This window comes from Ochrobactrum sp. XJ1, assembly GCF_024701725.1.
In the GTDB taxonomy this organism is placed as follows: domain Bacteria; phylum Pseudomonadota; class Alphaproteobacteria; order Rhizobiales; family Rhizobiaceae; genus Brucella; species Brucella anthropi.
In genome coordinates this window covers 1-56735 of the sequence record NZ_VDGD01000009.1, presented here as the reverse complement: position 1 = coordinate 56735, position 56735 = coordinate 1, and the positions used below count along the sequence as shown (strand labels likewise).

Sequence of the window (56735 nt, the reverse complement as noted above, 5' to 3'; positions counted from 1 at the left end):
GATTCCAGCAAAGCTGCATCGCTGCAATTACGGAATTCAGGTGTCGAGCTTGTGCAGGGTTCATTTGAAGAGACCAAAGTAGTCCGCACAGCGATGAAAGACGCTTACGGTGTCTTTAGCGTACTGCCAGCCAGCCTGGCTGCCGAAGACGAAGTCCGTCATGGTATATCGATTGCGGATATCGCTGCCGAAACCGGCATCAACCATTTTGTTTATTCCTCAGGCGCCAGCGTGGGGAATGAACTGACAGGCGTTCCGCGTTTCGACGCCAAGCCTCGTATCGAAGCCCATATTCGACAGCTCGACATGACGACGACCATCATCCGGCCGATGATTTTCATGGAAATGCTGGTGCGACCCGGCTTCGGTCTGGATGAGGGCCGCCTGGTGTCCCTGATCCGACCCGAGCATTCCATTCAGCTTACCGCTGTGGAAGACATCGGCAGGTTTGTCACTGCCGTGCTTGCCAACAAGTCACGCTTTGGCGGCGCAACACTTAAGATCGCCAGCGACCGACTGACCGGGCGCGAGCTTGAGATCGTACTCAGCGAAGCAGCTGGTCGCCCGATAGCCTATGAACGGTTTCCGAATGATGTTCTGGCTGCAAACGCTGATCTAGCCCATATGGCAAAGAGCCTGGACGACGGGCCGCTCGCCGAGCAGGTCGATCTGGAACTCATGCGCGAAATCAACCCCGACCTGCTCACTTTCAGGTCCTGGCTTGCGGGCAGTGGGGGCAGGTCGCTGGATGCAGCTTTGTCGGCACAAGCCTCGTGAAACTTCCCAAGTTTCAAGAATTGCGGCGAGCATCAACGGGGACAGGCTTGTCAGGCAGCCTGCGACCCTATTGCCGCCATTTTAGGTCGGGTGACCCGATAGCAACATCGGCCTTATAAGGCGCCTATCGATGAGCTCTGCGTTTCCGGTCAATGTTCCAGTCTGCATCGGCGAAACGGACCTTAGGCTTCGCGGACTTTCTGCGCAAAGCGTTCTACAACGGTGAAGGCCTCCGCGAAACTTGGCCGCGCGCCGTACACCATGTCGCCCATGAGCTTTTCGTAGTGCGCGGCGAATTCGGCGTGCGTCGCCATGATCTCGAATGTTTTGAGTGTCTCAGCGCGAGGATCTGACTTGTAGCCAGGATATTTGTCCGCCCGGTCACCTTCTGCCTCGGCAACCATCGTATCCAGTGCAATCGCAACTGCTGTATCTAGGTCGTACATTCCGTCCATGCGTGAGATGTCATAGACATGACGGGCCAGCGTGTGGTCAAGCGGCTCGTGCCCGGCAAAGGCAAAACCTGCCCGGCGCCCGAGCGCGACGAACTTGTCGGCAGCCGTTTCCACCAGACGAACGCATTTAACATCGTTGGCCTCGGCCGGCCGACCGATGGCTTCCCCGACGAATGAGGTGACCGAACGCAACTCCGGGGCGGTGCAGATCGGAAAAGCCGCGATTTCGATCTTGATCTCCGGGCGTAGGACACCCTCGCCCTTGGCGATCGGATCGTAGGGCAGGTCGTATCGTACATAAGAGCCGTTCTGGAGTACCCGCACGTGCCCTTCGACCGTGAAGCCGGCGTCTTCCAGACGTTTGCTGACCGCGCGTCTCATACGCTTGAGGGACCCGCGCTCACCGGCATTTTCCCCTACGATGCGCAAGTCTATGTCTTCAGACATGCGTTCGAGCAGACGATATGCCCGGCCAAGCGCCGTCCCGCCACCGAAAGCCAACGTCAATCCGTCGACCTCAATGTCGTGGATCGCCGCGAGGGCACGCACGACGAACCAGTCCTTTTCGACGAGGGCCGTCGAGGGCAGGGCGAAGTAGTCCTGCACCTCGAGCAGCGTCTGTAGGTCTGGCTTATCGCTCAACGCGAAGCTCCGTACGGCCGTCTGATAGCCGGCGGCTGAAGCGTTTCCCGACCTTGACGGTAAGATTAACCGGGATCTGGGTGGACTGCCCCCGATTATAGGCCTGGGTGCTGTCACCTTGCTCCCAAGGGACCCCGAGTTTGTTCAGGGCCTGGAGTGCCGCACCGTGAAACCCGTTTGAACTGGAAACCATAACCCGCCCCGACAGCCGTGATCGCACGGCCCGGGCATAGACACCATAGCCCAGGCGTATGAGTGCGCCATCCTTCACCAACGCCCTCAGGGCCCGAAGAACCTGATCGTCGCCGCTCAGGTCAGCAAAATCGCGCGGAATGAAGACATCGGTCTTCTTCGTCCGGCTGATTCTTGTCCTGATCCGTTGCTTCAATGTCTGATCCATGATCGGTTTCCCGTTACAAAAACCCGACACTGAATATATGCAAAAACCCGACACATGGCAACCTTGTTCCATTACGTGATGCCTTGGCCAGACCTCATCAATGCAGCGATGCGCGGATGTTTCAGTGCTTGTCGCCTTGCTATCTGCCTGCACGCAGACAATCAGGTTGCCAGCCCAACGTGAATATCGCGGCCCGAAGCGTTTCTTCCGAAAAATATGCTGCTTGCTGAATAGATCGGCGAGTGGAAAAGAGGAAGCTACCTCCAGATTGCTCTGGTTCGGTGCCAAAACGAAACCCTGCTTCCCATCTTGAGCACTTCGACTTTGACTGCTACAAACTTGTACCTAAGTACAAGTTTGATCGTGCAGCCGCAATTGTTGCTGATGACATTTCTCTCTTACTGCGAGGCGCCAAGCGTCGGCTCAGCGCTGATATCTGCGAGTCCTCCTAGAAAATAGCAAGGCGGGTTTCCCACTGACAAGCCACCGATCGCTACTGACGAAGGAATGGTACCGGGTGCCAGTCAGCATTGATTGCCCGCACTGCGGTGTGGAGACACGGACTGCAGGAATCGTGGTCGGCCCATCCAGCTTAGTGAGCATCGCAGGGCTATCAGCCGAGAGTGATGCAAAGCAAGCCTGGGCGCGGTTTGGCGCGTTCGCGTTTGTCGAGTCGCTCGGCGGTCGGACAGAAAACATCGAGCGCTTCGTTCTCGGTCGTTTTCACAACACGTTCTCTTTCCGGAACGATCAGTTGGTGCAGGTCTGCGAGCACTGCGAAGAATGCCTCGCGCCAAAAGTTATTCGTTCGGGCGTCATGAACGGCTTTGTGCGCCTTGGACAACGCAGACTGTTGGTCAACGAACGCTTGATGCTGTTCTCATCGGTGGTGACGCTCACGGAATTTAATGGCGGGACCTCGATCGAGGAGTGCGACGTTCCTCTTCCAGACTACGCGATGATGCTCACCTGCGATACGCAAGCCCAGGACGGCGAAACCGGTATCGCCGAATTGTGGCACAGCATTGCCCGCAACGACTATGCGATCGTCGTCAAGGGCCATGATGGACGTGAGCTGTTTCGCGATGGCCTCAATGATGACCTCAAAGAGGTAACCACGACCATTGGAGCGCTTGGGTTGGTCCTGACCAGACTGCATCTGGCGCAGCCTTCGTCGCCCTATTGCGGGCTCGCCCGGGATCTCTTTCTCGAAGCCCTCGAACATGCCGGATATCAACAGGAAACTTAGGAGGTGAGCCGTGCAAATCTTGAAGGCGCTGTCCTGGACTATGGCCGTCGCAATTCCCTTGGCCGCATGCGGGCAGCTTGAGCAGCCGCCCCGGCCGCTGCCGCCAGCGCCGTATGCCTATCTCAGTCTCACTTCTTGCAGACATTATCCCAGCAACATCGTCGAGTGCCAGCTCAACTACGGTACGTCGTTCGGGCACCATCGTCTCGGTCCGGTACAGCAGGTCTCACGTGATTTCGGGACGAACCTCGATGGTTCCCGCTATCAGATCTCTACCTGCTGGCCGGTATCCAGGATCCAGCGGGAACTGCCAAATTTCACATGCCGAATCTATCAAGGACAGTCAGGTGCCGACGCCGGTTCCGTGCTGGCCAAAGGGGGAACCGCTGTTCGTTTGGCTCAAATTCTTGGCGATCGAAACCAGATCGAGTATCGATGGAAGCCGGATCGGTGGTCTCGTCTAAAGGATTGATTTTGTGTAATATTTCTGAAGCTAATATCGGCCTTCGGGATAAAACTTGTACTCCAGTTATATTTTTCAGTTGATTTCCGGCGCGGATTGCAGTCCATAACTTGTATTGAAGTACAAGTTATGGACTGGTTCGGAATGGATGACAGCCCGCTTTCTTCTGTGATGAGACCACGACTCAGAGTGTTACGAAGGGCAGTCTGGCCTGCGGTGTCGTCTGTGCTCCTGGCCACATGTCTTGCCACAGCGTCTGCCGAGAGCGACCCGCTCAAGATTGGCGAGAACAATGACCATACCGATTGGTCGTTCCGGTTCGCAGGTAAAGCTTCAAGTGAGCCTGGCGCACTGCCAACATTTGCTGTCGACGCTGACCCAGAGCCACCGCCGAGCATCGATCTCACCCGTTTCAATGAGCGTTTTTGGGGACAGGCCAATACCAATGGAGTTCCCGCAATTCTGTCATTCGTTGCAGAAGCAGCGATTGAGCCCGATGACAGTAACCCAGAGCTACCGGGAGAAGCGGCCGGCAGCAAGAGAACACGGCGCGACCGCGCCGTGTTCTCGCCCATCAGCGTCTTCTCGTCTGACGCAGGCACCGTCCATGGGTCTACCAATCCAGCCGTCGAAGCACGCACGTCTTCCGATCGGACAGTGACGCAAGCCCGTCCCGACCTGCTTTCTGGCGTACCTGAAGACTACGCAGCCCTTGCGGTGACAATCGCAGCCGAGGAGGATGTCGATCCGAACTGGGTTCTGTCGATCATGCGGGCGGAAAACGCAAGGTTCGATCCCGGCCTTGTCAGTTCGGCCGGCGCCATCGGTTTGATGCAGGTCATGCCGAAGATCGGCGAGTCCTTTGGCGTCTATGACCTCACCGATCCCGAACCGAACATTCGCGCGGGCACGCGTTTCCTGCGGGTGCTCATCGACAAATATAGCAACCCTGTACTGATCGCCTCCGCATACAATGCCGGAGAACCCCGCGTCGACGCGCATCAATCCCTGCCGCTGATCCGCGAAACCGCGGACTATGTGACGCGTGTTGTCGGCTACTACACCGGCAAGTCGGCAAGCTCCCAACCTCCTACATCTGCTCCGGCACCTGACTCTCAATCCAATCAGCACCGCCGATCAGGCCCGGCCGACCGGGCAAGGTCCCCGATGCTTGTCTTCTCAGCTGCAAGCTCGCTCGCTTCGGACAGCCGCTCCCCGCAGCCGCTAAACGCGGCGCAACTCGGCGGTCCGGTCAAAATCGTCAAGGAAGAGGTACTTCAATGAACATAGTGGTTATGGCAATTCTTGTTGGCAGCGTCACCTGCCGCTCCCTGGTCAAACCCAAGTGGGCCGGCCATGCCGCGATGGTGCTGCTTGCCGCCTCGGTGCTGTTCGTCAGTCAATACGAGCCGGCGGCAGCGCAGAGCCTCGATGCCCTGGAGAATGCTGCCGACAGACTGGTGCAGTTCTTCACTGGCGCATTCGGCCGTTCCGTCGGCGCGATCGCGTTCATCGGCATGTTCCTGGCAGCGGCCTTTGGCTTCTGGTCCTGGGGCGCGCTTCTGCGAGTCGGTGGAAGCCTCGCCGGCATGTTCGCTGCCGCTGAGCTTGTAGATTTCTTAGCTGGGGCGGGATCGTAATCATGGCGAACTCCGGCAACAAGACGTCAGGCGGGGACGACTATATCGAATCCTATCCCGTCATCCTTGCCCTCACGCGGCCGCCGACGGTGATGGGGATCCCTTACACCTACTTCCTGGCGGAATGCTTCGTCTCGCTGATGGTGTTCATGGTCCTGGGCTCCATCCTGTGGTTTCCCGTCTCCTTCGTGATCCTGCACGGGATTCTTTATGTGCTGACGGTCAAACTCGATCTCTGGTTCTTCGACATCCTCGGCCGCCTCAGCATGTGCGGCATAAATCCCCTCGGCCGCAGACTTGGCGGGGGTATCCGGACCTACGGAGCCTGAACGATGAGCACGATGGCAAGATCGCTGAAGGGAAGTTTGTCGAAGGGTTGGGAGATCTTCGCCGATCGCAGTATCTCGACCCATGTTCCCTTCTACGTTCCGATCGAAAACGGCATTATCCGGCTGAAGAACGATTGCCTGGTATCGACCTTGCGTCTCACAGGTTTTTCGTTCGAAACGGCCGATATCGAAACGATCAACATGCTGCAGCGGCAGCGCAACTCGGCTTTCCGCGCTATCTCCTCGATCGGCAATTTTGCGCTCTACACCCATGTTGTCAGGCGCAAGGTCGCGCCGTCCTTGCCCGCAACCTTCACCGACCCCTTCATCCAGCGTCTCGATGATGTCTATCAGGCGAGCATCTCGAGGAACGAGATGTTCGTCAACGACACCTACATCTCGCTCGTCGTGCGCCCGCTGTTCAAACAAGGATCCGCGCTTTCCCGCATCATGGGCATCGGTGGCGATGTCGTTCGCAAGGAGCAGTTTCGCTCGATGCGAGACAAATTGGTTGAGGCGACGAAAGCGCTCGAAAAGTCGCTCGCCGCCTACGGTCCGAAGGTCCTGCGTGACGTGCAACGCGTTCAGGTGGACCTTGGTAATAGGAAGACGATCTACCGCGACTTTTCCGAAAACATGGAAGTCGAGGAGGGGACCCAAAAAATCTGGTTTTCGGAACAATGCGAGTTCTTCTACACGCTGCTGAATGGCGGCCGTGTCCGACCGATCCGGCTCGGCAACCTTCCTATAGACGCGATGCTGCCAGCGCGCCGGACATCGATCGGCAACCGAACCATCCATCTTCAGGGCGATACGCCTGGCGATGACCGCTATGCCGCGGTGGTGTCCTTGAAGGAATATCCGCCCGAGACAGGCGCCGGCATGCTGGATTATATTCTCAAGCTCCCATTCGAGATGGTGCTTACCCAATCCATGTCTTTCATTGACGACATGGCCGCGAGAAGCAGGATCGAGCGCCTCGACCGGCAGCTGTCGAAGGCAGACGAGGGTGGTTCCAGCGTCCAGGCCAATCTCGATCTTGCGCGTGACGAACTGGCGAGGAAACGCGTTGCCTTCGCCGAGCATCATCTCACCGTCATGCCAGTGGCGAGATCGGCGGCCCAACTCGACGATGGTGTCGCCCTGATCGGCAACGAACTTGGTGCGCTGGGTGCCTCTTATGTCCGCGAGGATTTGAACGCGGAACCGGCCTATTGGGCGCAGCTCCCTGGCAATCAGGCCTATATCGCCCGACGTGCCGTAATCTCGACGCTCAATTGCGCGGGCCTGAGCAGCTTCCACGCCTATCCCTATGGCAAGCCGGACGGCAATCATTGGGGTCCAGCGATCACCATATTCGAAACGACGTCAGGCACGCCGTTCTTCTTCAACTTTCACCAGGGCGATGTCGGGCACACAACGGTGTTCGGACCGACGGGTTCCGGCAAGACCGTGATCATGGCCTTCCTGATCCTCCAGGCCTACCGCGTCAGCCCACGGCTGAAAACGGTCGTCTTCGACAAGGACCGCGGTCTCGACATCATGGTGCGGGCGGCCGGCGGAACCTATATGACGCTCGAACCCGGCGAGCCGTCCGGTTGGAACCCACTGCTCCTCGACGATACCGAGGAGAACCGCGTTTTCCTCTATCGTCTCTTAAGCTTCATGTTGAAGCCGGCGAAGGAAGGCGAAAGCCTGACGCCACAGGAAGAGACCATCATCCGCACCGCGATCAAGTCGGTCTTGAAGACAAAGGACCGATCCTATCGCCGTCTGTCGTCACTTCGCGCCCTTCTAGCGGGCAGTGAGCGGACCGAGGGTAGCCTGATCGCGCGGCTCGACAAGTGGGTTGATCACGGACCCTATGCGTGGCTCTTCGACAATGCTGAAGACAATCTCGATATCTCCCGGCCGATGATCGGCTTCGACATGACATCGATCCTTGATGACCCGACGGTGCGGACTGCGGCACTCCTCTACATGTTCCATCGGCTCGACGAGGTCTATGACGGCAAGGCACCAATCATCAATCTCATGGACGAAGCCTGGAAGCTGCTCGACGACGACGAGTTCAAGCGCACCATGAAGGATTACTTCAAGACCATTCGTAAACGGAATGGCCTCGTTATCTTCGGCACCCAGTCGGCCGACGACGTGGTGCAGTCGAGCGTCAGCCGGACGATCATCGAACAGACATCGACCAACATCTTCTTCGCCAATCCGAAAGCCGACGAAAACTCCTACATGGAGCATTTCGGCCTTTCCAGGGCTGAATTCGACTGGGTCAAGAATGGCGACCCGGCTTCGCGCTTCATGCTGATCAAGCAGGCGAAGAGCAGCGTGATCGCCCGTGTCGACATGTCCCATATGCCGGAGTTCATCAAGGTGCTGTCCGGTCGCGAGGAGACTGTGCGCGAGGTCGAGATGCTGCTCGACGAATATGGCAACGATCCGAAGAACTGGCTGTCGAAATTCTGCGACTGGGAGGGGGATGCGGCTGATGACCAACGCAAGGCTTCCTGAGTTGGCGACCGTCAGCGCCATCGTCGTCTCCACCCTGTTCACGCCTGCGCCCGGCTTCGCGCAGGTGCCGGTGATCGACAACGCCCGTCGCAATATCCAGCAAGAGACGGAGAACTGGTACAAGACCTATCAGGCGGATACCCAGGCATTGAAAGGCGCTTCCGGTGGAACGACCGACAGCGTTGCGCCCGGACAGGGTTCAGGCGCGCCGGCCGACTGCTCGGCCGAGGGCATGGCCGGTGACACCGCGCCAGCCGGCCCGTCGAAGCGCACGCATAGCCAGCAGGAGGTCGCCCGCATGGTCGCCGACGAGGCGATCCGCCAGGGTGTCGATCCGAACTTTGCGCTGGCGATCGCCGAGCAGGAATCACGCTTCCGCCAATCGGCGCGTTCGCCGGTTGGCGCGACCGGCGTCATGCAGCTGATGCCGGGGACTGCGGCGGGTCTCGGCGTCAACCCTTACGATCTGCGGGACAACATTCGCGGCGGGGTCAAGTACATCAAGCAACTGCAGGGCATGTTCGGCGATCGCTACGACCTGATCGCCGCCGGGTACAATGCCGGGCCTTATCGCCAGTCGCTGCAGAACGGCCGCATCCCCAACATTCCCGAGACACAGGACTACGTCAAAAAGGTCTCGGCCTATTACAGCCGGAACAAGGCCGAGAACGGTGACCGGACCCCGTCGGGCGATGATGTCGAAACGGAAACCGTCAGTGACACCCGTGGATGCGGCGAGCAGCTGAAAAAGGCCGTCGACCGCAACACCGAGGCGCAGGTCGAACGCGGCTCAGTCTGGAACGAGCTCTTGGGAAAATCACTTGCGGCAAACCAGCAGTACCTTCAGCGTCTGCAGGCGGGACTGCAATCTTCTTCCGCGGCCTTGCGCGGCTCGGGAGGCGGCAACGCCAAGGACCACGATGGTTCCCTCGTCATGGCTGAAGTCCAGTGCCCCTCGACGATCATCGATACCGGCAGCACCCGATGCTTTGCCGTCCCGTCGACCGCCACCACCGATCAGATTCAGAGCTGGCTCGAGGACCTGCAGGAGCAGGCACGCGCCAGTGGCGATGTCGCGACCTTCTCGGTGCTGGAGGATCCCGCACTCGGACTGGTGACGGTCGTCGACGCCAGGCCAACGGCAAATTGAACAGGAAGAGAGAGGACAGGCAGATGAAGAAAATCGTTATTGCCGCGGCGCTCAGCATCACCACGGTGTCCCACGCCTTCGCGCAGGTGCCGGTCAAGGATTCGGCCAATATCGCGATAAGCCAGGAGATCGAAAAGCTCTCGAAAAAGATCCAGGGCGACACGTCCATCGTCATGGACAACACGATCAAGACGCTTCAGGCGATCACCGGCGACCGGTCACAGGATGCGAGCCAGTTTGCCAAGCTCGCCACCGGCAATGGGTTCAGCATGGGCCAGGCGCCCGATTTCAACAGCATCCTGTCGGGAAATGAAGCGTTGTTCGGCGGCATCAGCGGTGAATTCCAGAATACGGCCGCCAAGCTCATCAACGGGCTCAATCTGGTGAAAATGGTTGTCGATACCGTCAAGGGAGGCGAGCTGTCGGGTGCCAACCAGGCCTATTCACAAGGCATCAACGCGCTGACCACGCTGACGGCCCTTACGGACGCGATGAACAGCGCCACCAAGGACCGGCAGAATGCCTTCATGCAGGCGACGCAGCAGATCGGCACGGCGCAGGATCTCAAGGGCGCGTTGGAACAGAACACGCAGATGGTACTGCAGGGTAACCAGACCGCCAACGAGGCCGTCGGCTCGCTGAACAATCAGGTGATGCTGCTTAACCAGCAGTATAAGGCGGCACTCGCGACCTCATCGCAAAACCTCAAGACCTTCGCAACACTTCCTGACAGCGTGATACGCAATGGTGGCGGTGTCGCAGACGGTGCTTCGGTTCGCGACCAGTTGCAGGCATTTGAGGAGCAGAACCAGTGAGGTTTATCCCTGTGCTGGTCATCGCCCTTATCATTTTGTCCGGATGCGCAGGCAAGTACGAACAGCTGGCCAAATGCTCAGCCGACGAGAACCCCGTGCCGGCGCTCGGCTACGAGGCACAGCAGGAACCGACGGCGCCGCAACAGGCGCTCACGGAAATCGTCAGCAGTGATTGCGGTCCGATGCGACCCGTCAATTCCTTCCAGGGGGAATGATGGATCCGGTCAGCTACGCCGTGAATTTTTATGGCGATGCACTCGCATACTTCGACAAGATCAACGAGGCGTCGCTGGAGAAAGCCTGGGGGCTGTTCGCCGAGAACAGCAATCTGGTCTCATCGATTCTGGCACTGTTTCTCATTCTCTATTTTCTCTGGGGCGCGCTCGGCCTGTCGAGCGTATCTCTTCAGGACATGGCGATCACGGCCTCGAAACTCGCGTTTGCCTATGCGCTGGTCATGTCCTGGGCCACCTTCTACGACAATATCGGCCAGATCGTTCTGACGTCACCACAGGACCTCGGTGCTGCCATTTCCTCGGCGATGGGCGGGCAGGCGGCCGGCTCCGATCTTGCCTCTCAGGTCGCGAGCATGTCCCGCAAGGTCTACGATTTCGCCATGCAGCTCTTCAATTCCTACGAATCCGGGTGGATGCCGAACGTCACCGGCGCGGTGGTGGTGTTCATCGTTCTCGTTTTTGGCCTCCTGCCAATGTTGCTGATCCTGACCGGAGTGACGCTGTTCGCCAAGATGATCACCGCCGTCATGCTGGCGATCGGGCCGATCGCCATCCTTTCCTATTTTTTCGGTATCACGCGTTTTGTCTTCGAGGCCTGGGTCAGGGGCATCGCCTACGGCATGTTCATGCTGCTTTTCACCTACGTCATGGCCGGACTGTCGTTCGGCTTCCTGATCGGCATGATGGATACGATCAATGGCGAAATGGCAACCAAGGAAAACGCGCTCGCCATCGTAGTGGCCATGGTGCTCTACCTGGCGCTGATCTCCTATTTCATTTTCCAGGTACCTGAATTCGCGAGGACATTTGCCTATAGCTCGATGACAGCGAGTACGCCTGGCGGCGGCGGTGTTAGCACAATGTACGGCGCTGCCCGCGCGAGACTCGGTTCTAGCACTTCCAGAAGCGGACAGGCCGCCGCAGTGGCCCTCGGAATGCTGGCCGGACCGAAAGGCGCGGCCGCAGCGGCGGCCCTCGCCGGCCGCGGCACGATGGCGGGTGCCGGCGCGCTCGGCCGGATGCTGACCATGCGCCGGCGTAGCGGTGAATGAGGCGAGAAATGCGCGGGTCGAATCCAGCTTTTTCAGATGTAAGCCGGGTCTGACCGGCGACGCAGCTCGCAAACCTTAACGACGATCATGATTTTGGGGATTGAACTTGGCATTGTTCAGAAAGCAATTGCGTTCCGCACCGACCGACCAGGTCGCCGGTCCGCAGGACATGTACGATCAGCACCTTTCCTGGGGTGAGAAAAACCGATCACTTCGTGCCTTGATCGGCATCATCCTGCTGGGGTTTGCCGTGGCCGGCTGGGCCGTCGCAGGTGTGCTGTCGTTTTCGGTGGCGCAGCTCTTTCCGCTCGTTCGCACCGAGGTCGTTCCGCTGATCGTCGATCGGAACACAGGTTATATGGAGACGGTAACCACGCTCGATAAAGACCGTGCGACGGTTTCAGAAAACCAGGCGGTGCGCGCAGCCTTCGCCGGCAATTACGTCATTCGCCGCGAGACCTACGATCCCCGCTATCTATCGGATAATTTCGACATGATTGCGCTGTGGTCCGAACCGGGCTCGCAGGCCTTCAAGGACTACGAGGCCTGGATGAATCCCTCCAATCCGAGGGGGCCGGTCAAGATGCTCGGTGCAACCGGAGAAATCCGCCCGGAAATCCTCTCGGTCAATCCGCTTAATCCATCGACCATGGCTGTTCGCTTCGAAACAAGGGAACGTCGCCGCGGTGGCGATGTCGTCACGCGCTGGTCGGCGACGATACGCTACCGACAGATCAACCTGCCCGCCAGCAACCGGGTCCGTCTCTTCAATCCTCTCGGCTTTGTCGTGACCGAATATGCAAGGGTCCCCGAAACCATGCCGTCGGGGATCGCGCCATGATGAGGCGGACGGCAGCAATTTCCCTCCTGGTACTGCTCGGGCCGCTGGCTGCACATGCTGAACTGGTCGCCCGGCCGGGACGCCTCGACCCAAGAATCCGGTCACTTCCCTATTCGGCCGAGCAGGTCTTCCTCGTAACGGGCACCTACGGGCTGGTCACGACGATCCTCTTCGGCGCCGATGAGGACATAACACAGGTCGTCGCCGGCGATACCGTCTCCTGGCAGATCCTCACCTCGGCTGATCGGCGCTCGCTCACGCTGAAACCGATGGAGAAGGACGCGGCCACCAACCTGTCGGTGGTCACGACGAAGCGAACCTATTCCTTCGACCTGCGTGTCAACGACACCAAGGCGATGCAGAACCAGACCTTCAAGTTGCGCTTCACCTATCCGGAAGACGCGGGTCTCAAAGGCACGGCGGAGCTCTGGAAACAGGCGCAGGATGCGCAGCGCAATCCCAATATCAAGAATATCCGCCGCGACAAGGTCAATTACGACTACGGGTTCAAGGGCAGCGACGGAGCCAAACCGCTCTGGGTCTTCGACGATGGATTGAAGACCTTCATGAAATTCACCGGTGACATCCCGGCAATCTTCATCGTCGATGGCAGGCGCCGCGAGAGCCTGGTGAATTATCGCCGCGAAGCCGACTACATCGTGATCGACAAGGTCTCGCGGCAATGGACGCTACGCTTTGGTACCGAAGCCGAAACCTGCCTTTTCAATCTGAGGACAACGCCTGCCGATATACCGGCGCCGATCGAGGGCGCGGTATCGCCGAAGCGAATTGGCAGCGGGACAACCAATCAGCAATCGCAATCAAGATAGGAGGTGCTCCATGTCGGATCCCAACTACCATTCCATCGACACTGATGCATCCATCGGCGGACAGGTCAGGCGCGGTGGTATGGGCCTCATGCGCCCGTTTGCAGTCGTCGCCAGCATCGCCGGCGTTGGTGTCGTCCTGTATTTCCTTCTGGCGGGTGGGGAGGCGGAGCAGCCGATCGACACGACCCCTCGCGAGGAATTCCGGCCGGTCCAGACACCGCGAAACGAGGGGTTCCGGACGCCGTCACCGCCACCGCTGCCCACGGTCGAAGTCCCTGCAGCACCACCTCCGCCTCCGCCGCCACCGGCGCCGCGGGTGCCGGCCGCAGCCCCTGTCGCACCGCCCGCGGACATCGATTGCTCCCGGGGCAAAAATCCCGACGATCCGAAATGCATCGAGCTAGAGCGGAAGGCCAAGCTGCTGGAGCGCGTCCGCTCTTCTGCCATGGTCTTCGATCAATCCGACCAGACGAGAAGCGCTTCGGCGACGTCGTCCGACGCTGCTGGCGCAGGTCCGTTTGGGGCAAATAGCACGGCCAGCGCATCAAATACCGTTACTGGAGATGGTGGCGGGGCTGTCGATGGCGATCGTGCCTTCCTGAAGGCGATGGGCGGACAGGGGGTGGAGGTGTCGACCGCCACAGAAAATCGCCGTACCGATGCCTGGATACCGCAGGGCACGATGATCCGCGGTACGCTCGAAACAGCCATCAACTCCGATCTCGCCGGGATGGTGAAGGGGATTGTGCGTGAGGACGTCTATTCCTTCGATGGCCGTCGTACTCTTATCCCCGCCGGATCCTCGCTGATCGGTGATTACAAGTCCGGCGTCCAGAGGGGACAGGAGCGGATCCTGATTGTCTGGACGCGGATGATCCGTGGCGACGGCGTCTCGGTGCAGCTCGGTTCCTATGGGACGGACCGTCTTGGCCGTTCGGGCATGACCGGCATGGTCGACAGGAAAAATTGGGAGCGGTTCGGACCGCCGGCGCTGATGACGCTGATCGGCGGCGCGACACAGTACATCGCGCAGCTTGGCCAGAAGGAAGACAGCTACATCACCATCGTTAACGACAACGGCACGGTCACCCGCATCCCGCAGGATAATGGGGAAAGTTCTCAGGACCGTGCCCGCTCGATAGCCGCAGAAACCATTGCATCGGGTATCCAGCAAATGGCGGCAACGGCGTTTGAGGATTCCCGCAACATCCGTCCGACCATTCACATTCCGCAGGGCTCCGATATCAATGTCTTTGTGACGCGCGATCTCGATTTTGCCGGCCTCTATCCTGACCCGGTGCGCGAAGAGTTCGAGCGGTTGCGCAAAGTGAGATACGGCAAATGAATGCCCGCCCCCAGATTTCCGCCGAACAGCACTTTCTAACCGAGGCGCTCGAGCCGATCCGGCTGTTCCTCGACGACCCTGCTGTCGTCGAAATCTCATGCCAGCGCAGCAACGAAGTCTGGCTGGAGAAGATCGGCCAGCTCCGGATGGTGCGCCATGAGGTCTCCGGACTTGACCAGGATGTCATCCGCCACATGGCCTCTCGCGCCGCCTCCTTTACAAAGCAGACGATCAACGCGGAGAATCCACTTTTGTCGGCGTCACTGACGGGCGGCGAGCGCGTTCAGTTTGTTCTGAGCCCGACCTCGGCAACTGGTCACGCCTTCTCGATCCGCAAGCAGTTCATCCGACGGTTCGACCTCAACGACTATGAGGAGGCGGGCGCCTTCCGTTTCACCAAGGTCACCGGTGACGATTATCTCGATGATGTTGATATCGAGCTCTCGCGACTGTTGCGGATCGGAAAGGCGCGGGCTTTTCTGGAGCTGGCGGCCGCCAATCACCGAAGCATGCTGATCTCAGGTGGCACCTCCACCGGCAAGACGACCTTTCTCAACACGATGCTCACCGCTATTGCGAACCATGAACGTTTCATCCTCATGCAGGACACGGCCGAGCTCGAACCCCGCCAGGAAAACGTCGTCTCGTTGCTGGTCTCGAAGGGCGGACAAGGGGAGGCAAGGGTGACAATGGGCGACCTGCTGGCGACGGCGCTTCGTCTCCGTCCCGACCGTATCTTCATGGGGGAGCTGCGCGGCGACGAGGCGTTCGATTTTTTGAATGCGATCAACACCGGTCACCCTGGCTCGATGTCAACGATCCACGCTAACTCGCCGCACCATGCCTTCAACCGCCTCTCGACGCTGGTGCTGAACAGCAATGTCCGCATGGAGCGCGATGATATCATTCGCTATATCCGCTCGATCATCCCGATCGTAGTCCAGTTGAAGAAGAGCGATGCCGCCGGTGGTCGCGGTGTCAGCGAGATCTATTTTGCCGACGAGGTTGATGAACATGGCCAGCGCATACACGGACGGAGAGATTGATCGCCCGAAATGGACGGGCCTCCAGAAACTGTCTTACCTGACATTGCCGGTCGCGCTGCTTGGCGTGGTCTGCATATGGCTCGCCTTCTTCACGCTGATTTACGATGCCTACGTGGTGTCATTCGGATCGACGTCGTATTTTGACTATGTGAGCCAGGTACGCTTTGCCGACGGCGTCCGCTACACCTGGTCGATCATCCATACCCGCAACACGGTTGGATTGTCGCTTCTGGCATTCACGCTTGCGTCACCCTTCCTATTCTTCCTGATGTGTATCTGGATGCTCAAGGGCGGCAGGGCGCTGTCGCGCAAAATCCTCTACCTCCTGCATGTCCGCTCGATGTTCAGTCTGATTGCCCTCACCGTGATGATACTTGCCGCCGCCTGGGCTGGCGCTTTTATCTACGGCTTCGCCTTTTATCTCGTCGCCACGAAAGCTGGCGAACATGCCGATATCGCCAGCTATTATGGCAGCCATCTTGCCGCCATGTATCAGGCACCGTTCGGCACGACGGATACAGCCGGGGTCTATCAGCGGCCATCCCGGCAGACGGTCCAGGCCACACTTGCGGGGCTCGCCGCAGCCGGCGCGCTGGTGGGGTTTCCGATCGGTGCAGCAATCCAGAAGCGCCAGCAGATGATCATGGGCAAGGCCCGCCTTGCGACCCTCAAGGATGCGGCTGACTTTCGCCTGCGCGACAAGCACGGGATCGTGCTCGGGTTGAAACAAGGGCTTCTTCTGCGCAACGACGGCGACCAGCATGTGATGCTGATCGGCTCGCCGGGGCAGGGGAAATCACGTGGCTTCGTCATTCCCTCGATGATGAGTTTCGAGGGGTCGCAGGTCGTGCTCGACATGAGCGGCGAACTGTTCGAGGAGACTTCCGGTTTTCTGAAGGACAAGGGCTTTGAGACCTTCCTGCTGGCGCCGGGATCGAAGTTCACCGACGGTTACAACCCGCTCGACCTGATCAGCACCGATCCGCACCAGCGCATCACCGATCTCCAGAAGCTGACACAGATGCTGCTACCGGAACGATTGCGCTCAGATTCCTCCGATTTCTGGGAGGAAAGCGCCCGGATCCTGCTCACCGCTATGCTCGGCTTCGTGCTCGAATGCCCCGACACCCGCAAATCGCTCAGCGAGCTTTACCGTATCCTCAACTCGATGTCCGACGAGCGTACGGCGATTGTTCAGCTGCTGGAGAACTACGAAACGGTCCTTTCCGACCAGACCCGTATGCAGCTCACCAAATTTGCCGGCCGGCACGAAAAGCTGGGTGAGGGGATTGCGGCCGAAATCGTCGCCAAACTCAATTTCCTGCAGAACCCGCTGGTGGAGGCGCTCACCTCGATTACGACGATCCCGATCGATACGATCAGAAAGCGGAAGATGGTGATCTATATCCAGGCGGACTGGAACGCCATCCAGATCTACGAGCGCCTGATCTCGATGTTCATCCAGCAAATGGCCGACAAGCTGGTCCAGATGGGCCCGCTGCCCAACGGTGAGCACGAAGTCATGATGATGCTTGACGAGTTCGGCAATGGCGGCCGCATCGACACGGTGCTGACGCTCGCCCCGCTTATACGAAAGAACGGCGTGCGTTTCGTCTTCATTCTTCAAGATGGCGCCCAGTTGGAGCGATTGTACCAGCGGTCGGGACAGAAGATCCTGATGGGGGCATCGACGATCAAGGTCTTCATGAACTTCCAGAACCAGGACGATGCGATGGCGGTCTCGCTGGCCGCCGGGAAGACGACGGAATGGGTCGAGCAATCGTCTTACTCCCATCGCCACGGTCGCCGTCAGCGCTCGATCTCGAAAGTGCCGGTCTCCGTCGACCTCCTGCCGGTCAACACGCTGATGATGATGAAGCCAGAGGAGGCAATCCTGCAGGTCACCGGCATGCCGGTGATGCGGATCATGAAACTGGATGCGGGCGGCGAACGGATGTTTGCGAAAGTGCGAAAGTTCAAGATGGTGCCGAAGCCCTGTATCAAGCCCGTTGAGTGGACGATTGCTGACAGTGACCGTTTCGGATATCTCGCGCGCTCCGCGCCGGGTGATCAGGGCGGTAATTCCGAACCCGGAGATGACCTAGACCTTGCTGCGGTCGAGCGCGTCCGCAAGCCCCAGGATTTGCGCTTTGTTGTCAAGGAAGGCATTCGTCACGTTTATATTTCTTCCCTCGATGAGCTACGGAGTCGGCTCGACCTCGATGAGACGCGCGCGGCAGGTGTCGCCGAAGAAGACCTCGGCGGCGGGCAAACGCAGCCGGCTCGTAAACCTGCGCATGGTCCCGCCAGCCGGAAAGCAAAGCGGGGCGAGACAAAAGATGCGCACACCGATTCCGCTAACGACGTCGATCTCGATATCGATGAAGAAAAGCTTGGCCAGAGCGTTTATTCCGGATCTCCAGCAAAGCGGCGCAGGCAACGGGATAGCTCAGGCATCTCGACAGGTGCCGCCGGCGAACGCTCATATGATTTGCCCATTCTGAAACGCCAGGACGTGAAAGAAGCATTCGGAGGTGATCTTAAAGCCCTGAATGACGTCATCTTCCAGCAGGCCGGCGAAAATAAGGTTGAACCAGGAGATTTGAATGCGGACGTCGAGCTCTTGATAGACACGCTTTCAGGCAGGTTGTCGGAGGATAGTTCGAGAGCCTGGCTGCGCGAGTTTGCGGACACTGCGCGCGATCCGTTGGGCGAAGAAGATGAGGAGCCCGACAGCGTGCCGCGCCGCACGTAGTGGGCCAGCGTCAAACCAAACCCCAGTTTACAGGGCTCGACAGGAAGCGGTCGTGCTCCCCAGCATAAGGAGACCGACGACCATGGCCAAAATCGAACATCTCTCAACCCGACACGTTTCCAGTGATCGTAGCCTCGAACGGATCGTGGCCGCGGCCAGGGCCGAACCGGGGCTGTGGCTGATGATAAAAGAGCGAGAAATGGAGCTGAGAACAATGCGGGCCGAACTCGAGCGTCTCGGTGCGAAGGAGAGCGATATCGACCACTTGTTTCCGCAAGGACTGACGCCCACCATGTCTGAACTTGCGGACGATCTCGTTTCTCGCATGTTCGGAGGTTGCCCTCCAGACACGCTGGGTCCGGTTCAGGATGCCCTGCTTGCCGCCGCAAGGCGCGATCTGGATGAGTCTCCATAGAGCCGACCAGTTCGTTTCGAGCTACCACCAGGCATTGACAGTGGTCGGACGAGCTGACGAATGAACTCGTGGCGCACAGGCTCGGACATTACTCACCATGGTAGTTTCGCATCGAGCGCAAATGATTGCCTACAACCTGGCTGCGGGCGCAAATCCTGCCACGTAGACCAATGGCCAGCCATTCGTAAAAACAGGATTGTACCGGCGTAAAGGACAGAAGGCCATTCGGTAGCGTCAGCCAATGGCACCCGTCGCCGAGGTCGCCGCTGGCAAAGGTGTCGCGCTCCAGTGCGAATCAGCCCTGGGCCTTACGAGCCTCGGGGTGGTCGTCCATCCGTTCCACAACGGCAATCGCGCGACACGGCTCCGCTGCATCGCCGCTGGAGGCCGGACAAAACCAATCCCGTCCGGCAGACCTTCATCGAGGCGCTGAAGCCGCTAAGCTGATCAGGCTGCCGTCTCAGCTTCGTGCGAATTCGAGGAGTGGGCCGATATCGTGATCGTCAGCAGCTTTCAGCGCACCGACATAGCGCGCCCGCAGCTCCCCGACATCTGCCAGGCTTCCGCCGCCCCAGGAGAATAGCTCGCCGCCAAGCCGCTCAACGAGCAGATCGGCTGCCAACCGCGCATGGCGTCCGTTTCCGTTGGGAAACGGATGGATCACAACGAGGCGGTGATGAAACCGGATCGCGATCTCATCGCGCGGATAGGTATCATGCTCGATCCAGAACCGGACATCGTCCAGCAGGGCCGCAAGCTCCATCGCAATACGATACGCCTGTATGCCGATGTTGCGCTCAGTGGTGCGGAACGTACCGGCCCATTGCCAGACATCCCCGAACATCCGCTTGTGAAAGGCCTGCATGAAATCGACGCTGAGCAGTCTTTCGAGGGAAAGCCGCCTGAGCCTGCGCACCCAGGCGGCGGCTTCGACGATGTTCTCCTGCTCGGCTTCGTTGAGGTCCTTCCTGTGGGTGATCCAGCTCTGCAGCAGGCCCTCGCGTTCCTGCGGTTCGAGCGGCGTCGCATCCTCCGGCTCCTGGAAGAGATCGGTCATGTCTCGTTCCAGAGATCGCGCTCGGAAAGCCGGTCGCGCATATAGGTCTGGATGCGTGCTTCAAGATCGGTATCGTCCGTGCCTTGCGCTTCCAGCCGCATCGTATGCGCGACGCGCTGCAGTTCGCGCATCGCGATCTTGCGCGCGCGCGCATTGACCATCGCTTCGAGCGATGTGTTCGGGACGAGTGCATAGACGAGGGTGCAGTCGAGCGCCTCGGCCGCGCGCAGCAGCGTGTTCAGCTGGATTGTACCTGCCGCCTCGGATTTTTCGATCGTCTCGACGGTTTGCGGCCGGATGCCCATTCGCGCGCCGAGTTGCACCCCGGTCATGCCGATCGCATCGCGCAACGCGCGCACCCAGCCCTTCGGCGGCGCCTTTGAGCGGTCGGTCGGCCTAAGCCCGTCGAGCCTCTCGTCGAGCCGTAGTCGCGCTCTCCTGCGGATATCGCTTTTCATGTTGTCATGCCTACCAATGCCTAGTCAGTCCATAGACTGATTTATTCTTGCTAACGATCAGCTTATAACATGAGATCTAGTTCAGTAAAATAAGGCTATAGCCTGATATTGTAAGCGTCAAAATCAGTCCATAGCCTGTCTCCAAGTTTCTTGCGCAAGCCTGAAATGAGATGACGAAGCCTGCTTCGCGGCACGAGCCCGCGCCCATCAACTCGGATCCGCCGAATATCTCCGCTGCCTATCCGATCGAGGCCAGGCCGAGAGCCGGAAGTATTTTCCGCGACATCTACGGGCAATTAGGAAGCCGCGAATATGCTTGGTGGCGCGGAGTTGGCCATTGGCCTTGGGATGGCGATAGGTATTGTTCCTCGATCGTCAGCGGCATTCCTTCCGGGAGGGTAGGTTGACGTCTTTGGACACGTGCCGGGTCCTCAGTGGCGGGCTGATACTGCTACTCGCCGCACCAGTTCTGCTATCGTTTTTGCCGCATGCGGCGTTGTCGGCCCATGTCGGCCCTTAACAAATCGCAGCAATCGGGTGCTGCGAGCCCCCGCAACCAGTGCCAACATAATTCGCTCATTATCGCGATATAAAAACGCCTTAACGAGCATCGTCCCAAAATCAAAACCCCGCATCCCCGAATGGTGCGGGCTTCCGTCGTTCAAGGGGTCGACACGGTAGAATGGAGGAGGGCGAACGCCCGCCGCCATTCCACCCTTCAGCCGCGTCGAGCGGCCTCAGCGCGGCTCAAGGGCTGCCCCAAAGCCCCAGCCCTCGAAACTCCCATCCCGCCCGGATGTTAACCGGAAACCGTTCAGGTGGACCACACAAGACCCCGTTCGCGGGAGCGGCGGGTCCTGTCGTTCATAAAGGCGTCGGTGCGCACAAGCGTCGAAACTGCTCAATGGAAAAGCTTTTGCGAAAAAATGTATGAAACTACCGCCTGCTTAGAGTTTGGGTGGCTTTGAATTTTGAATGATAATTAGCTATGTAATTTGCTCACCCTGCCGCGATGCTTGGGAGGCGAAAAGCTCGTGCGGCGGGTAGGGCGGATCATTTTCCTGCTGAATCAGAAAATAGAGTGTTCAAATGATTACGGATACATTCCAAGATGCTTTAGTCACTGCGGGTGTTAATCTTGTTAGATCGCTGAAGGTATCAGATTCGATCGAGATAAAAGAGTGGTGCGGTCTACATACTCTTACTGAATACAGTAGTTCGAGTAGGAATGTTTTGAGCGTGTATATGAATGGCGGTGAAAACTGCTCTCTGATTAGCAACAGGAAAGTGGTTAAACGCGGATTTCATGACGCCATATGCCTGTTTCCCACCAGTACGGGAGACTCTGCTTGGCGCATTGATGGAAAGCTGAACTTTTTACACCTTTATTTTGATACAGACTTCCTCCATGAAGTAGTGCGTGATGCAGTTCCTTATTCTGCGCGTAGAATAATTCTCAAAGAAGTTTTTCAAGAGAGCTGCGATATTGTGAGTTCTGCGGCCGAGAGTATTTATCGTGCAGATTGGAACAAGACGGATCATGCTCTAGGTGTTGATGGCATTGTGAACTGGATTATATTAAATATAATAAGAGAGTATTCGGAAATTAAATTTGGAGACAATAATAGAAATCAGAAATTTAATGAAAGGCAGAGGCGGATATTGGAAGATTATATGAAGACAAATTTGTCGGATGCGGTGCGCCTAGAACAAATCTGCAAAACTGTGAACTTGAGCCAGTTTCATTTTATGCGTAAATTTAAAAACACCTACGGGACGTCGCCTTATGCGTTTCTCCGACGATTGCGGATGGACTATGCAAAAAAGCTGATCCTCAATACGGACATGAAAATATTGTCTGTAGCATTGGAGTGCGGCTATGGTCATCATGCGCATTTCTCCACAGCGTTTCGAGAGCACTTTGGAGTTTCGCCTAAAAAGCTCCGAGAGGAGCGACTTTAGTCGCTATCATGCCTAGCGGCGAAAATGTCATGCAATCGATCTGAACTAGCAAGGTTGCGAAATTTTCGATGTGACATGGCAGGCACCTTCAGTAACTCGCCCAGTTGTCTTGCCTGCTCTTTGAATGACGCCTTCAACTTATCGTGATAAACTATCCCCGCCAAGCCTCCTACTGTTGATTGGGCTGCGGCGTGGAGCGAGTTCAAGTGGCGTGGTTCGTCATACTTATACGAAACAAGCCATTGATTTGGTAGGATATGAGAGACTGAATACCCTTCAGTTTGTCCGTATCTTTGCATGAATTCAGTGAATGATGGTTCAAAATGTGATCCGCCAACACATAGAATTGGGATGAGGCTTTCGCGGCGAGGAGTGAAGTCAGTTGCGCGGACGAGAGCTCGTCCTAAGACATTCGCCGCAGTCGGGTTGGCCCAAGCGGTAGGGCTGCTGCCGATTTCGACGTCAAGAACCGATGCATTAATTGAAAGAAGTGTGCTGCCAGGCTGCCCTTGATACAATTTTCCAGACCAATGGGTGGCCTCAAGCCACGTGGTATAATCATCAAGTCCCGCCTCGGTCCGGCATTGTTCAATTGAAAAATATAGTTTCCTTATTACCGCTGGATGAACAGGGCTAAAGCAACCGCTTTCCATATCCCCCGTTGCTTGGATGCAGAATATCCGGTCTGGTGCGTTCGCGCCTTGGTGCCAATTAACGATTATTACTTGTGAAACATCTCGTAGGCTCTCATTAAGAAATTTGGAATAGCGACTATAGTCGTGGCTCAGCACAGTCTCCGTTCTGACGATGTATGTCGTGGCCGAGCCTCTACGTGCGCGTAAGACCCGCATCCCGTCCAATTCGATATCTGTGCGCTCGACTGAGAGGAGGCCAAGGACAGCTCTGTATACATGTAGAGCAACGGGATCTTCATCTAAGTTGTCACAAAAAATTAGTGCTACGTTCATTTCTTATCTATCCTAGAAAAAGATGAAAAAGACGGAGGCTGCAAGAAGCAACGCCATTGCCCGATTGATGATTACTTCTGTTTTCTTATTTTCGATCTTACTTTTTAACGCCGATCCAGCTATCATCCACGCTAAGTTGCAAGGTAGGAAGACAATTCCGAGGGCACCTGCCATAATAAAACTATCCCAGAACGCGCTTTCCGTCATAGGAAGGAATGCTGCACTTGCACTCGTTCCGAGCAACCAAATTTTGGGATTAAGAATCTGCAACAGTGCAGCTTCTAAAAATTTTGTAGGAGCACCGATTTGGTACTCACTGGTCATATGGGAGCTGGACACGAATATTTTATAGGAAAGGTATAGTAAGTAAGCGCAGGAAAATATTCTCATTGCCGTATAGAGACGATGGTTTGAAGTTATGATTTCTGATGCGCCGTATGAGGTAATCAGGAATAGGAGTGTTACTCCCGCTGAGACGCCCATCATTGCAGGAAATGACTTCCAGACACCATACTTTATTGAGTTGCTGGCGAGCAAGATATTGTTGGGACCCGGAGACATTACGATGGGGAAGGAGAAGGCAATGATCTTCAGTATTTCTTCGCATAGATTATTGCCCATTACGGCCTGCTCCCCGAGACGTAATCAGTAATTTGCGAGCGTGATACTTCAGCTCGACAAGAGGATGGCGATCACGCATCCGATAGGTCGTACCCGTCTTTTCTTGCGGAACACTCGGCCAGTGCTCCAGCGCTGGATGGTTTTTGATCCTGCGCACAAGGTCGAGAATTGCCATCTTTTCTGCACGGCAATAGAGGTATTCTGATGTATCGCCGGGGAGATATTTTACTGTGTATTGTTGAATAATTTCGCCAGCATCTAAGTTTGGGGTGACGCGGTGAATAGTTGTGCTTAGCTTGTCGTAATCTTCGTTGTATAAGGCAAAGAAAAAGCAATGATTTCCTTTGTAATCGGGTAGATGGCCGCCGTGGATGTTTATTATTTTTTCCTGTGGAATCCGATCAAGGATTTTGCGGCTGATTTTTGATGTGCCCATCACTATAAAAAGATTAGACGTGGAGGAGGCTATAAATTTTTCAACCTCGTCATCATTGACAGATTGCGTTATCAATGATCTGCACTTTGCACTGTCGCGAATTTTATCTATGTTCAATTGTGTAGTGGTTTCAAAAAAAGTTTTTCTATACTTGGCGTAGCCGAAAGCGCTTCTCCGAAACTGATGATACAGTGTCCATGCGAGTTGTCTCCATTTGCGTTCTCGCAACAATTTCCGAACGACTAGGTTGGACGGCTCAATTACCGCCTCCACCGAGCCAAAGTTCTCTAATATCTGGTCGATCAGGAAAAAATGATGAGGGCCATCGGAACATAGGACGGTAATTTTGCTCATTAGGCACCTTTAAAGCTAACGTTCAAGTTATTTTGGGCTGATGCCAATCGATACTTGAATTCTGCGCAGAGATATGTCGAGCGTTGCTTGGTGTGGGTTAGCTTTTCGAGCGTTCTTCCGACTAATGCGCGTGCCGGACCACCGCCGCCGGTGACGCGCTCAGAGAGTTCGATAGCGGAAGTTATTTCTGTCATAATTAGAACGTCTGGAGCGTTGTGCATCCCATACAGGACAGGGGTGCTTGACATTGCGTTATCGACTTCTTCGTGCGCCTCACGGAACGACTTACGTCCCTGCGTCACCAAATTTTCTGCCGCCAAAGTTGCAAATGCCTTTGCGTTAAATGTCGCCGCTTCGGTGTTATGGTCGTGAAATTCGAGCCCCTTCGCCGCGTAGGTGAGGACTAAAAGCATGCTAAGGACGGCATTCGACAATTGGGTTACCCCAGTTAAGGCGGACTGGCTTGCTTGGTATGAGTTGCCTGTCGGCAAATGAGAGATAGAAGTAAGAGCGGCAGTGAAGGTGCCAATATTCTGAACGTGTTGAAGCCGAAGCCATTCAAGTACGTAAGGGTTCCGCTTCTGGGGCATGGCAGATGATCGTCCATACATGGCTTCGGGCAGGCCAACAAAGTCAATCTCTTTCATCGTCCAAAGTTGTAAATCGATGACCATTCGATTAAGGGCCGCGCTAATTTCCAGGAAAGAGGACATCCATCTGAGTGCGTTGCTTTTATCACTGATTGCGGCAAGAGAATTTAGGGGGCCTTCACTGAAGCCTAATAGCTCTGCGGTAAATGCGGTATCCGTATTGAAGCTTGTCCCGCCGCCAGCCGAAGCGCCCAGAGGGGATCGCTTCATGCTCATTAGCGTATTGAGCAAATGCCCGCATTTTTCTAACAATGGCTCACAGATACTGGCGAGGTAATGAGCAACCGTGCCGGGCAGCGCGGTTTGAAATTGGCTGTATATCGGAAGAGGGCGAGATAGATTTTTCCGCGAAGTATCGATTAGCGCGGAAGAGAATTCAAGCACACGCTCGATGATTGAAATTGATGCATGTTGCAGTACGAAAATGAGATGCAACGCGTTGATATCATTGCGTGACCTTCCACAATGTACCATGCCACCGATGCTCTTCCCACACCGTTCGATGATATGGTTCTCGTAATCGATGTATGTGCCGCGATCCGATTCTTGTAGCGTGACGATGTTAGTGTCAGCTTCAACTTCCAGCACGGCCTCTTTGAGTAGGAGAAGACTCTCTTTATTGATAATTCCCTGCCTATACAGCATAAGTAGATGGGCTTTTTCGATACGGAGAATACTTTCGATCAGCGGTGGAGGCGTGTAAGCTGCTCCACTTCTTACAAGCCTCCGAACGTCTTGTGCTGTGGGAGTTCTCTCCGGTGGCTCGTATATAATTCTAGTTTTATTTCTCAGGGTGATTGCGGCACGCGTAGCTGCTCGTTCTGATAGCCCCGTTCCAATTACGTAACCTGCACGATCAGAGAAGTCATATTTTCCATCGTTCGTTCCGGCGTGGCGGAACTGGCCTGAACTTTCACATTCATTTGGAAACAATAAGCCGACGTAAGGGCGACCGACAGTAGGAATAACAAAAGCAACGGAATTAAAAAACCTGAAATCTGGGACGAAAAACTGACTGATGCCGGAGATATGGCTTTTTATGTAGAGATCGGGAATTGACCACCCAAAGGCGTTTCCCATCAGCTTCGGGATCATGCCGCCGGCGAGCCTAGGGTTAATTTCAATTACAAATATTTCCTTGTCGCGTATTTTGATCTCTGTATGGGCAGGACCGAATTTGTAGCCTACGGCATCAAGTCCATTCTTTACGGTGGCATGGATTTGGGCCGCGACCTCAGGTGCCAGGACAGTTGGAAACGTGTGGGCGATCTCCAAGAAGTGTGGGGGCTTTGTCGTAAATTTTCTTGTGATACCGAGGATGTGATGGCCAAATTCGTCGGTAAACGTCTCAACGGAGAATTCACGCCCCGTAACAAATTCTTGGAATATATATTCGGTCTGCTCCCGCATTCTGATTTCTGAACGATTTGACAGAAGGTGAACACCTACACTTCCAGTCCCCTCTCTTGGTTTGGCTATAATGGGAAATGCATGTGCGGGAATTTCGTCAATATGGGAGAACGTAGCCGGATAGGCCACGCCTTGGCGTTCGAGAATATGTTGCATTTTATGCTTGTCGCGACAAAGACGAACAGCCTTTGGGCAGTTTCCGGTGAGGCCAAAATGGTGGGAAGCGTGAGCGGCGATCTCAACGAAAGCATCACTCGTTGACGCTACGTACGAGACATTCTCTATCCGACGAATTGCGCGCTCAACGTCTTTGAAAGAACTTGTGTCGCACGAAACTATATTAATTTTATCTAGTATCGTATCAGTAAATCCATACTTGGAAGGGCTTTTGGTTAGAAAATAGGTGTCTTCATATGCGGCCGACCTTTCGGCGACTTCCAATCCAAAGCCGGTCGTATTGGATTCTATATAGATTATAGCCATTGTATCAGTCTATTCCATAATATTTCGACGGTTCCAGTTCATGAATGCCCAATCGATTCCTATGTTGTTTTCTCGTGGACACGCGAATTCCAAAGGTCTTATGGGTTTGGAGCTCTTATCCACGAGGCTTTCCGCGTACGTGGAAGTCGCATATCGCGACCCGTCGTCCGGGCTTACAAACACTACTTGTTTTTGTGGATTTTCTGTCGCCAAATAGCTCGCGACTAGGTATGCAGCACCGGTTGTCGGCCCACGGAAATGGCCGGTTGTGCTGTACAGTTTTCGCGTTTGATAATCAGCTAGCTCGGAGCTCACCCAATGCACATAATCGAAAAGATTATGGCAAAGGTTCTTTGGCATTACAGTGTTGCCAAGGCCACGTAACCGCCTAGGGCCATCCATCTGACCAAATAGAATGCTGTTAAAAGTATCTACACCAACTAGAGTACAATTCGCTCCGGTTGAGCGAATTGCGTGGGCCAGACCACAACTCGAACCTCCTGACCCCACGGCGGCGACTAGAATTAGTTCGGTGCCGATCTGATCTAGCAGCGAGATGCCCGCTTTCTCATAGGCTTTGGCGTTGTCGGGGTTGTCATATTGTCGGCACCAAAATGATCCACTTTCCGTACCAAGGATTTCTTGAACGCGGTCTAGTCTAGCTTTCTGGTATCCTTGGCTGCCTTTTTTGTCTGTAATTATTTCAACTTTTCCGCCCAGCATGGTCAGTTGCTGCCGATAACTATCATCTATTGCCGGGTCGCCGATAATCACAAAAGGATGACCGAGCATGTTGCAGACCATAGCCATTCCCACTCCGAAGTTGCCGCTTGAGGTCTCCACTATTGTCGCGCCCGGAAGGAGCTCTCCACGGGCCAGTGCTTGCGTTATTATGTAATAGGCTGGAACAATCTTCATCGCTTTAAACGACAGCATGGTGAGATTAGTTTGGATTTTGAACAGCTGGGGGTGACGCATTCCGTCGACAGCAGACTGGTAGGCCTTCATGCTATACTCTCAAACTGTGGTGAATATCTCAGGGAAAATGCCATGGCCGTTTAGCAGGCGTTGTGTGTCCGCAATTTTTGCAGGGTGGTGCAAATCTGATTGGGAATATAACAATCCCAAGTATGTACCAGAGTGAGCTGCGACTAGCCCAATCGCCCCGGTCGTTTCTTGGAGTTCTCGCATCAAGTGGTAATATGGATGCGGATTAGAGAACTGAGAGAGCTCGGAGCTTCGAGTTGCAATCTTGCCAATTAGACGCTCATCAGCAGTCTTAATGGCGCGCTTCATCTCAGAAAGCAGAACCATATATTGCTTTTTGATCTGAGGAGCGATTTCACGATGTTGTGCATTGAACTGAATCGTGTCGCATTTCCCACCTCGATCCACTCCCACCACAATCATCCGTGGAAGTTTCCCTAGTTTTTCATCGAGTGACACGTCTCTATGAAAAAACGAGACGACGCCGTCGTACATCACGCCATCACTAGGTTCGATGGTTCTTAAAGAATCCTCTATCATTTGGGGTTGGCTTCGACCGCGTAAAACGATGCGGCAGCTCGAATCGCCGCGACCATGTCTGCGGTCGAACTCGCCAGTCCTTTTCCAGCAGGAATATGCTGGGAGAACCGCAAGGTGCCTGTCGCGGGCAAACTATTAGCTGTGAGGAAATTTCTGACGGCCCGGCAAGCTTTCTCCTTCTGTCCTGTTTCGCAAGCTATTTCCCCATTCTGCGAGAAATCAAACTCAGCTACCGCAGTAAGGCTTATAGGCAGGGTTACCAGAAAGTGTTTGCCGCTCGGGAGAACCCCCTGGAGCAATTCGCCAAACGTACCACTGCAACTACCGGTAAAACAGGAATCATGCAATTTGAATGCTGGTATATTGATGCCATTCATTCGCAGGCTCTTCTCGTAAGTACACACGGAAAATGCCTGTGAAGTATTAGGCTTTGTGGTCTGCTTTTCTTACCTTATGTTGCTGAGTTGTATCGGTATCCTGCTCTTTTGCCCTATCCGGGGTCATCTCATGCATTCACAGTGCGCCGATTAGCTACTCGCGGAGTGTCGGTGAAGAAAGAGCTCGTCTTATTGCAGTATTGCTCGGCCGACTGCTTCCCCGCCAGTGGATCAAATCAGCGTTCTTCTGGCCTGCGCCCGTTCGCAGACGACGAAGAGAATGACTTAGCCTGTGGCGGAGTCATGGGCCTGTGAAAGGATGATGCTGCCCAAGTGGTCAATCTGTTAGGTGCATGAAGTCTCTAAGACATCGGCATGGTCCAGCATCATTCATGTTCGACCATTCCCTTTCCGCGTGACGATGGCTTGTCATCTCTTCTTTCCGCGTTGAACGCCTCTTTTCCTTTTCCTTTTCCTTTTCCTTTTCCTTTTCCGTTCCACAGTTCCCGAGCCCGTTCGCCGTCTTCGCTGTTGAGCTTTTCCGTCACCCAGATGAGGGCACCATAGATCGTGGTCCGGTCATCGTTCGTCAGGTCAACGATTCCCGCCTTGACGACGAGGCCGCCGAGTTCAATCAGGTGTCGCGTGCGCCTCCTTCGCTCGACTTCCCAATGCCGCATGTCATGCCGCGCCCGTTGCGCCTGATGCCGATTGCGCGCCGCCCGATTGCGTTTGATCGCCGCTAGCGTCATCGTCATTTGCCGGTTTGGATCGCCGCGATTTTCCCCGAAACCACGCCGCCCCGTGTCGCCCATGCCTCCCTCTTTCCGGCATCGGTTGTTTCCGCCAGTACGACTAGCTGTGAGCTTTCATTAGGTTGTCCATTCGGAGCAGATTTAGGAGACTGGAGTTACCACACCTCAGTCATCCAGGATTGCCCCGAATGAACATCCATAAGAATGCCCGACTGACGCCACGGCGTCGAGAAGAAATGGCGATCGAGGCTCTCGGCGGTAGGCTGACAAAGGCGCAGGCTGCAAGCCGTTATGGCGTTTCGCTGAAGATCGTATCACGCTGGGCAGATCGTTTCAGGGCATCGGGCCGGGCGGCGATGACGGATCGCTCATCGCGCCCCGCCAGCAGTCCCCGGCAAACGGGCGAAGGCATTGTCAAACGGATACTGTATCTTCGCAGACAACGCCTGACCGGCAAGCATATCGCCATGGAAACCGGCGTATCTCCCGCCACGGTCAGCCGCGTTCTCAGGCGTGCTGGTCTATCCCGGATGAAGGATATCGATCCGGAAGAACCCATCATCCGCTACGAATATGCTGAGCCGGGCGGCCTGATCCATCTCGACATCAAGCGCCTTGGCCGTTTCGAGCGTGTCGGCCATCGGATCACAGGCGACAGGACAGGGCAAAGCAGTTCACGCGGCGTCGGCTGGGAATATGTCCATGTCTGCATCGATGATGCTTCCCGCATCGCCTTCACCGATATATTCCCGGATGAAAGGGCCGTCAGCGCCATCGCCTTCCTCAAGGCTGCCGTTGCTTACTATGAAAGCCTTGGCGTCACGGTCACCCGGGTGATGACCGACAACGTCCTAAGAGCGGAATGAAATGAGGCAGAGGGTCAAAACGTCTCTGTCCGCCAGCATGCTCTCGATGCATGGCGCTCGTCAAGATGCATGGCCGAACCAGGCGGCTTCCACGAGCAAGGGAAAAGGTCTCGTCCATAGCAAACACAGGGTCCATCATTGTGGCCCTCACCGTCCTCAACACGAGCTTCTGATCCAGGTGGAAGACCCGAGCATTATCTACAGGGTCATCGTTTGCGATGCCCTCACGGCTCTAGCTGACAGAAGTTCTTCCACCTGGCACCCGCCCTTCGACAAAGGGCCGGTAGTGTGAACCGCCTTTGATGACCGCGTGCACGACACGGGCCATCTTGGCGGTAATAGCGGTCATTGCCTTGCGGCGCAGATCTGGATTGTCGCGATCTCTTGCTATGTAGCGTTCGAATTTATGCCGGAAGCCGTTCTCTCGCTGGCGGACAGCAACTTGCCCGGCGATCCATAGGGTACGGCGTAGCCGAGCATTGCCGAATTTTGAAAGCCGGGTCTGACCACGATATTGGCCTGACTGCTGCGTCGACAGGTCCAGTCCACAGAACTTCAGAAATTGGCGGTGATGGTGAAAGCGACGAAGATCTCCGGCTTCGGCAATGATCGTGAGCGCATTGATTGGCCCGATACCTGGAATCTGCCGTAAGAGTTGATAGTCGTGACTGTGCCGCAGCAGTTCATCGGCCTGTGCCTCGATCTCATTGCGCTGCCGGATCAGACTGCGTGCTTCGGCGACAACCATCCGGAACATGCGAATGGCAGGGGCATCAAGCGGTAGCGGCAGTCCGATCGATGATCGCGCCGTCTCGTAAATGTCCATAAGAATCTGGGTCTTGCTGACCTTGCGACCGACGACATCCCAAGCTGCTGTAACGAACTCTTCCTTCGTCAGCGCTGTGATGCTGGCCGGCGTTGGAAAGGCATCGAGAAACGCGAAGAACCAATCGCTGCGGCTGTTTCCCCTGATGCGCTCGATCTCGGGAAAATATAGCGGCAGGTAATGCGTCAGGATACGATGCTGAATCTCGGTCTTGGCCTTGGCGATCGCTTCATGCGTCTTCGACAATTCCTGTACATCGTTGATGCCGGCACGCAACGGATCATGATAGGCCTGCGTCGCCTGGATCTTGAGCATATGCAGGATCACCTGCGCATCCTTGGGATCGTTCTTATCCCAGCCGTTATGCAAAGCCTCCCTGGTTCGAGCCAGAGCCAATGATGACACCAGCCGCACCTCGAAGTCAGCTTCAGCCAGCCGCCATGCGATCGGGCGGTGATAATTACCCGTTGCTTCGAAACCGCAAACGACCGGTCGACCATACGATTGGAGAATCTCGATCAGCCGATCGTGTTCCGCGCGATTGTTAAGGACCTGCAGCCGACGACGGCGCTTGTCGCGAGGTGCTTCGATCAGAACTTCATTGCGCACCTTGGCGATGTCGATCGCTACCAGTACGGCATCAGTGGGTATAATGTTGGAAATGGTCATGGTCGGTCTCTCCGGAATGGGTTGTGAGCATTCACATTCTAGAGAAATTCTGACTGGCCATGGCCGCCTCAAGCGGTGCGCGCTTGCAGCGAAAAGCTGCGCGCACCGGCGGCTCAGCTGCTGAAACTCTCCCCTTCCGTAGGTGCTACGGGTCCTGCTACATCGCCAAGGAGTTTGCCAAGGCCTGCAGGACGCTTGGCCTCAAGCACATTCGAACCAGACCTTACACGCCAAAAACCAACGGCAAGGCCGAACGCTTCATTCAGACCGCCTTGCGGGAGTGGGCTTATGCGCGAGCCTATATTTCGTCAGAGAGCCGAAAATCGCATCTGCCGAACTGGAACCACATGTACAATTGGCATCGCCCTCACGGCGGGCTAAAATCAAAAACACCAATCAGTCGCCTCGGTCTTAACCGAGACAACCTGTTTCAGTTCCCGCGCCTTGTCTTCAAGCGCTTTCAGTTCCGCATCGTAGTCGCGTGGTTTGCGCATGGTGTTCTTCCTTTCCAGTCGAATATTGTCGATGCGGTGATCATACTTGCGCAGGCGGCCGAACGCAGTATTGTTGTCGGAACGGTTTGGCACGATCCCTTCCGAGATTTTTTCGAGGGAGGGCGCGCTTATACGTCGTTCCGACGTGCGCTTTTGCGTGGCAATGCTTGGATCGCGATGGTGATCTATCATCTTCACGTCAAGGTCATTGGCCGCAAGGCCGGAAGAAGCGCGGTAGCGTCTGCCGCCTATCGCTCGGCCTCGCGGATGCGGGACGAGCGCATCGACCGCGTCCAGGATTCTTCCAACAAACGCGGCGTCGTCCATTCCGAAGTGCTGTTGCCGGAGAACACGCCCGAACATCTTCGCAATAATCAAGGTTAGCCTCTTAAGAAGCGTCATCCCACCAGCCGCGAACATCGGAAGGTTCAGAGCGAGAGCAAAATCCAAAGAACTGTCTGACCGCAAAGGAAAGGGCAAATGCAGACGTTTAGCAGCTTCTCTCTGATATTCCGTATCCTGAGCTGAAAGTCCAAATAAGCGCTCAACGCCTAACGCTTTCAACTCCGCAAAGTGATCACGAAATGCACAAGACTGCGGCGTGCAACCGCGAGCGCCGGGAATCGCGTCCCATCCTTCGATAGCTCCGCCAGTATGCCCGCTAAGTGTGCTGCGTTTCCATCATCTACCGGGCTATCACGTGAGTTCCTTCAATCCAGTTTGCGTTTCAACAAGCGCCCGGTACCGGTTTTCGGGACCTTGGGCGATCACAGGCGAATTCTCTATGGCAAGTTCCCGATACAAGGCCGCAATGCCAATGGGGTCGGGATGCTCAAGGGTGAACGATTGAAGGCGCGCGCCGAGATCGGGAATGGAGGCGATATAGCTAGCGTCACCTTGGTGGTCGATGATCGAAGGAGCAGCGCCATTTAAGGGAAGTGAGCCATTTTTGGGGACGGTGAAAGCGAATGTCGGATCCACGGTCGGCAGGGGAACCTTGTCACCGAAGATCGCGCCATGGGTTGAAACAATGGCGTCCATTGCATCGGTGTTGGCGACCCACCCGCGCAACCGGCGACCTGCGTCCCAATCCGCTCTAACCCTGTTCCTGATTGTCGAGGCCGAAGCAGCGCGCCCGATCTGGCTCTATCCCTTCGGGATCGAGCGCCACAATTTCCAGATAGACGGAATTTCCGAGCTGAAGCCGGTGATTGTGGCTACCCTCAGCCAGCGTGGGGGCAATAACGGTGAGGTGGTCCAGCTTCAACAAGTGCAGAGAACTCCAATACTCAAGGATATCGTCGCGAAATTTCCCAAAACCTGCAACATCTTACGGATGCGGGAGGGGGAAACCATGCCTTTGATTCAAGGCCGCCAGAATCTTGTCTTTGTCGGCAATGAACGCGCGACCCTGATAGGTGCCGGTCTGGTGGGGTGATGTTTCCCCTGCTGCCAATAGCAACAACGGCAACGATTGACTTTCTTCGCCAACCAGTTCCACGACCGGAATCCTCGGCCGGGACCATTCGATCCGCTCTACATCGAGCCGTCTCGCCAACTCTGGAAACGACGCCAGCACTCCTTCCATGAGGGCGCAGTGCCAACAATAGAACCGTTGGCCCGGATAGGCCGGGTCTTCAGAATCCGGGCGCAATAAAAAAGCTTGTCGAGAGTCATCTTCCATCCCTGATCTGCCGATGAGATGTATTTATCTGAAGCCCGGATAAAAGTCATGGCGACCATCTCATAGTTCGAGTGCGACTTCCTGCATGTACATGCTGGTCTCGTCCTCGCCCATGGACCAAAAAAAGGGGTACCCCTTCAAGGTGGACACCTTGATCTGCCGTTCAAAGAAAGCCGCGCTTACTATCAACATAGGTCGGGACGCCTCCGAACACCACGCCTTTTTACCGCTCTTTGTACGCCGCAGTACGACGACAGCTAAATACTTCTTGCAATTGGATAATTTCTTGCCCTGACTGATTCAGGGGCAGTCAGAAACAACCAGCACGAGGCAATGCTGCCATGCCCGAACCAGACCGTATCATACGCCTGAATACCGTCCGTTTCCGTACCGGGCTATCCCGGTCCACCATCTACCGCAAGATCGCTGACGGCACCTTTCCTGCCCAGATCAAGATCAGCGTTAACGGTGCAGGCTGGCGCGAATCCGACATCAACCGCTGGGTGGCTAACCCCGTCTTTTGGGAGACCAAAGGGGCAGGGCGATGACGGACGATAGTAATTGGAGCCCCGAGACGAAAGCATCTAAAAGGAAGCCTGCGAACGACAACAGGCAGCAGGCAGTTACGAAGGTCGATGCTAGTACTGACGTTTCCGATCAGTTGGACGCGATGGTGATGTCCATCGCCCAATTGATCGGTCGGCAGATCGCGCGCGAGGAATTTGCTTCCCGGACTGCCGCCAATGATAACCGGGAGGCAAACGCAGCGGAAGATGATTAAAGCAGTTCAGGTAAACGCCGATAAAGTGCATGCTCGCACTGCTATCGATCTTCCGGGCTCTTCAAGTTCGCCATTCTCACTTGCCGGATTGTCTCGGCAGCTTTCATGAAGGCACGTTTTGCGTCGGCGGAGTGGATGGGGTGCTGTGATCGGGCAACAGCGCGGAGATAGGCTTTGGCTGTCTGAAGTTTTGGCAGAATATCGGCATTTTCGCTTCTGGAATAAAATGCAATCAGATCGAGAGATTGGACCACCAGTACGCGAATTTGGTCTTGTGTCAAAACATAAACGTGGTTGGCAGCTTTTATGAGCCGCCGGATGAAGAGGGACGTTTGGGGCGAAATTAATGTCGAGGGTAGCAGGTTGGTGGGAACTGTTATTGGGAAATTTTATCCGTGCCGCCGATAGCGCGTGTGCATGGCAGACAAACGTCGCGGGGCCGGAGGCTTCTGCAAGATTGGAACAGAAGGTTCCGACGGTTTTCCATCCGTCAAAGGGCGCACGCCGTGAGTTGAGGTGTATAAGGTCGGCGCTTTGTGTTGGATATTTCGGTTCGATGTCGTGCCGGCTCTTCGCGCGTCATGGTTAACCCATTTGAAGAAAGCGTAGATTGGTAGGAAAACAACAATCAGTGTGAGGATCGACTCGAGTGTCCGCATGAACCAACGTAACCAGAACGCCCCCCAGTTCCCCATACGCTTGTTCAAGCCCGCCGTCACGCTTGGATTCAGACTTTATTGACCAAATTGGGGGAAATCTTCACGTCGAAATCGAATATATCGATCCAGTTCGCCTGTTCAGCGATCATCGCCGCCATCAGGGTTGCACATGTGGTGGACAGGCTAACGATCAGGCACAGTAGAAGGATTCTGGTAATATCAGAGGTCTTCAAAGTCAGGCACACATGGACTGCGAGGGCAAACCGCTTGAGCGGCTCTTGATAAGAAATGAGCGCGGACGCTGTACAAACCGCGCGTTCTTATAGGCAGCGATGATGGTTAAAATTTCCTTGCAACGGCGATGTATTCGTGAGTCCTTATCGTGAAAGCTCTGTTCGGGTTCTTTCTCCATGAGCGAATGATTTGATTTTGAAGGTGGAGGAGCCTTATTGCCTGATGGAGCGGGCCGGAACGAAGCCGCCCCCTCAAGGCCAAACCGCTTACGCGGTGGCGCGTGCCGCGCCAGCCTTGACCGGCCGGCTCCGTCCCGGCGGGGGCTTGTGAGGCAGGAAAGGCGGGGCCTGCGCTGGCAGGCAGCGCCAGCCGCAACGAAACCACGCAGACGCAGTGCATTGCCGAATGAAGGATCTGAAATTCGCAGGCGTCACCATCGTCACATTGGCCGAGGGTGAGATCAGCGAAACCTGAAAGGCACGATGAACGCGCTGTTCCTGAAAGACCTCGCCATGAAGACGCATCGCGGCCTTCGCGGGCGCGTGGAAAAGGGCAAGGCGGGCGGCGGACTTTGCTATGGCTACAAGGTCGTCAAGAAGTTTGACGCCGCTGGCGAACCGATCCGGGGTGACCGGGAAATCATTCCCGAAGAAGCCGACACCATCCGCCGCATCTTCCGCGAATTTGCATCGGGCAAGAGCCCGAAGTCAATCGCCGAGGACCTGAACCGGGAAGGCATTCCCGGTCCGCTCGGTCGCGCGTGGGGAGACACCAGTATTCGCGGCCACGCGAGCCGGGGAACCGGAATCGTCAACAACGAGCTATATGCGGGCGTGCTTGTCTGGAACCGCCTGCGGTTCATCAAGGACCCGTCCACCGGCAAGCGCTTGTCGCGCCTCGATCCTGAAAGCCAGTGGATCAGGACCGAGGTGCCGCATCTGCGCATCGTAGATGATGAGCTATGGAACGCCGCCCGCGCACGGCAAAAGCAAATATCGGAAATCTTCGGGCCGAACCCGGCCAACACGCTGGAAGGCCGCATGAAGTGTGTCCATCTGGCGAACAGGCCGGTACATCTTCTTTCCGGCCTTCTCACCTGCGACAATGGCCGCTCCATCACCCCCGACAAGATCGAGGTCCGCGTTTTGACAGGTCTGAAAGAGCGGCTTGTTTCCAGTGAAGCGGTTGCCGAGGCCGTCAAGGCTTATACGGAAGAAATGAACCGGCTCAACCGTTACCGTCGCGCACAGGCCACCACCGACCAAAAGGCAGTTGCGAAAATTGAGAAGGCCATCGCCGGGATTACTTCCGCCATCGAGGATGGAATGTATCAGCCTTCCATGAAAGCCCGCATGGACGATCTGGAAGGCCTGAAAGCCGAAATCACGCCCCGCCTTGCGCAAGCGCCTGCGGACATGCCCGACATTCACCCGAACCTTTCCGACCTTTACCGTCGCCGCGTCGAGCACCTTTCCGACGTTCTCAGCGACCCGGACAGCGGCAGGCAGGCGGCGGAGGCGCTGCGTAGCCTCATTGGGGAAACTGTCCTCACGCCGGGGGCCATGCGCGGGGGTTCACGCCTCCCTACGCGGCGAGCTGTTCGGTATTCTCCACTTCGCCAGAGCCGAGGAAACCCAAGAGCCAGCTGGTCTTATGCCAGCAGTGGAAGCCTGCCCTCGCAACCACAATGCGCCCATAAGGTTTTACTTGGATACGCGCTGGCTTGGCAGCCGAGCTAGATGAGGTCGAAGTAAGAGTAGATCCGCGATTGACAGTGCTTCACACCTGAGGCTAGCCTCTAATCTCGAACTCGGAATACGCGGATTATTGTCGTGAGGTTGATTTCCAGAGCGACCTTGATCGTACGGAAACCAGACGTGACAACAATTGATAAGCGCTCCCCAGCCTCGCCGCAGCCATGTCGCGACACGCAGAGCTTCAGCGAAAGAACGAGGCAAGACATCTTGTTTCCTGTCCGGGAAATGCAGGATCGGCTTTTCCATATAAAAGATGATCTTCTCTACGCCTGTATCACATATGGTGACGGCCTGGCGAGCAGGCCAGTTCAGGGGTTCACGTGGACAAAAGGGATAGGCTATGCCTTTCTCACGTTTTTCGTGCAGCGAGCGCTTAACATTCATCGTTTTCCCTTTTTTGCTGACAGGATTTTGGAGCAGGCTCCATCTAGCGACAAAGAGAAAGTTATCATCGAGATCGTGAAGACACTGACACCTCAGAGGATAGAGGCAATCAGCGACGAACTTCTAAGAATTTACAAGCACACGCAGTCGCTGTTGCGAGATAAAGATATTGCTGCCGTAAACCTGAAACGGATGGTGCGCGAGCTTCGCGATCGTCCCACGGCTGGTGAAAGTTATGCTCAGACCATCATGCGGTTGAAGCGAGCAGCCCATGAAACCGGCCGACAGACGATTCGGTTTGAAATGGATATTATCAACTCATGGGGAGATGATGGTGGCTATCCACATTATCCAATCATGATACAGCGAACCATACCTGCGTCTGATGTTCTGTATTTCAGCAATATGATCGCGAGCCGTGAACAAGGAACCCATGCAGACAGGTTCGCAGTAGAGCCGGGCGAGTGGGTCGTCCTCAATAGATCGCCTACCGGCATCGTTGAGTTTTCGGTGGGCGACATCGTCTTCGACGAAACCATATATGAAGAGATTCCTGGATGGAGAGCAAAAACCTACGAAATGTTCTTGGAAACCCATAGCCCATTCCCATTCCGAAAGGCCGCAAGAATCAATGAACAGTGGGCTCGTGAATCGTCAGGATGGCGCCTGACAGCCAAGGGCCGTTGGCTAGCTTTCCTTTACAGCATACTCGGTCGATAACGCTTTCATGCCCAGCGTCCCACATCTGGGTTAAGTCAGGGAGGTGTTCCTATTTCCATAGGCTATTGTCTCTTCAAACGTGCCGGACCTTGTCGATCACCCAACCTTGCAGGCGCTTCGCTGTTGCTTGCGCATTTGCCTCCGTTAAATGCTCGGGAAAGATACTGAAAATCGGCCCGAGGTGCTTCATGCGGGGGACGGTTTTGTCCTTGGCGTCGCGATACTCATCCGTTTCCATGCCGAACGCCTCGACGATCAAAGTTGCGGGCCTATGTTCCTTGTAGGTTGCTTCCAGAATGAAATCCGGACGACAAGGTCCAAGCGGCGTTTCTGACGCAAAGAGCGGTTTGGTAATCTTGATGCGGAGATCGGGAATGCCCTCGAACAAGGATCGCTGAAGCCAGAACAGGAGATGGCACACATCTCTTTCGAAACCGGATTCCACCGGAAACAGCGTGTCGCCATTGTAGACCGGCTGGGCGTAGGCCTGGACAGCCCGCGCTGGCCCCTCGTCGTCGTCGCCGAAGTCCACGTTAAGCAAGCCGAGGAAGGGGCCTCGATGTGCCGGGTCGCCGCGCAAGGGTTGTCGCACTTTCCCAAGCACCTCGATTGGACGAGAGGACGAGACGGGCATGATTGCCTGCGCGGAAACGCTTTTCGCAAAAAGCAGCATGAAGCCGGTTCGGCGAAGCGTTCCGGGCCAGTCTGGACGTGAGGTTTCGAGCAGGCGTTGCCAGCGGCTGCCTGATGCCCAGTAGTCGGCCGCCCACGTCGACAGCAAGGCGTTGAGAGACCATGTTCTCAAGACACGAAGGTGCCTGGCGGCGGCGCGCAGCTCTGACAGCTGATTTCGAAGCGAAGGATCGTAGTCATCCTGCAGTGGTGGAACCACATTCATGCCAGCGTCATCAAGCAGGCGCCACAGGATGCCGCCGAGCCGGGACGGCCTGTCATTGCGTTCGGTCGAGCGGTTGATGTCGTGGTCTGCGACGTCAGCAAGGCGGTCTGGAATGGCCGGCAATGCATCGATGTAACTCCGATCAGTTTTTCGGAGAGGCCGAATGTGATAGCTACGGTCGATGAGCGCCGGCGTGGCGTCCTTATCCACGTGAAACGGGCAGATGCTTGTATGATTTGGCCGCTCTTCATGTCGAAGAGGGTCCTCGTTCTTTGATGTCAGTCGTCGCAGCGTATAGGTATGCTCCTGCCGGATCGGGGCAAGTAGTGGCTGGACCCGGCCGACGAGACAGTCGCACTCGATCCAGCCGTTCATCACCTTGGCTTGCCGGATCACAGCGAGAGCGATTGCCTTATCGGCATTGGAAGCAACGTCGCCGTACCAGGCGCGCAATGCTGCGGCTTCTTCCTCGGTAAGCTCTGCCAGACTGTGAGCGGGGCCGTTTCTGAAAACTATCCGCATGAATTCTGCAGACCAACTTGATGCAGGTCTTCCTCCGGTCCTGCGGACCGAGCAGCTCCACTTGCATGGGCGAATAGGGCCGGTGTAGGAAGCATAACAAGCTTGTGAACTGCTCCGTTTGAAATATGGACAACAATTGGTTTACGCTCGGGCGGTGTGGTTTGCAGTCGATGGGTGACGGATGAGCAAAAGAGTTTCAAGGATATTTCCAATGCGCCGCCATGGCGCGCCTTGCCGTCACCTTGTCGGTATGCGCGTCTGTCGCTGCGTACGTGCGGTCCTGTCCGGGGATGGTGGCCGATGCCTCGTCTGAAACGCACCCCCCCTGTCGAGGCCGTCGACATTTCGACACTCGACGCCCTGTCGTTCCAGGAGAGGCTTGCCATTGGCCTTGAACGGTTGAAGTCCGAGCGCAAGTTGACAAATCGGGATCTGGCCGAGCAGCTGGGCGTGCACGAAGCATATATATCGCAGGTGACGCGTGCCATGCGGGACGTCAAGCTATCGACGCTCGACAAGATGCAGCGTGAGTGGAATGTCGTCATTGAGGATTTGCTCAAGATCACCGAAGCCGACCTCCCTCGGGTAGCGGTCTGGAAAGCCCGCCGCAAGAAACAGAAATCTGCCGACACCGACCAGTGAGCGCTAGTGGTTCAGGTTGAACCAGAACCTCTCTTTTACCCCGTCCTCGTTTGGAACATCGAAATAGTAGGGATCCGCGCGCCGCGGGCGCGGAGTGGCTATTTGCTGGATGCAGCTTTCGCCATCCCGATTGCTGTTGAAGTAGTGGCCCGAGGTCCCGCAGACATTGACCGTTTTGATGCACTGGTCGGGTTCGCCCCGCCAATTGTTGTCGCCGCCTGACGATGAGTAGCCGACAGTCGTTCCCGCGGGGCAATCCTCGTAGGTTTCGTGGCCCGGCTTACCGGAATTGGCCTGACGGCAAATCGGCCAGGAGAAGCCGGGCTTGGACATGAGGGTGATGAGTTTTCGCATGGGGGGAACGCAATAGGGGACGCCATGCCAGGATGGGTTTTTCGATGCTGCACACAGCAGAACCTGACATCCCCATTCGGCGTCCTGTGCTTTTGCTGGCACCGCCGAAAACGTGCCTATCAAGCCGGCGGCCAAGAACATGATCGCTTTCACCGTCCATCTCCTTTGAGTGACCTATTGGATCTGCACCCAGGTGCCGTCGATCTTTGCAAATGACAGAGTGCCGGGCTGCGTCGTACCCGCAAAGGAACCGCTTGTCGTTGTGATAATGCCGGTACAGGTGACACCGGGCGCGGTCTGACGGGGTTTGCATTCCGAGATGCGGATCGTGCGGCCCGATTTGGCGATCGCGGCACTCGCTTGCCTGTCGTCGGGAACATCAAACGTCAGCTGCCGTTGAAGCTCACTCTCAAGGCGCGCGACCTCCTGTTCAAGCTCCGCTATCCTGTCGGCGCGTTCAAACGCGTTGATCGTGTACCCGCCGGCAGATCCCACGACGAAAGCAATGCCGGCGGCGACAAGCGATCCGTAGTCGAGCTTCTTCATCGGCAACCTCAATATCCTTCGATCCCGAGGCGTTTCAGGATCGCGATCGGATTGGTTTCGCACTCCGATTTCCATTCGCGATGCTTGGCGCAGGCGTAGGCGTATTGGCTAAGGTCGGCCGAAGACAGGTCTGCAAGCCTGTTGCCAACCGCCTTCCATTGCTGCACGTCTGCCGAATCGCAACCAGCGCCGCCCGCACCGCAAAAGTCCGGATCGCGTTGTTCAATCTGCGTTTGGGTGGCGCCGTCCTGCGAGCTGGCGGCAACCGGAGAAACAGCCAGTAGAATGGCAATAATGGTCGAAGTTTCGAAAGGGCGTTTCATTTAACCTCCGTGCACCTGCGTGAACGACAGTGCTTTGTCGGGAGTGACGGGCAGGGGCAGAGGAAGCCCCTCTTCTGTGGCTGACGCGGGGCCATCGGACAGATCACCAGGCTCTGGCGATGCATTGTAGAGCCAGGGAGGAGACAGGTCAGGCGACGACCAGATGCCGAAACCAAGCCCTCTTGCCCTTCTTTCAATATCGAAATAGGCAGGGACCTGGGGTTCATTGCGATAGTTGAAGGCGTAGCCGATCCCTTCCGCGATTGCCGTCGCTGCCAGATTTGTCTCACCAACAAAACAATGCGCGATCAGGTTCTTGTTGCTGTCGCGACCTATAGGCGCGCAGTTGACGTCCTGGCCGAGGGTGCGAAGGATCATCCAGGCACGCGAGACCTGACCGACAGGCCATGTCACACCTTCGGTCGTTGCGTTCTGCGCCAGTCTGGGGGCTTCATATCCAGCCAGACGGATAAGCTGACGCGTTTTGACGAACTCGAATGTGGTGCCATCAATGATCTGAACCTTGCCGTATATCTGACGGGGAACGTCGGATGGGCGGGCTTGCGCCAGCGTCCCTGTCGGGATGAGGGCGAGGACAATCGTCGAGATGGTGGCAAGCTTCATCGCGACACTCCGGCTTGTTGCATCAGAACAGAGACGGGGTGCGGCATATCTGGATAGTCCCAAAGACCCGCGCGCGCGGCGCGGGCGCTTTCCTCAGCGACCCTATATCCGGGAACAATCACCTGACCGGTGCTGTCGACTGCGGCAAATCCCCATCCTTGCGCGATAACGTAGGTCGCAAGATCATATCGGTGCTCGCCTACCGTCGTCTGGCATGCGACCACGGCATTGTTCTGGTCAACCATCTGAATGGTGGCGCAGACCGGCTTTGTGTCCCTGACCAACGCCTGCATCATGATCAAATTGAGTTCACCGCAGTCGCGCGAGGTCCCGGGAGATACGGCAACGGTAGTCCCGCGCAGGCATGATTGTAGACCATAGAGCCGGTACCGTCGTCCGTTTGAGACCCAGCTATCGCCGGTCTCAAACTGCGCATGCGTCGGGAATGGTGTGAATGCGGAAGATGGCGGAAGCGCCGCGTCTTCCGTGGGAGGAGCGTCAGCTTGCGATGCCTGAACGGGAACGACCGGCAACCTGGAAGGCTGCATGTGTGTTAACTCGCCGCCGGTAAGCATCGGCATTACGACGAAGCCTGCGTAGAAGCCGGAGACTGCGATCGTGGAAATAAGCATCAAAGTTCCGATCCGCATCAGTGCATTGTCGGATTGGCGCGGTAACGCTCACCGTAAGGATGGAGGAAATGGGTGCTGGCCCAGATACCGGCTTTCGTTCCTCGCGCGCCTTGTTCCGCCCGAGCATATTCCGGGAAGATGGGCTGGCCAGTCCGATCACGGAAAGCAAACGCCACTCCTTTGCTGATCAGCACCTCAGAAAGTGATCGCACCGTGTCTCCGTCCATGAAAAAGCATTCCGCATATCGAACCGTCGGCTCGCCTGACGTCCGCCCGAGCTCATGACAAGGAATTGCAGGTCCGCCGACATCCTGTATCTCGCCGATGGTCGCCGTCATCGCGGCAAGCGAGATCATGGCACAGGTGGCTCTGACGCCAGCATATTCGAGTGGCTCGGTCGAAAGGCAGCCCTGTAGCCCCGCGAGTTTAATGATCGTTCCATCCGCCGCGAGAAACGCGCTGCCGCTCAACGCCGCTTTTGGGGTGACACTTTCAAGATCAAGTCGCGTTGTGATCGAGGACGTGTCGAATGGTGTTGGCGACGCGGGGATCAGGTCCCGCCCCTGTACATAGCCCTGCTGGTAGTAGTTGACGAACTCCCCAGCCGCATCCGCCCTGACTGTCCCGGGCAACGAGACCAGGGTACCCAAAAGGCTGTAAATGAGGTGGCGAGACGATCGCCATGCGCCATTCTTCATGTTCGCATCCGTCACCTGTTGACTTTTTTGAACATGCACGAAATTGTACTGTAGTGCAAGTATGGAAAAGTTTTGAAGATCGAGGTAAGCTTGATCAGAAGCTCAGTTCGCATGTGGAGACAAGAAGATGGCGATGTATCAAAGGGCGCTCATAGCCTTCACTCTTCCCTTCCTTGCTGCGTGGTTGCTGCCGGGGGAGGGATCCGATTTCAGAAGCGGCACGTGAGCAGGAGATGGTACGCTACAACGACGAGCTCATCGCAGCCAGACGCTGCGGACTACGATGAAGATGACGGGCGGATTGGCGTGTAAAATCCGAAACGATTTAGGGAAAACGATAACCTGGTTTGTGAGGACGGGCGGAGCATGCGAGTGGTTTCCTCAATCAACAAGACAACCGCAGCTCTACTGTTGGCGGCTTTCCTCATCGTGCCTCTCGAAAGCGGCTATGCGCTTCAGAGAAGGGCGGCCAGCGGCGAAGTCGGGGGGATCAATTATGTTGTCCCAGCGGACTATCGAGCAAGCGCCTCCAAGGGCGGTCTTTATGTCGAGGCTTCCCTACCGGATTGGGGACCTTGGCAATATACCCAGCCGGGTTGGGACGATCACCTGCAGATTTTGGTGACCGAGAGCCTAGGGGAATCGATATCGACAATGTGGGGCCGGCTGTACGACGGGACGCCACGCGTGCCAGCCAAACAATATGTCATTGTCTCAACTCACAGGATCGAACCGGACCTCACCGTTTTGACGATGGCATCCGGCGATGAAGTCTTTCTGCCCGATCAGGACAGGACCGTCCTACCAGAGGGGTTCTTGGTCTGCGGCCAGCCGAAGCCGGCGGTTTTTCCTCACGCGTCCTGCGCATACTACTTCAACGAGGGCGCTCAACGCTGGCAGGTCAGATTCGGCCGTCAGTTTGTCCGTGATTTTAAAGACATTCGAGCAAAGGCACAGAACTTCATCCATCAATTTGAGGAACGGTAATGGCTGTAAATCTGACGCAGGCGCAATTAGCAGAATTGTCTTCCATTGCTAACAGCGGCCAGAGTGGCGCACGCGTAGCCTATTATACGAAGCTCGCAGAATTCGGGATCGCTTACGGCTCTCTCGCCTTAGGTGTCGTTCTGGACGATCAGATTAGTGGCCGCGTTGCCAACTCATATTTCATGGCAGTAGCAGAAAGAGAGGGTGTCTCCGTCTCCTCGAGCCAGTGGGCTGCGATAGGGGATGCTTTGATGCATGCGGATATCACGGCCAGACTCGCGGCGCCGACGACTATCATAAACGGCGAAGAAGTGACCGCGGATTTGGGATATTTTGCCATTCGAGAGTACCATCAAGCGGTATTTTCGACCTTGGGAGGAACCGTTACAGCTGGCGACGGTGTGTCGATCAACGCTTGGACAGCCTATGCGCCGGTTGAGACGTTTGGACCAGGCACGTGGGATCAGATGCTTTCCGATGCGACTCTGTACCAGCACGGTTATGGGGCAGCGCTACTCGGCGACATGTGGTTCTATTCTATGTTCCAGGACGATACGCTTGCGAGCGAGTGGGCTTCCATCATGACTGAGCCTGTTTTCCAGTCTTTGCTGGCGACGGGATCACCAGCCGTCTTCCCCAACCAGATCGAGGATTCCTATCTCATCCTCGGTACACATTCCGCCGATCAACTTTCCATCAACGCGGCAATTCCGGCGGAAACGCAAGTGCTTCTGATGGGGCTGGGTGGTGCTGATACAATTACAGTCCAAGGACACGGCGACTATTTCGATGGAGGCGCGGATAACGACACATTTATTGTCACCGCTTTGGAGGGTGACTTCATGCATGGAAGCAGCGGCGAAGACGTGGCGGACTTCTCTCAATTGACTGAGGGAATTCAGGTCCAAGCGGAAACGGGTTCGACTGCCGTATTTTCGGGTTTTAATTTTGGTTCGCTTCGTTCGGTTGAGAGCATTGTCGGCACGAGCCAGGACGACAGTTTTGCGTTTTATGGCTCGCTTGCGGCGCAAGACATCGAAAGCATTGACGCCGGCGCGGGAACTGACACCGTCTATCTCAACGATGCTGTCGAGCAACTGCACGTGGACCTGGAAGACGGCCGTATTCTGGGCATCAGAGACATCACGGCGACTGGAATTGAGAACATCGTAGGTGGAGAGGGCAGTGATACCATTCTCGGTTCTGCCGTGGCAAACAATCTTCAAGGCGGTTTGGGTGATGACCAGATCGAAGGCCGAGACGGCAATGACAGTCTTTGGGGCCAATCCGGCGATGACGTGCTGATCGGCGGGCTCGGCGCCGATGACCTGTACGGAGGTGAAGGCAATGACACTCTGCAGGGTGACGAGGGAAATGACAATCTTTATGCCGACGCAGGAAACGATAATCTAGAAGGCGGCGACGGCAACGATGATCTGTCCGGAGACGAAGGCGACGACCACATTTGGGGCGATGCCGGCAGGGATTACTTGTTCGGAGGAGATGGGGACGACTTTTTGTTTGGAGGAGATGGGGACGACGTTCTGGATGGCGAAACGGGTTTCAATGTCGCAACAGGTGGCCTGGGCGCGGACCGATTCTATGTTTCCGGCGACGGCAACACCACCCTGATCACGGATTTTGAGCTCGGGATCGACCACCTTTCAAATGGGTCAAGCCGGATCTCTTATGCGGACAGCAGTGATGGTCTCCGCCTCGAATATGCTGATGGCGCCATCGCCCTTCTTGCAGAGATATCAACTGCTACTCCTGACTGGATGATCTACGTATGATCCGTAACCTGATCGGTGAAATAAGAAGGGTTATAGCTGGGCATGACGCTTCGCGGTGATAATGATAACGGGCGGAACGGCCGCACCAACGAGCTGGACGGCAAAGGCCACACTGACGAAATGCCTGACATATGTCTCCCGCAGCCCGATCATAAAGCGCGAGGGGACGAAGCAGTCGGTCGATGATCAACCTCAGGCCGGACGAGCCGAAGATGACATAGCGGCAATTTGTCAAGAACGGCGCAAGGGGCGAGGAAAGCCAATGCAAGAGGGCGCTGGTAGTGAAGCCAGAAGCTGCAATCGCGGAGATAAGCATCAAGGCTCCGATCTGCATCAGTGCATTTTCGAGCTGACGCTTTCATCCGGCCAGCACGGTTGCGAAAGGTGAATGCCGGTCCTTTGCTAATCAGCACTTGGGACACCGACTACACCGCATCTCCGTTCATAAAAAAGCACTCCGCATACCGGACCATGGAGCGACCGAGCTCCTCCACGCTCGTGGTAGGTGTTGCACGACCAGCGGAGTCCTGTGCGTCATGACCCACTCAGAAGTTAAGTGGACTCAGCTTGTCTCCAGCAGCAAGATCAGAGCACCAAAAAGGCCATAAATGAGGTGGCGAGACGATCGCCATGCGCCATTCTTCATGTTCGCATCCGTCACCTGTTGACTTTTTTGAACATGCACGAAATTGTACTGTAGTGCAAGTATGGAAAAGGTTTGAAAACTGAGGTAAGGTTGTTTTGACGTTCGATTGGTATGCGGGGACGATAGGATGGCGATGTATCGGAAAGCACTCACGGTCTTCACTCTTCCATTCCGTGCTGTTTGGTTGTTGATCCAGATTGCGTGTTTTTTGCTGGTGTCCGCGGCATGCATTCTGGTTGCCGCCTTCGTCGGCTACTGGATCGTCCTGACGGTTTCCTATGCTTTTCTGCCGCTTGAAGCGACCGGGAACATCTGGGCGTGGGCTTCTGATCTTTATGATCGATCGGCATGGTTCAAGGCGGCGACAATCGCCGCGTTCTTGCTGCTCATTCTGCCGATCCTTCGGTTTTGGCCGGGCGGAGATCCGATTGTCGAGGCGTTACGTGAGCGCGACATGAGGCGGTTTCAGGAGGGCGTGGTCGCAGCCCGACTGCAGGAAGAAGTAAGAGCAAAGCTTCGCGACCGATAAGAGAAAGCGTTTCCCTCGTGTCAGGTGGGGAGCGAAGGCAACTAGCCGAATCGGATGGATTTCGATCTTCCGCATCCGAACGTGTGGGCGGGATCGGTTGATCGTGACATCGGCTTCGGCTCAAAGGGTGAGAAATCCAATGACAGTCAAACCTCTCTCGCTCGCCATATCGACCTTCAAAGGCGGGGCCGGAAAGTCGACCCTGAATGTCAATCTTGCTGCGGAGTTCGCCCAGCAAGGTCACAGGACGCTTCTGATCGATTGCGACGAGCAGGAATCGTCGACGCGCTGGTTTAATGTTTCCATGAAGCGGGGGCTGTTACCGACCGACGGAACATTGTTACATTTGCGCGTAGCGCCGGGAGACAGATTCCGTGAGCGACTCGACAAGGCTCCGGAGGCAGATATCCGGATCTATGATGTCGGCGGTTATGTGCATCAACGTGCGATCGAGGTTTACCACGAGTGCGATGCAATCCTCATTCCGGTCATTCCTGAGCCGACGGCTGCAACATCGGCAATCAAAGTCGCTACAATTTTGACGGAGATAGGCCGGAAGCGGGATCGTGGGCCGATCCCCTACGCGGCGATCTGGAACTACGTGGACATGATTGCCCTCAAACATAATCGATCCCTTCCCGAGGTTCATGCCATCCTGGCGAGCGGCCGGATTCCGATGGTCGAGACAGTCATCCGCAAGAGCAACCATTTCAGCGATGTCGGGGCGGGTTATGGTTCCCTCTACTCCAAGCTTGCAGGTATTGTGGACAATCCCTCGTTGACGCCGTCGGCCAAACGGCGGGCGTCAGAAAGCGTGCTCGACACTATCGATCTGGTGAAGAGGATCAACAACGAGTTCATCGGACTTCTGCAGGCGGAGGCCGCCTAAACGATGTCGAGGGAAAGAACGCCTGCCGGAAACATTCTCGCCCTTGCCCGATCCCGTGAAGAGCAGGTGAAGGACGTGGAGGAGGCCGCGACATCGTATATGCCGACGAGCATCGACCTAGACACACTCATGCCCGAAGGTGATGCACCAGGAGAGGAAACAGCGTGTTCTGAGGCCGATGTGCCTAAGCCCCACAGGCAAGCCAAGCAAGAACGCAAGGAGCGGCCTGTGGCGCCGGCGCCCGCCAAGGCGGATGGCGTGTCCAGCAAACGAAAACGGATATCGCTCTATCTCGAAGACGACGTGTTGACGAAGATTTTCCGGGTTTCGTTGGAGAGCCATGAGCAACTGTCGTCGGCGACGCACAGGCTTATCCTGGAGGCGCTGAAGGCGAGGGGGCTGTAGATCGCATGCGACAGCCGCCCGTCATGTTTCGCCTACCGGATCACGTTTTGAGGAATGTCGACGCTCTCGCCGGGCGGCTCGACGTCTCCGTCAACATCGTCGCCAAGCTGATCGTCACCAGGGAGATCATGCACGTTCCCGCAATGCTCGAGGAACATGATCGGCAAATGGCGAACATGCATCAGTTTCTCCGCGAACTTGCCTGGCGCAATGAGGCATTTCTAGCGCAAGAGGTCGGACACGCCGAGGGCACCATATTGATTGCACAGAAGCTGGATGAGGTGATGGGGGCCATCGACGCCGTCCGCAATGCGGCCTTTGTTCGGCCGTCGTCTTACATTGTCGAGCTCATCAGGAAACACGATGAACGAGGCCTCCAGAAATCCCTCGAAGTCTAGAACTGAAGGTCGGCGACTGCCGAGCTATTTTGATTTGATCGACGACGATCTGCGCCGACGTGGCGGCGGCGGGGGAGGAAAACGATCACCAACCGGCCAGAGCAAGCGACCGTCGACTAAGCATGCCGGCGCGGCCTCGGCGATCAGCCGGGCCGCGGGCAACAATGCTGTGGTGGTCAAGATCCTTTCCTATGGTGCCGGTGCTGGTTCCGCCCGTAACGTGCTTGCCTACCAGAGCAAGGAAGAAAAGGCTCAGGATCAGGACGGTCGCGAAGTATCGGATCTGAACGAAGCGGTGCGTTCATGGGAAAGGGATTTCGGCAACCGAAAGGGAAGCAGCGACGTTCTGCGTCTGAGCTATGAGCTTGAGAAAACCGATCGGGAAGGCGTTGCCCGCGCGCTTGCTTCGCTCGCCGCCGACGGCTTTCATGAAGCTGGCGACACCAGCCGGACCTACGCTTTCAGTGTGAGCGATGGAGTGAACGGCCAGACAAGATTGCACTTCGCACTCGTTATTGCCCATGAAAAGAAGGACAGGTCGGATCGAAGTACCGGCAATCGCATTCCAGGAGAGCTCGATGTGGCGCATGCGATCGATGCACGCCTGGATCAAGCTTTCCGGAAAGAGAGGCTCACACCGATCTCGCGTTACCCGGCCGAGTTCTCGTCAGGCCCGAAAGGGCTATCGGCGACGCTGCACGCCATGCAGCGCAGGGGCGCGGAGGTAACGCTTTCGACGACGACGCATGTCGAGGAGCGTCCTGGCAGGAGCGGACGTTACCTCCACGGCGCTGAGCGGCGCGAAATCACCACTGCGGATCACAAGCAGCTGACAGCGCACGGGAAGATCGTGGGCGCCCTCATGCAAACCCGTCAGCCGCGTGATTTCATGCACCTGCTGTTGTCAGGACCGGCCAATGTCGATCGCGAAAAGCTGATTGATGCTGGCCGTGATTTCCTGAGAGAGCAATTTTCAGGGCACCGCTATGCCTATGCAGTCCACAATCGCAACGATCTCGACAAGCATCCACACATCCATGTGATCGTCGCGCTGCGGAATTCGACCGGCAAGATGCTCAATCCGAACATCCGCGATTTTACCGAATGGCGTCTCCGCTTCGCTGACAAGGCGCGGGAACGTGGCATCCCGATCGATCGTCAAAAGCGTCTCGAGCGGGCCGGCCCGCCTCCGGTGAAGCGCTGGGAATGGGAGATGTTCCGGCGGATGGGAGCCACGGCCCCGAGCAACGTCGTCGACAAAGTCCTGGCGAAGATTCGAGATACACCGACTTCTCCCAGATTGCAGGATGCTCAAAAGCGGCTCGATCAGAGCCGGCGCTCAGTCGGGCTCATTCTGAAGATGCTGGACGGGATAGCAAAGGACCGATCCGCTCCAAGCACGGCGCGCGAACTTAGCCAGGACCTGTCTATAGGGCTCCAACGTGAATACCGGCGGCTTGAGACAGCTGTCCGTGCCGGTCGTGACCTAACAAACGAGAAAGGAGAAGAGCACATGCTGAGATCCACACCAATCAGCGCTGCCCAGGCGAAGGCTGCTAAGGAGACAATGGCGAACACGGCGGTGAGTCTGGCCACGAAGATCGCCAACCCCTCCGATCGACTGATCTTCGAACAGGCGACGAAGATCATTGGGAAGGTCGTTGGGCTCCAGCTCGACTCACGTGTGGCCAAAAACCGCGATCGCGGTGGAGTCGGCAAAGATAAAAGCATGCTGGATAGTTTGGCGACGAAGTCGGCGGCCGGTCGAGATCACGTTGTAGAGCAAGGTGTCGTAAACAAGAGCTCGAACAACCGTGCGATCGATCAAACGCGCATTGCCCGGTCCAACGCCGAGCACGACAGGCCGGAAGCCGATCGCGATCGTGAGAAGACCCAACAACGCACGCGCGAAGCGCAGAAATCGATCAAGCTTCGCCCGCCCCATGAAAGGGATCGAGATCGCAGCCGCTGAAACCACATCCGTCAGCCAAACTGCTCTTGAGCAGCTTCACCGGAGATGCCTTACTGCCAATATTCTTTCAATCTCGGCAATAAGGTCATGGGCGTGGATAGTTTCGCTCGTAGAAGAAGATTGTCGGTCTGTTCCTTTTGATCCGGAGAAAATGGTATCGCTCTGCTCGTCAGAATACTGAATACCTGAGGGGTTCGTTTTGGATATGACAAGCTGACTTTCGCTGGTGCCGTTGACAAATATGGTCTCCTTGTGATCGACACCATACCACTCAATGGCCCGTAGGATCATTCCGGGGATCAACCCGGCCATGTCTCTACTTCGTCGCTTCGCTTCAGCCCTCACCGACTTTTCGATTGGTTGCGGATGAATACCCCATGCCATCCAGAAATCCGGCAAAGCGCCACGTATCCGCAACAACTCGTCGAGCCGAAGTGTTAAAGCCGCGAATTCTGATTTACCGTGGGAGCCGTAATTCATTCCTCTTCCGTCCGAAACAAATCCAAACCGAACGCTCATCCGCCGCAGCTGCTGCAGCGTTTGAACAAACTCGTTGCTGATGTCTCCAAGCCTGATATCTCGGTGCGGAATGTTGCGCCGCAACAGCGTCCCATCTCGTTCGAAAATGACGAGGCCCTTGGAGCCGATTCTTCGGAATGTGCTGCCATTGTTATTCATTAGCAGATGCTCAAAGCTGTAGGCCAAGCTTTGCCATGTTAACGTCTTAATACGTTGTACTGGCCGCTTCAGCCTAGTTTGGTTGCCGCAGTCTAGGGTTCAAGTAGTAATGAGGGCTGACGTGCCAACCTTACGCTCGGAAAATGAGCGGCCTGCATACAGAGGTCCGGAAACCTGCAAGTTCAATCGCATTCGGGCGCGGACGCGCTGCGAAACCTCAAAGGCTCCGCAGCATACCGGAAACCTGCCGTAGCCATCAGCTCGACCGAGCTCATCGAACTCTGCCCCAGAACGTTCGTAGTACCTTCGCATGTACGGTTCATAGTTCGAGATGAGAGTATCAATGCCGTTGTCGAGGGCCACTTCACACAGCGCAAGGAGGAGCAGGCAAAAAGCGCGATCTGGACGCATGTGGGGAAATTTGCACGCAATCGCCTCCTCGTCGACGCACATGCGGGTTCCTTCCCAGATGCCTGGGGCAGCGAGGTCGCAGGCTTCGGGGAATGTTTTGCGAAAGACGTCATATAAGAGTGTGGGGCCTGTAGTCGGCATGAGCCGGATCGATCCGTAGAGCTTCTCCAGGCCGTCATCGCACCAAATTAGATAGGCCGGGTGAAGATCGTCGTAGCGATCCCGTTCATAGGCGCCAGACACTGATACATTCCAGCCGAGGTGGTCAGCAAAGACCTTCTTTCTAAGCCGGAACGATTGATCGAGCAGGTTGATATGTTTGCGGTATTCGTGAGCCTGAACAAGAAGATACATGTTTGCCTCCATCGTTTGATCAATCGAAGCATGCTGCCTTTCCCACGCGTAATAAATCTCCGGAAAAGGGTCCCCCTAATTCGGGGTATTGCCATAGGGATTGATCAGGCGAAGCTGAATTGCAAGCGCGGTGGCTGAGGTTGTGGTTGCCGCTCCGAGCTTGTGGCGGGCACTCGTCAAGTAGGCTTGTGTCGTATGTTCGGAGAGCCCCAGGATTTCGGCAATCTCGTTGCTGTGCATGCCGAGCGCACTCCAATGGAGGCATTCGATTTCACGATTACTGAGCTGGGGGACGGGATCGTGCTCGCCATGCAGTTCGAAGACCGCTTTCCTATGGATAACGAAACCAAGATCCAGCCACTCTTGGCGAAACCGATTAACAATTTTGCTCCATTCGTCTCCCGGCCTCCTGGAGTTCACGGAGAAAAGCGCGCGCCGCTTCTTGTCAACAATGGGGATTGAGTAACCGTTGGCGCCGATACCATGTTTCTCGGCATCGATAAGGAAGTCATGAGCCGAGGAGGGTATTTCAACTTCACGCCAGTCAAAAGCGATTTGCCGGATAAGACCGTCGCGCAGAATGGGGTCAACCTTAACATATCCGCAGAGGAGGTATCGGGACACCCACGCGGCTCCATACGTCGTCTGAACATAGGGAGTGTCGACCACATCTGCGACGGTCAGTGCCAGATGATACGTCACGAAATCGAGATTGTAGGCTTGTTGAAAGATCAGGAGGGCGTCTGAAACGGCAGGAGCAGCATGGATATCCGTAAGTAATTTCTCCAGCCATTCGGGCTCTTCAAATTTCATAAATTGCTCCTCTTCAGAGGCAAAATGCTGCCGAGAGAAAATTCTTTCTCTTTTTGGTGAGAGCTATGGTCTGCATTTTGCTTAATACCGATGTCTTTTGGTGTGGTCGAAGATTGAGGGTGGAGAAAATGTGGCGTCGCGCTTCTGACGGTTGCCTGATTCCGAGCAGTTTTCTCTCTTTGTGGTGTCAATTTAAACTTAGTTGCTAAAATAGGCGCTCAGAATGACCTGCAATAGCTTTGCAGGGGTGCTCATGTAAAAACACAACTAAGCATATACACGATCTCCAATGAAAGCTTTCACACTCAATCGAAGATCATCGCTCAATGCTCGTATCATCATTCATCACCTTGCAATCGATTCATCGACCACAGGATTACCTTTAGATAGCAACGACACACTGGAGAGCTTACTGATGCTCATTGCAGAGCCTCGAAGCACATTGCAACGCCCATACCACCGCCGATGCATAAGGTCGCAAGTCCTTTTCTGGCATTGCGGCGCTTCATCTCGAACAGCAGCGTGTTGAGAATGCGCGCGCCGGACGCCCCGATAGGATGGCCGACGGCAATCGCCCCTCCGTTGACGTTGACGATGGCGGGATCCCAGCCGAGGTCGCGGTTGACGGCCAAGGCCTGCGCAGCGAAGGCTTCGTTGGCTTCGACCAGATCGAGATCGCCGACCGACCAACCGGCCTTCTCCAGCGCCTTTTGCGAGGCTGGGATCGGTCCCGTGCCCATGATCTGCGGATCGACGCCCGCTGTCGCCCAGGAGACAATACGCCCCAGCGGCTGTATGCCGCGACGCGAAGCCTCTGCTTCAGTCATCAGAAGGGCCGCAGCCGCTCCGTCGTTGAGCCCAGACGCGTTAGCTGCTGTCACCGTACCCTCCTTGTCGAAGGCGGGGCGGAGCTTTGCCATTGCCTCCATGGTGGCGCCGTGGCGGATGTATTCGTCAGCATCGACGGTAAGGTCATCTTTGCGGCCCCGGATGACGTAGGCAATGATTTCGTTGGCGAAGCGCCCGGCCTTTTGCGCCGCTTCCGCCTTGTTTTGCGAAGCCACGGCAAACAAATCCTGATCGTCTCGCGAAAGATGCCACTGACGCGCGATGTTTTCAGCCGTAACCCCCATGTGGTAGCCGTAGAAGGCGTCGGTCAACCCGTCTTTGATCATCGTGTCGATCATCTTCATGTCGCCCATCTTGGTGCCGCCGCGCATCTGCGCGGCATGCGGCGCCATTGACATCGACTCCTGGCCTCCGGCGACGACGATCTTTGCGTCGCCAAGCGCAATCTGCTGCATGCCGAGCGCCACCGCGCGCAGCCCGGATCCGCAGAGCTGGTTGATACCCAATGCAGTTGCCTCCTTAGGCACACCGGCATTTAGCGCCGCTTGTCGAGCCGGGTTCTGCCCCGCGCCTGCTGGTAGCACCTGACCGAGTATGACCTCATCGACCTCGGCGGCATCCACGTTCGCCCGTTCCAGCACGCCCTTGACGACTGCTGCCCCAAGCTCGTGTGCAGCAACGGTGGCGAAGACGCCATTGAACGAGCCCACCGCTGTGCGGCCGGCGCTGGCTATAACGATGGAAGGCTTAGACATGTGCGCTGGCACCTTGAGTGAGTTTCACAGTGAATGGAGCTTCTGTCTTGGACCTTACTTCATCAACAGAAACATTTTCCGCCAATTCGATGAGGGTCAATCTGGGCTCTCCGTGGCGTGCAACATTGAATACACCGAGATCAGTGATGACCATGTCAGTGACCCGCCGTCCGGTCAGCGGGAGGGAGCACTCCTTGAGCAATTTGGGTTCGCCCTTCGCGATATGTTCCATGACGACGACGACCCTTTTCACGCCAGCCACAAGGTCCATCGCACCGCCCATGCCCTTTACCATTTTACCGGGAACCATCCAGTTGGCGAGATCCCCGCTCAACGAAACTTGCATCGCACCCAAAATCGACAGATCAATATGCCCCCCGCGGATCATCGCAAAGCTATCCGCTGACGAGAAGAAACTGGTTTTCGGTAATTGTGTGATCGTCTGCTTGCCCGCGTTGATCAAGTCAGCATCTTCTTCACCATCGAACGGGAAGGGACCCATTCCCAGCATGCCGTTTTCGCTTTGAAGCGTGACCTCGATGTTTTTGGGAATGTAATTGGCGACAAGGGTCGGAATACCGATGCCAAGATTGACGTAGAAACCGTCTTCCAACTCACGTGCGGCGCGCGCGGCCATCTGTTCTCGTGTCCAAGCCATTCAGACGACCTCTTTCGTTTGTGTTCTAACGGTCCTTTGTTCGATTCGCTTTGTGCTGTCAGTGACGACGACCATTCTCTTGACGAAGATCCCCGGCGTGTGGATTGCGTCAGGGTCGAGATCACCAGCAGGCACAAGGTTCTCGACTTCAGCAACCGTTACGCGCGCGGCGGTCGCCATGATCGGATTGAAATTCCGCGCCGTCTTGCGGTAGATCAGATTTCCTTCCGTATCGCCCTTCCACGCATGGATCAGCGCAAGATC

58 protein-coding genes and 5 pseudogenes (1 of these 63 running past the window's edge) are annotated in these 56735 nt (G+C 56.1%); 33 read left to right on the top strand and 30 right to left on the bottom strand.

Features of this window, described 5'->3' with window-relative positions:
* Positions 1-777, top strand: partial view of an NmrA/HSCARG family protein gene (locus tag FG152_RS17130; protein WP_498987349.1) — the 3' portion only. The gene continues 111 nt to the left of window position 1, outside the view; the window shows 777 of its 888 coding nt (coding positions 112-888); its start codon lies off the left edge, out of view; its stop codon occupies positions 775-777.
* A 182-nt stretch (positions 778-959) separates the two neighbouring features.
* Here the strand turns inward: FG152_RS17130 and FG152_RS17125 are convergent, their stop codons facing one another.
* Together FG152_RS17125 and FG152_RS17120 are read right to left on the bottom strand one after the other, a co-directional pair.
* Complete coding sequence (locus tag FG152_RS17125; protein WP_498987346.1) at positions 960-1874, bottom strand: nucleotidyl transferase AbiEii/AbiGii toxin family protein; 915 nt, start codon at positions 1872-1874, stop codon at positions 960-962.
* Positions 1864-2274 carry a DUF6088 family protein gene (locus FG152_RS17120; protein ID WP_498987344.1) on the bottom strand — a complete coding sequence of 137 codons (411 nt, stop codon included), beginning with the start codon at positions 2272-2274 and terminating at the stop codon, positions 1864-1866. Before FG152_RS17120 ends, FG152_RS17125 begins: the two co-directional genes overlap by 11 nt.
* Before the next feature lie 517 nt (positions 2275-2791).
* Here FG152_RS17120 and FG152_RS17115 point away from each other — a divergent pair.
* The 16 genes from FG152_RS17115 to FG152_RS17040 all read left to right on the top strand — a co-directional run bounded on the left by FG152_RS17115 (position 2792) and on the right by FG152_RS17040 (position 18963).
* Positions 2792-3523: a hypothetical protein gene (locus tag FG152_RS17115; protein WP_498987343.1), complete on the top strand. Its 732-nt coding sequence runs from the start codon at positions 2792-2794 to the stop codon at positions 3521-3523.
* 10 nt (positions 3524-3533) lie between these two features.
* Complete coding sequence (locus tag FG152_RS17110; protein ID WP_498987340.1) at positions 3534-3995, top strand: hypothetical protein; 462 nt, start codon at positions 3534-3536, stop codon at positions 3993-3995.
* A 216-nt stretch (positions 3996-4211) separates the two neighbouring features.
* Positions 4212-5270 carry a lytic transglycosylase domain-containing protein gene (locus FG152_RS17105; RefSeq protein WP_498987337.1) on the top strand — a complete coding sequence of 353 codons (1059 nt, stop codon included), beginning with the start codon at positions 4212-4214 and terminating at the stop codon, positions 5268-5270.
* On the top strand, positions 5267-5626 hold the full coding sequence (locus FG152_RS17100; protein ID WP_498987334.1) for a TrbC/VirB2 family protein: 360 nt from the start codon (positions 5267-5269) through the stop codon (positions 5624-5626). The genes FG152_RS17105 and FG152_RS17100 overlap by 4 nt, the downstream gene beginning before the upstream one ends.
* 2 nt (positions 5627-5628) lie before the next feature.
* The gene (locus FG152_RS17095) at positions 5629-5955 is read left to right on the top strand and encodes a VirB3 family type IV secretion system protein (protein WP_052820915.1); all 327 of its coding nucleotides are present in this window, start codon (positions 5629-5631) and stop codon (positions 5953-5955) included.
* Positions 5956-5958: 3 nt separating this feature from the next.
* Complete coding sequence (locus FG152_RS17090; RefSeq protein WP_498987332.1) at positions 5959-8478, top strand: VirB4 family type IV secretion/conjugal transfer ATPase; 2520 nt, start codon at positions 5959-5961, stop codon at positions 8476-8478.
* A complete protein-coding gene (locus tag FG152_RS17085; protein ID WP_498987330.1) occupies positions 8456-9628 on the top strand; it encodes a lytic transglycosylase domain-containing protein in 1173 nt (390 codons plus the stop codon). Before FG152_RS17090 ends, FG152_RS17085 begins: the two co-directional genes overlap by 23 nt.
* Positions 9629-9651: 23 nt before the next feature.
* Positions 9652-10443 (top strand): conjugal transfer protein, encoded by a 792-nt coding sequence (locus tag FG152_RS17080; protein WP_498987327.1) that lies wholly within the window; start codon positions 9652-9654, stop codon positions 10441-10443.
* On the top strand, positions 10440-10658 hold the full coding sequence (locus tag FG152_RS17075) for a hypothetical protein (RefSeq protein WP_498987325.1): 219 nt from the start codon (positions 10440-10442) through the stop codon (positions 10656-10658). Before FG152_RS17080 ends, FG152_RS17075 begins: the two co-directional genes overlap by 4 nt.
* Positions 10655-11731: a type IV secretion system protein gene (locus FG152_RS17070; protein WP_498987322.1), complete on the top strand. Its 1077-nt coding sequence runs from the start codon at positions 10655-10657 to the stop codon at positions 11729-11731. Before FG152_RS17075 ends, FG152_RS17070 begins: the two co-directional genes overlap by 4 nt.
* 106 nt (positions 11732-11837) lie before the next feature.
* Complete coding sequence (locus FG152_RS17065; protein WP_498987319.1) at positions 11838-12572, top strand: VirB8 family type IV secretion system protein; 735 nt, start codon at positions 11838-11840, stop codon at positions 12570-12572.
* The gene (locus tag FG152_RS17060; RefSeq protein WP_498987316.1) at positions 12569-13402 is read left to right on the top strand and encodes a TrbG/VirB9 family P-type conjugative transfer protein; all 834 of its coding nucleotides are present in this window, start codon (positions 12569-12571) and stop codon (positions 13400-13402) included. Before FG152_RS17065 ends, FG152_RS17060 begins: the two co-directional genes overlap by 4 nt.
* A gap of 10 nt (positions 13403-13412) precedes the next feature.
* Positions 13413-14747, top strand: coding sequence for a type IV secretion system protein VirB10 (virB10, locus tag FG152_RS17055; protein WP_498987314.1), 1335 nt, complete (start codon positions 13413-13415; stop codon positions 14745-14747).
* Positions 14744-15793 (top strand): P-type DNA transfer ATPase VirB11, encoded by a 1050-nt coding sequence (gene virB11 / locus FG152_RS17050; RefSeq protein ID WP_498987313.1) that lies wholly within the window; start codon positions 14744-14746, stop codon positions 15791-15793. Before virB10 ends, virB11 begins: the two co-directional genes overlap by 4 nt.
* On the top strand, positions 15762-18548 hold the full coding sequence (locus FG152_RS17045; RefSeq protein WP_498987311.1) for a type IV secretory system conjugative DNA transfer family protein: 2787 nt from the start codon (positions 15762-15764) through the stop codon (positions 18546-18548). The genes virB11 and FG152_RS17045 overlap by 32 nt, the downstream gene beginning before the upstream one ends.
* Before the next feature lie 82 nt (positions 18549-18630).
* Positions 18631-18963, top strand: coding sequence for a hypothetical protein (locus FG152_RS17040; RefSeq protein WP_498987308.1), 333 nt, complete (start codon positions 18631-18633; stop codon positions 18961-18963).
* A 460-nt stretch (positions 18964-19423) separates the two neighbouring features.
* On the opposite strand, the gene FG152_RS17035 is transcribed toward FG152_RS17040, so the two are convergent.
* Complete coding sequence (locus FG152_RS17035; RefSeq protein ID WP_498987305.1) at positions 19424-20020, bottom strand: mobile mystery protein B; 597 nt, start codon at positions 20018-20020, stop codon at positions 19424-19426.
* Complete coding sequence (locus FG152_RS17030; protein ID WP_498987304.1) at positions 20017-20478, bottom strand: mobile mystery protein A; 462 nt, start codon at positions 20476-20478, stop codon at positions 20017-20019. Before FG152_RS17030 ends, FG152_RS17035 begins: the two co-directional genes overlap by 4 nt.
* A 1089-nt stretch (positions 20479-21567) precedes the next feature.
* On the opposite strand from FG152_RS17030, the gene FG152_RS17025 reads away from it, so the two are divergent.
* Positions 21568-22440, top strand: coding sequence for a helix-turn-helix transcriptional regulator (locus FG152_RS17025; RefSeq protein ID WP_498987301.1), 873 nt, complete (start codon positions 21568-21570; stop codon positions 22438-22440).
* Here FG152_RS17025 and FG152_RS17020 read toward each other — a convergent pair.
* The 8 genes from FG152_RS17020 to FG152_RS16985 form a co-directional block, all read right to left on the bottom strand.
* Entirely contained in the window at positions 22437-23408 is a 972-nt protein-coding gene (locus FG152_RS17020) for a D-aminoacyl-tRNA deacylase (protein ID WP_498987300.1), read from the bottom strand. The genes FG152_RS17025 and FG152_RS17020 overlap by 4 nt on opposite strands.
* A gap of 12 nt (positions 23409-23420) precedes the next feature.
* Positions 23421-24029, bottom strand: coding sequence for a LysE family translocator (locus tag FG152_RS17015; protein ID WP_498987297.1), 609 nt, complete (start codon positions 24027-24029; stop codon positions 23421-23423).
* Positions 24019-24819, bottom strand: a complete 801-nt coding sequence (locus FG152_RS17010; RefSeq protein ID WP_498987295.1) for a formyl transferase — start codon at positions 24817-24819, stop codon at positions 24019-24021. Before FG152_RS17010 ends, FG152_RS17015 begins: the two co-directional genes overlap by 11 nt.
* Positions 24819-27362: a lyase family protein gene (locus FG152_RS17005; protein WP_498987292.1), complete on the bottom strand. Its 2544-nt coding sequence runs from the start codon at positions 27360-27362 to the stop codon at positions 24819-24821. Before FG152_RS17005 ends, FG152_RS17010 begins: the two co-directional genes overlap by 1 nt.
* 9 nt (positions 27363-27371) lie before the next feature.
* Positions 27372-28370, bottom strand: coding sequence for a PLP-dependent cysteine synthase family protein (locus tag FG152_RS17000; protein WP_498987290.1), 999 nt, complete (start codon positions 28368-28370; stop codon positions 27372-27374).
* Positions 28371-28379: 9 nt separating this feature from the next.
* The gene (locus FG152_RS16995; protein ID WP_498987287.1) at positions 28380-28889 is read right to left on the bottom strand and encodes a hypothetical protein; all 510 of its coding nucleotides are present in this window, start codon (positions 28887-28889) and stop codon (positions 28380-28382) included.
* A complete protein-coding gene (locus FG152_RS16990; RefSeq protein WP_498987285.1) occupies positions 28886-29266 on the bottom strand; it encodes a GHMP family kinase ATP-binding protein in 381 nt (126 codons plus the stop codon). Before FG152_RS16990 ends, FG152_RS16995 begins: the two co-directional genes overlap by 4 nt.
* Before the next feature lie 386 nt (positions 29267-29652).
* Positions 29653-30081, bottom strand: a complete 429-nt coding sequence (locus FG152_RS16985) for a conjugal transfer protein TraD (RefSeq protein WP_498987283.1) — start codon at positions 30079-30081, stop codon at positions 29653-29655.
* A 128-nt stretch (positions 30082-30209) separates the two neighbouring features.
* Between FG152_RS16985 and FG152_RS16980 the strand changes: the two are divergent.
* Positions 30210-30869: pseudogene (locus FG152_RS16980) on the top strand (helix-turn-helix domain-containing protein); the annotation flags it as partial.
* A 216-nt stretch (positions 30870-31085) separates the two neighbouring features.
* On the opposite strand, the pseudogene FG152_RS16975 reads toward FG152_RS16980, so the two are convergent.
* A pseudogene (locus FG152_RS16975) lies at positions 31086-32382 on the bottom strand (IS110 family RNA-guided transposase).
* Between the two features lie 149 nt (positions 32383-32531).
* Between FG152_RS16975 and FG152_RS16970 the strand changes: the two are divergent.
* Together FG152_RS16970 and FG152_RS16965 are read left to right on the top strand one after the other, a co-directional pair.
* Positions 32532-32810: pseudogene (locus FG152_RS16970) on the top strand (integrase core domain-containing protein); the annotation flags it as partial.
* 243 nt (positions 32811-33053) lie between these two features.
* A pseudogene (locus tag FG152_RS16965) lies at positions 33054-33254 on the top strand (MobA/MobL family protein); the annotation flags it as partial.
* On the opposite strand, the pseudogene FG152_RS16960 reads toward FG152_RS16965, so the two are convergent.
* From FG152_RS16960 to FG152_RS16945, 4 genes and pseudogenes are all read right to left on the bottom strand, one after another.
* A pseudogene (locus tag FG152_RS16960) lies at positions 33246-33527 on the bottom strand (redoxin family protein); the annotation flags it as partial. The pseudogenes FG152_RS16965 and FG152_RS16960 sit on opposite strands and share 9 nt — an antisense overlap.
* A gap of 45 nt (positions 33528-33572) precedes the next feature.
* Positions 33573-33947, bottom strand: coding sequence for a VOC family protein (locus tag FG152_RS16955; RefSeq protein ID WP_498987280.1), 375 nt, complete (start codon positions 33945-33947; stop codon positions 33573-33575).
* A 25-nt stretch (positions 33948-33972) separates the two neighbouring features.
* Positions 33973-34146 carry a VOC family protein gene (locus FG152_RS16950; protein WP_498987278.1) on the bottom strand — a complete coding sequence of 58 codons (174 nt, stop codon included), beginning with the start codon at positions 34144-34146 and terminating at the stop codon, positions 33973-33975.
* Between the two features lie 60 nt (positions 34147-34206).
* Positions 34207-34560 (bottom strand): DUF3088 domain-containing protein, encoded by a 354-nt coding sequence (locus FG152_RS16945; protein WP_498987275.1) that lies wholly within the window; start codon positions 34558-34560, stop codon positions 34207-34209.
* Positions 34561-34901: 341 nt separating this feature from the next.
* On the opposite strand from FG152_RS16945, the gene FG152_RS16940 reads away from it, so the two are divergent.
* From FG152_RS16940 to FG152_RS16925, 4 genes are all read left to right on the top strand, one after another.
* Complete coding sequence (locus tag FG152_RS16940) at positions 34902-35108, top strand: helix-turn-helix transcriptional regulator (protein ID WP_498987273.1); 207 nt, start codon at positions 34902-34904, stop codon at positions 35106-35108.
* Complete coding sequence (locus FG152_RS16935; RefSeq protein WP_498987270.1) at positions 35105-35341, top strand: hypothetical protein; 237 nt, start codon at positions 35105-35107, stop codon at positions 35339-35341. The genes FG152_RS16940 and FG152_RS16935 overlap by 4 nt, the downstream gene beginning before the upstream one ends.
* A gap of 1375 nt (positions 35342-36716) precedes the next feature.
* Positions 36717-37973: a recombinase family protein gene (locus FG152_RS16930; RefSeq protein ID WP_498987268.1), complete on the top strand. Its 1257-nt coding sequence runs from the start codon at positions 36717-36719 to the stop codon at positions 37971-37973.
* A 138-nt stretch (positions 37974-38111) separates the two neighbouring features.
* A complete protein-coding gene (locus tag FG152_RS16925; protein WP_498987265.1) occupies positions 38112-39095 on the top strand; it encodes a hypothetical protein in 984 nt (327 codons plus the stop codon).
* 73 nt (positions 39096-39168) lie between these two features.
* Here the strand turns inward: FG152_RS16925 and FG152_RS16920 are convergent, their stop codons facing one another.
* Positions 39169-40515 (bottom strand): DUF8535 domain-containing protein, encoded by a 1347-nt coding sequence (locus FG152_RS16920; RefSeq protein ID WP_498987264.1) that lies wholly within the window; start codon positions 40513-40515, stop codon positions 39169-39171.
* 300 nt (positions 40516-40815) lie between these two features.
* Here FG152_RS16920 and FG152_RS16915 point away from each other — a divergent pair, with 300 nt between their 5' ends.
* Entirely contained in the window at positions 40816-41157 is a 342-nt protein-coding gene (locus FG152_RS16915; protein WP_498987261.1) for a helix-turn-helix domain-containing protein, read from the top strand.
* A gap of 3 nt (positions 41158-41160) precedes the next feature.
* Here the strand turns inward: FG152_RS16915 and FG152_RS16910 are convergent, their stop codons facing one another.
* The 6 genes from FG152_RS16910 to FG152_RS16885 are packed head-to-tail and all read right to left on the bottom strand — an operon-like array spanning position 41161 to position 44334.
* The gene (locus tag FG152_RS16910; RefSeq protein ID WP_498987838.1) at positions 41161-41652 is read right to left on the bottom strand and encodes a hypothetical protein; all 492 of its coding nucleotides are present in this window, start codon (positions 41650-41652) and stop codon (positions 41161-41163) included.
* Between the two features lie 33 nt (positions 41653-41685).
* Positions 41686-42057, bottom strand: coding sequence for a hypothetical protein (locus FG152_RS16905; RefSeq protein ID WP_498987260.1), 372 nt, complete (start codon positions 42055-42057; stop codon positions 41686-41688).
* Positions 42058-42065: 8 nt separating this feature from the next.
* On the bottom strand, positions 42066-42380 hold the full coding sequence (locus FG152_RS16900) for a hypothetical protein (protein ID WP_498987258.1): 315 nt from the start codon (positions 42378-42380) through the stop codon (positions 42066-42068).
* The gene (locus FG152_RS16895; RefSeq protein WP_498987256.1) at positions 42381-43004 is read right to left on the bottom strand and encodes a thermonuclease family protein; all 624 of its coding nucleotides are present in this window, start codon (positions 43002-43004) and stop codon (positions 42381-42383) included.
* Complete coding sequence (locus tag FG152_RS16890; protein WP_498987253.1) at positions 43001-43636, bottom strand: thermonuclease family protein; 636 nt, start codon at positions 43634-43636, stop codon at positions 43001-43003. The genes FG152_RS16895 and FG152_RS16890 overlap by 4 nt, the downstream gene beginning before the upstream one ends.
* A 17-nt stretch (positions 43637-43653) precedes the next feature.
* Entirely contained in the window at positions 43654-44334 is a 681-nt protein-coding gene (locus tag FG152_RS16885) for a thermonuclease family protein (protein WP_498987250.1), read from the bottom strand.
* A gap of 366 nt (positions 44335-44700) precedes the next feature.
* Here FG152_RS16885 and FG152_RS16880 point away from each other — a divergent pair, with 366 nt between their 5' ends.
* The 7 genes from FG152_RS16880 to FG152_RS16850 all read left to right on the top strand — a co-directional run bounded on the left by FG152_RS16880 (position 44701) and on the right by FG152_RS16850 (position 51953).
* Positions 44701-45321 (top strand): hypothetical protein, encoded by a 621-nt coding sequence (locus FG152_RS16880; RefSeq protein WP_498987248.1) that lies wholly within the window; start codon positions 44701-44703, stop codon positions 45319-45321.
* The gene (locus FG152_RS16875; protein WP_498987245.1) at positions 45321-47114 is read left to right on the top strand and encodes a calcium-binding protein; all 1794 of its coding nucleotides are present in this window, start codon (positions 45321-45323) and stop codon (positions 47112-47114) included. Before FG152_RS16880 ends, FG152_RS16875 begins: the two co-directional genes overlap by 1 nt.
* Positions 47115-47974: 860 nt before the next feature.
* Positions 47975-48289, top strand: coding sequence for a hypothetical protein (locus tag FG152_RS16870; protein WP_498987243.1), 315 nt, complete (start codon positions 47975-47977; stop codon positions 48287-48289).
* A 139-nt stretch (positions 48290-48428) separates the two neighbouring features.
* Positions 48429-49178 (top strand): ParA family protein, encoded by a 750-nt coding sequence (locus FG152_RS16865; protein WP_498987241.1) that lies wholly within the window; start codon positions 48429-48431, stop codon positions 49176-49178.
* Between the two features lie 3 nt (positions 49179-49181).
* Entirely contained in the window at positions 49182-49583 is a 402-nt protein-coding gene (locus tag FG152_RS16860; protein ID WP_498987239.1) for a hypothetical protein, read from the top strand.
* Positions 49584-49588: 5 nt separating this feature from the next.
* Entirely contained in the window at positions 49589-49981 is a 393-nt protein-coding gene (locus FG152_RS16855; protein WP_498987237.1) for a hypothetical protein, read from the top strand.
* Positions 49947-51953 carry a relaxase/mobilization nuclease domain-containing protein gene (locus FG152_RS16850; protein WP_498987234.1) on the top strand — a complete coding sequence of 669 codons (2007 nt, stop codon included), beginning with the start codon at positions 49947-49949 and terminating at the stop codon, positions 51951-51953. The genes FG152_RS16855 and FG152_RS16850 overlap by 35 nt, the downstream gene beginning before the upstream one ends.
* A gap of 36 nt (positions 51954-51989) precedes the next feature.
* Here FG152_RS16850 and FG152_RS16845 read toward each other — a convergent pair whose 3' ends face one another.
* From FG152_RS16845 to FG152_RS16820, 6 genes are all read right to left on the bottom strand, one after another.
* Positions 51990-52631, bottom strand: a complete 642-nt coding sequence (locus FG152_RS16845) for a hypothetical protein (RefSeq protein ID WP_498987232.1) — start codon at positions 52629-52631, stop codon at positions 51990-51992.
* A 99-nt stretch (positions 52632-52730) separates the two neighbouring features.
* On the bottom strand, positions 52731-53396 hold the full coding sequence (locus FG152_RS16840) for an acyl-homoserine-lactone synthase (RefSeq protein WP_498987229.1): 666 nt from the start codon (positions 53394-53396) through the stop codon (positions 52731-52733).
* Between the two features lie 75 nt (positions 53397-53471).
* Positions 53472-54209, bottom strand: coding sequence for a LuxR family transcriptional regulator (locus tag FG152_RS16835; RefSeq protein WP_498987226.1), 738 nt, complete (start codon positions 54207-54209; stop codon positions 53472-53474).
* Between the two features lie 419 nt (positions 54210-54628).
* Complete coding sequence (locus FG152_RS16830; RefSeq protein WP_498987225.1) at positions 54629-55813, bottom strand: acetyl-CoA C-acetyltransferase; 1185 nt, start codon at positions 55811-55813, stop codon at positions 54629-54631.
* Positions 55806-56471, bottom strand: a complete 666-nt coding sequence (locus FG152_RS16825) for a 3-oxoacid CoA-transferase subunit B (protein WP_498987223.1) — start codon at positions 56469-56471, stop codon at positions 55806-55808. The genes FG152_RS16830 and FG152_RS16825 overlap by 8 nt, the downstream gene beginning before the upstream one ends.
* The coding region (locus tag FG152_RS16820) for a CoA transferase subunit A (RefSeq protein WP_498987220.1) at positions 56472-56735 on the bottom strand (264 nt) is incomplete at its 5' end.

Coding starts and splice junctions, on each gene's coding strand:
- FG152_RS17120 (WP_498987344.1), bottom strand. CDS start 2,274: ATGGATCAGACATTGAAGCAACGGATCAGGACAAGAATCAGCCGGACG.
- FG152_RS17100 (WP_498987334.1), top strand. CDS start 5,267: ATGAACATAGTGGTTATGGCAATTCTTGTTGGCAGCGTCACCTGCCGC.
- FG152_RS17095 (WP_052820915.1), top strand. CDS start 5,629: ATGGCGAACTCCGGCAACAAGACGTCAGGCGGGGACGACTATATCGAA.
- FG152_RS17090 (WP_498987332.1), top strand. CDS start 5,959: ATGAGCACGATGGCAAGATCGCTGAAGGGAAGTTTGTCGAAGGGTTGG.
- FG152_RS17085 (WP_498987330.1), top strand. CDS start 8,456: ATGACCAACGCAAGGCTTCCTGAGTTGGCGACCGTCAGCGCCATCGTC.
- FG152_RS17080 (WP_498987327.1), top strand. CDS start 9,652: ATGAAGAAAATCGTTATTGCCGCGGCGCTCAGCATCACCACGGTGTCC.
- FG152_RS17070 (WP_498987322.1), top strand. CDS start 10,655: ATGATGGATCCGGTCAGCTACGCCGTGAATTTTTATGGCGATGCACTC.
- FG152_RS17060 (WP_498987316.1), top strand. CDS start 12,569: ATGATGAGGCGGACGGCAGCAATTTCCCTCCTGGTACTGCTCGGGCCG.
- virB10 (WP_498987314.1), top strand. CDS start 13,413: ATGTCGGATCCCAACTACCATTCCATCGACACTGATGCATCCATCGGC.
- virB11 (WP_498987313.1), top strand. CDS start 14,744: ATGAATGCCCGCCCCCAGATTTCCGCCGAACAGCACTTTCTAACCGAG.
- FG152_RS17045 (WP_498987311.1), top strand. CDS start 15,762: ATGGCCAGCGCATACACGGACGGAGAGATTGATCGCCCGAAATGGACG.
- FG152_RS17040 (WP_498987308.1), top strand. CDS start 18,631: ATGGCCAAAATCGAACATCTCTCAACCCGACACGTTTCCAGTGATCGT.
- FG152_RS17035 (WP_498987305.1), bottom strand. CDS start 20,020: ATGACCGATCTCTTCCAGGAGCCGGAGGATGCGACGCCGCTCGAACCG.
- FG152_RS17030 (WP_498987304.1), bottom strand. CDS start 20,478: ATGAAAAGCGATATCCGCAGGAGAGCGCGACTACGGCTCGACGAGAGG.
- FG152_RS17025 (WP_498987301.1), top strand. CDS start 21,568: ATGATTACGGATACATTCCAAGATGCTTTAGTCACTGCGGGTGTTAAT.
- FG152_RS17020 (WP_498987300.1), bottom strand. CDS start 23,408: ATGAACGTAGCACTAATTTTTTGTGACAACTTAGATGAAGATCCCGTT.
- FG152_RS17015 (WP_498987297.1), bottom strand. CDS start 24,029: ATGGGCAATAATCTATGCGAAGAAATACTGAAGATCATTGCCTTCTCC.
- FG152_RS17010 (WP_498987295.1), bottom strand. CDS start 24,819: ATGAGCAAAATTACCGTCCTATGTTCCGATGGCCCTCATCATTTTTTC.
- FG152_RS17005 (WP_498987292.1), bottom strand. CDS start 27,362: ATGGCTATAATCTATATAGAATCCAATACGACCGGCTTTGGATTGGAA.
- FG152_RS17000 (WP_498987290.1), bottom strand. CDS start 28,370: ATGAAGGCCTACCAGTCTGCTGTCGACGGAATGCGTCACCCCCAGCTG.
- FG152_RS16995 (WP_498987287.1), bottom strand. CDS start 28,889: ATGATAGAGGATTCTTTAAGAACCATCGAACCTAGTGATGGCGTGATG.
- FG152_RS16990 (WP_498987285.1), bottom strand. CDS start 29,266: ATGAATGGCATCAATATACCAGCATTCAAATTGCATGATTCCTGTTTT.
- FG152_RS16985 (WP_498987283.1), bottom strand. CDS start 30,081: ATGGGCGACACGGGGCGGCGTGGTTTCGGGGAAAATCGCGGCGATCCA.
- FG152_RS16945 (WP_498987275.1), bottom strand. CDS start 34,560: ATGGAAGATGACTCTCGACAAGCTTTTTTATTGCGCCCGGATTCTGAA.
- FG152_RS16940 (WP_498987273.1), top strand. CDS start 34,902: ATGCCCGAACCAGACCGTATCATACGCCTGAATACCGTCCGTTTCCGT.
- FG152_RS16935 (WP_498987270.1), top strand. CDS start 35,105: ATGACGGACGATAGTAATTGGAGCCCCGAGACGAAAGCATCTAAAAGG.
- FG152_RS16930 (WP_498987268.1), top strand. CDS start 36,717: ATGAACGCGCTGTTCCTGAAAGACCTCGCCATGAAGACGCATCGCGGC.
- FG152_RS16920 (WP_498987264.1), bottom strand. CDS start 40,515: ATGCGGATAGTTTTCAGAAACGGCCCCGCTCACAGTCTGGCAGAGCTT.
- FG152_RS16915 (WP_498987261.1), top strand. CDS start 40,816: ATGCCTCGTCTGAAACGCACCCCCCCTGTCGAGGCCGTCGACATTTCG.
- FG152_RS16910 (WP_498987838.1), bottom strand. CDS start 41,652: ATGTTCTTGGCCGCCGGCTTGATAGGCACGTTTTCGGCGGTGCCAGCA.
- FG152_RS16905 (WP_498987260.1), bottom strand. CDS start 42,057: ATGAAGAAGCTCGACTACGGATCGCTTGTCGCCGCCGGCATTGCTTTC.
- FG152_RS16900 (WP_498987258.1), bottom strand. CDS start 42,380: ATGAAACGCCCTTTCGAAACTTCGACCATTATTGCCATTCTACTGGCT.
- FG152_RS16895 (WP_498987256.1), bottom strand. CDS start 43,004: ATGAAGCTTGCCACCATCTCGACGATTGTCCTCGCCCTCATCCCGACA.
- FG152_RS16890 (WP_498987253.1), bottom strand. CDS start 43,636: ATGCTTATTTCCACGATCGCAGTCTCCGGCTTCTACGCAGGCTTCGTC.
- FG152_RS16885 (WP_498987250.1), bottom strand. CDS start 44,334: ATGAAGAATGGCGCATGGCGATCGTCTCGCCACCTCATTTACAGCCTT.
- FG152_RS16880 (WP_498987248.1), top strand. CDS start 44,701: ATGCGAGTGGTTTCCTCAATCAACAAGACAACCGCAGCTCTACTGTTG.
- FG152_RS16875 (WP_498987245.1), top strand. CDS start 45,321: ATGGCTGTAAATCTGACGCAGGCGCAATTAGCAGAATTGTCTTCCATT.
- FG152_RS16865 (WP_498987241.1), top strand. CDS start 48,429: ATGACAGTCAAACCTCTCTCGCTCGCCATATCGACCTTCAAAGGCGGG.
- FG152_RS16860 (WP_498987239.1), top strand. CDS start 49,182: ATGTCGAGGGAAAGAACGCCTGCCGGAAACATTCTCGCCCTTGCCCGA.
- FG152_RS16855 (WP_498987237.1), top strand. CDS start 49,589: ATGCGACAGCCGCCCGTCATGTTTCGCCTACCGGATCACGTTTTGAGG.
- FG152_RS16850 (WP_498987234.1), top strand. CDS start 49,947: ATGAACGAGGCCTCCAGAAATCCCTCGAAGTCTAGAACTGAAGGTCGG.
- FG152_RS16845 (WP_498987232.1), bottom strand. CDS start 52,631: ATGAATAACAATGGCAGCACATTCCGAAGAATCGGCTCCAAGGGCCTC.
- FG152_RS16840 (WP_498987229.1), bottom strand. CDS start 53,396: ATGTATCTTCTTGTTCAGGCTCACGAATACCGCAAACATATCAACCTG.
- FG152_RS16835 (WP_498987226.1), bottom strand. CDS start 54,209: ATGAAATTTGAAGAGCCCGAATGGCTGGAGAAATTACTTACGGATATC.
- FG152_RS16830 (WP_498987225.1), bottom strand. CDS start 55,813: ATGTCTAAGCCTTCCATCGTTATAGCCAGCGCCGGCCGCACAGCGGTG.
- FG152_RS16825 (WP_498987223.1), bottom strand. CDS start 56,471: ATGGCTTGGACACGAGAACAGATGGCCGCGCGCGCCGCACGTGAGTTG.